Annotated in this window: 50 protein-coding genes, 2 tRNA genes and 1 pseudogene (1 of these 53 only partly in view); 34 read left to right on the plus strand and 19 right to left on the minus strand. The window is 74.4% G+C overall.

All coding sequences use genetic code 11. The annotated features are described in order from the left end of the window. Positions 1 to 181: 181 nt before the first annotated feature. From IE98_RS0119760 to IE98_RS44780, 4 genes are all read right to left on the minus strand, one after another. Positions 182 to 1,411 (minus strand): serine hydrolase domain-containing protein, encoded by a 1,230-nt coding sequence (locus IE98_RS0119760; protein ID WP_030270846.1) that lies wholly within the window; start codon positions 1,409 to 1,411, stop codon positions 182 to 184. Between the two features lie 71 nt (positions 1,412 to 1,482). After that, a complete protein-coding gene (locus IE98_RS42715; RefSeq protein ID WP_052390712.1) occupies positions 1,483 to 3,786 on the minus strand; it encodes a peptidoglycan recognition family protein in 2,304 nt (767 codons plus the stop codon). Positions 3,787 to 4,208: 422 nt separating this feature from the next. After that, positions 4,209 to 6,185, minus strand: a complete 1,977-nt coding sequence (murJ, locus tag IE98_RS0119775; protein ID WP_234443602.1) for a murein biosynthesis integral membrane protein MurJ — start codon at positions 6,183 to 6,185, stop codon at positions 4,209 to 4,211. Between the two features lie 307 nt (positions 6,186 to 6,492). After that, positions 6,493 to 7,497, minus strand: coding sequence for a phosphatase PAP2 family protein (locus IE98_RS44780; protein ID WP_052390713.1), 1,005 nt, complete (start codon positions 7,495 to 7,497; stop codon positions 6,493 to 6,495). 347 nt (positions 7,498 to 7,844) lie between these two features. Here IE98_RS44780 and IE98_RS0119785 point away from each other — a divergent pair, with 347 nt between their 5' ends. Then, positions 7,845 to 8,816 (plus strand): sigma-70 family RNA polymerase sigma factor, encoded by a 972-nt coding sequence (locus tag IE98_RS0119785; protein ID WP_030270674.1) that lies wholly within the window; start codon positions 7,845 to 7,847, stop codon positions 8,814 to 8,816. A 108-nt stretch (positions 8,817 to 8,924) separates the two neighbouring features. Then, entirely contained in the window at positions 8,925 to 9,158 is a 234-nt protein-coding gene (locus IE98_RS42720; RefSeq protein WP_043174630.1) for a hypothetical protein, read from the plus strand. An 89-nt stretch (positions 9,159 to 9,247) separates the two neighbouring features. Here the strand turns inward: IE98_RS42720 and mscL are convergent, their stop codons facing one another. The 5 genes from mscL to IE98_RS0119815 all read right to left on the minus strand — a co-directional run bounded on the left by mscL (position 9,248) and on the right by IE98_RS0119815 (position 13,958). Further along, a complete protein-coding gene (gene mscL, locus IE98_RS0119795) occupies positions 9,248 to 9,664 on the minus strand; it encodes a large conductance mechanosensitive channel protein MscL (protein WP_030270676.1) in 417 nt (138 codons plus the stop codon). Positions 9,665 to 9,741: 77 nt separating this feature from the next. Next, complete coding sequence (locus tag IE98_RS44785; RefSeq protein WP_030270677.1) at positions 9,742 to 9,969, minus strand: hypothetical protein; 228 nt, start codon at positions 9,967 to 9,969, stop codon at positions 9,742 to 9,744. Positions 9,970 to 10,320: 351 nt separating this feature from the next. Then, positions 10,321 to 10,617 (minus strand): FmdB family zinc ribbon protein, encoded by a 297-nt coding sequence (locus IE98_RS0119805; protein ID WP_030270680.1) that lies wholly within the window; start codon positions 10,615 to 10,617, stop codon positions 10,321 to 10,323. 120 nt (positions 10,618 to 10,737) lie between these two features. Further along, positions 10,738 to 12,129: an MFS transporter gene (locus IE98_RS0119810; protein WP_234443605.1), complete on the minus strand. Its 1,392-nt coding sequence runs from the start codon at positions 12,127 to 12,129 to the stop codon at positions 10,738 to 10,740. Between the two features lie 344 nt (positions 12,130 to 12,473). Further along, positions 12,474 to 13,958: a potassium/proton antiporter gene (locus IE98_RS0119815; protein WP_052390714.1), complete on the minus strand. Its 1,485-nt coding sequence runs from the start codon at positions 13,956 to 13,958 to the stop codon at positions 12,474 to 12,476. A gap of 221 nt (positions 13,959 to 14,179) precedes the next feature. Between IE98_RS0119815 and IE98_RS0119820 the strand changes: the two genes are divergently transcribed. After that, positions 14,180 to 16,924, plus strand: a complete 2,745-nt coding sequence (locus tag IE98_RS0119820) for a penicillin acylase family protein (RefSeq protein ID WP_030270686.1) — start codon at positions 14,180 to 14,182, stop codon at positions 16,922 to 16,924. A 48-nt stretch (positions 16,925 to 16,972) separates the two neighbouring features. Here the strand turns inward: IE98_RS0119820 and IE98_RS0119825 are convergent, their stop codons facing one another. Further along, positions 16,973 to 17,575 (minus strand): 5-formyltetrahydrofolate cyclo-ligase, encoded by a 603-nt coding sequence (locus tag IE98_RS0119825; protein ID WP_030270688.1) that lies wholly within the window; start codon positions 17,573 to 17,575, stop codon positions 16,973 to 16,975. 58 nt (positions 17,576 to 17,633) lie between these two features. Between IE98_RS0119825 and IE98_RS0119830 the strand changes: the two genes are divergently transcribed. From IE98_RS0119830 to IE98_RS51980, 9 genes are all read left to right on the plus strand, one after another. Beyond that, positions 17,634 to 18,557, plus strand: a complete 924-nt coding sequence (locus IE98_RS0119830; RefSeq protein ID WP_052390715.1) for a GGDEF domain-containing protein — start codon at positions 17,634 to 17,636, stop codon at positions 18,555 to 18,557. Positions 18,558 to 18,612: 55 nt separating this feature from the next. Further along, a complete protein-coding gene (galU, locus tag IE98_RS0119835) occupies positions 18,613 to 19,533 on the plus strand; it encodes a UTP--glucose-1-phosphate uridylyltransferase GalU (RefSeq protein WP_030270692.1) in 921 nt (306 codons plus the stop codon). A gap of 24 nt (positions 19,534 to 19,557) precedes the next feature. After that, a complete protein-coding gene (glp, locus tag IE98_RS0119840; RefSeq protein ID WP_030270695.1) occupies positions 19,558 to 20,880 on the plus strand; it encodes a gephyrin-like molybdotransferase Glp in 1,323 nt (440 codons plus the stop codon). 115 nt (positions 20,881 to 20,995) lie between these two features. After that, on the plus strand, positions 20,996 to 21,433 hold the full coding sequence (gene moaC, locus IE98_RS0119845; RefSeq protein ID WP_052390727.1) for a cyclic pyranopterin monophosphate synthase MoaC: 438 nt from the start codon (positions 20,996 to 20,998) through the stop codon (positions 21,431 to 21,433). Beyond that, positions 21,430 to 21,945, plus strand: coding sequence for a MogA/MoaB family molybdenum cofactor biosynthesis protein (locus IE98_RS0119850; RefSeq protein ID WP_030270699.1), 516 nt, complete (start codon positions 21,430 to 21,432; stop codon positions 21,943 to 21,945). Before moaC ends, IE98_RS0119850 begins: the two co-directional genes overlap by 4 nt. After that, on the plus strand, positions 21,942 to 22,559 hold the full coding sequence (locus IE98_RS0119855; protein ID WP_030270701.1) for a GNAT family N-acetyltransferase: 618 nt from the start codon (positions 21,942 to 21,944) through the stop codon (positions 22,557 to 22,559). Before IE98_RS0119850 ends, IE98_RS0119855 begins: the two co-directional genes overlap by 4 nt. Before the next feature lie 160 nt (positions 22,560 to 22,719). Continuing rightward, the gene (gene glpR / locus IE98_RS0119860; protein WP_030270702.1) at positions 22,720 to 23,814 is read left to right on the plus strand and encodes a gephyrin-like molybdotransferase receptor GlpR; all 1,095 of its coding nucleotides are present in this window, start codon (positions 22,720 to 22,722) and stop codon (positions 23,812 to 23,814) included. Positions 23,815 to 23,936: 122 nt separating this feature from the next. Beyond that, positions 23,937 to 24,010: transfer RNA gene (locus IE98_RS0119865), tRNA-Ala, on the plus strand. Between the two features lie 139 nt (positions 24,011 to 24,149). Continuing rightward, positions 24,150 to 24,284 (plus strand): hypothetical protein, encoded by a 135-nt coding sequence (locus tag IE98_RS51980; RefSeq protein ID WP_267882353.1) that lies wholly within the window; start codon positions 24,150 to 24,152, stop codon positions 24,282 to 24,284. 104 nt (positions 24,285 to 24,388) lie between these two features. Here the strand turns inward: IE98_RS51980 and IE98_RS0119875 are convergent, their stop codons facing one another. Then, on the minus strand, positions 24,389 to 24,799 hold the full coding sequence (locus IE98_RS0119875) for a GlcG/HbpS family heme-binding protein (protein WP_030270704.1): 411 nt from the start codon (positions 24,797 to 24,799) through the stop codon (positions 24,389 to 24,391). A gap of 65 nt (positions 24,800 to 24,864) precedes the next feature. Then, positions 24,865 to 26,106 carry an MFS transporter gene (locus IE98_RS0119880; RefSeq protein WP_030270706.1) on the minus strand — a complete coding sequence of 414 codons (1,242 nt, stop codon included), beginning with the start codon at positions 26,104 to 26,106 and terminating at the stop codon, positions 24,865 to 24,867. Positions 26,107 to 26,244: 138 nt separating this feature from the next. Here IE98_RS0119880 and IE98_RS0119885 point away from each other — a divergent pair. Next, a pseudogene (locus IE98_RS0119885) lies at positions 26,245 to 26,679 on the plus strand (MarR family winged helix-turn-helix transcriptional regulator); the annotation flags it as partial. Positions 26,680 to 26,860: 181 nt separating this feature from the next. Here the strand turns inward: IE98_RS0119885 and IE98_RS0119890 are convergent. Both IE98_RS0119890 and IE98_RS0119895 read right to left on the minus strand, forming a co-directional pair. Then, entirely contained in the window at positions 26,861 to 27,826 is a 966-nt protein-coding gene (locus tag IE98_RS0119890) for a peptidase (RefSeq protein WP_234443603.1), read from the minus strand. Between the two features lie 2 nt (positions 27,827 to 27,828). After that, positions 27,829 to 29,076: a VWA domain-containing protein gene (locus IE98_RS0119895; protein WP_052390717.1), complete on the minus strand. Its 1,248-nt coding sequence runs from the start codon at positions 29,074 to 29,076 to the stop codon at positions 27,829 to 27,831. A gap of 208 nt (positions 29,077 to 29,284) precedes the next feature. Here IE98_RS0119895 and IE98_RS0119900 point away from each other — a divergent pair, with 208 nt between their 5' ends. The 7 genes from IE98_RS0119900 to IE98_RS0119930 all read left to right on the plus strand — a co-directional run bounded on the left by IE98_RS0119900 (position 29,285) and on the right by IE98_RS0119930 (position 37,583). Next, entirely contained in the window at positions 29,285 to 30,214 is a 930-nt protein-coding gene (locus IE98_RS0119900) for an ATP-binding cassette domain-containing protein (RefSeq protein ID WP_043174632.1), read from the plus strand. Then, positions 30,211 to 30,873 (plus strand): hypothetical protein, encoded by a 663-nt coding sequence (locus tag IE98_RS0119905; RefSeq protein ID WP_030270715.1) that lies wholly within the window; start codon positions 30,211 to 30,213, stop codon positions 30,871 to 30,873. The genes IE98_RS0119900 and IE98_RS0119905 overlap by 4 nt, the downstream gene beginning before the upstream one ends. 142 nt (positions 30,874 to 31,015) lie before the next feature. Beyond that, on the plus strand, positions 31,016 to 31,519 hold the full coding sequence (locus IE98_RS0119910) for a DUF1269 domain-containing protein (protein ID WP_030270717.1): 504 nt from the start codon (positions 31,016 to 31,018) through the stop codon (positions 31,517 to 31,519). A 55-nt stretch (positions 31,520 to 31,574) separates the two neighbouring features. Further along, the gene (locus tag IE98_RS0119915) at positions 31,575 to 32,927 is read left to right on the plus strand and encodes an FtsW/RodA/SpoVE family cell cycle protein (RefSeq protein WP_030270719.1); all 1,353 of its coding nucleotides are present in this window, start codon (positions 31,575 to 31,577) and stop codon (positions 32,925 to 32,927) included. Continuing rightward, entirely contained in the window at positions 32,927 to 34,423 is a 1,497-nt protein-coding gene (locus tag IE98_RS0119920; RefSeq protein ID WP_078661145.1) for a penicillin-binding transpeptidase domain-containing protein, read from the plus strand. Before IE98_RS0119915 ends, IE98_RS0119920 begins: the two co-directional genes overlap by 1 nt. Positions 34,424 to 34,600: 177 nt before the next feature. Beyond that, positions 34,601 to 35,929 (plus strand): hypothetical protein, encoded by a 1,329-nt coding sequence (locus IE98_RS0119925; RefSeq protein ID WP_159400983.1) that lies wholly within the window; start codon positions 34,601 to 34,603, stop codon positions 35,927 to 35,929. Positions 35,930 to 36,017: 88 nt separating this feature from the next. Beyond that, positions 36,018 to 37,583 carry a N,N-dimethylformamidase beta subunit family domain-containing protein gene (locus tag IE98_RS0119930; protein WP_043174633.1) on the plus strand — a complete coding sequence of 522 codons (1,566 nt, stop codon included), beginning with the start codon at positions 36,018 to 36,020 and terminating at the stop codon, positions 37,581 to 37,583. A 53-nt stretch (positions 37,584 to 37,636) separates the two neighbouring features. Here the strand turns inward: IE98_RS0119930 and IE98_RS0119935 are convergent, their stop codons facing one another. Together IE98_RS0119935 and IE98_RS0119940 are read right to left on the minus strand one after the other, a co-directional pair. Continuing rightward, positions 37,637 to 39,301 (minus strand): penicillin-binding transpeptidase domain-containing protein, encoded by a 1,665-nt coding sequence (locus IE98_RS0119935; RefSeq protein WP_030270726.1) that lies wholly within the window; start codon positions 39,299 to 39,301, stop codon positions 37,637 to 37,639. Positions 39,302 to 39,421: 120 nt separating this feature from the next. Beyond that, the gene (locus IE98_RS0119940) at positions 39,422 to 41,290 is read right to left on the minus strand and encodes a dolichyl-phosphate-mannose--protein mannosyltransferase (RefSeq protein ID WP_420706205.1); all 1,869 of its coding nucleotides are present in this window, start codon (positions 41,288 to 41,290) and stop codon (positions 39,422 to 39,424) included. A gap of 186 nt (positions 41,291 to 41,476) precedes the next feature. Between IE98_RS0119940 and rsmI the strand changes: the two genes are divergently transcribed. The 6 genes from rsmI to IE98_RS0119970 all read left to right on the plus strand — a co-directional run bounded on the left by rsmI (position 41,477) and on the right by IE98_RS0119970 (position 47,429). After that, on the plus strand, positions 41,477 to 42,322 hold the full coding sequence (rsmI, locus tag IE98_RS0119945) for a 16S rRNA (cytidine(1402)-2'-O)-methyltransferase (protein WP_030270730.1): 846 nt from the start codon (positions 41,477 to 41,479) through the stop codon (positions 42,320 to 42,322). Between the two features lie 201 nt (positions 42,323 to 42,523). After that, positions 42,524 to 42,970, plus strand: coding sequence for a hypothetical protein (locus tag IE98_RS42730; protein ID WP_052390719.1), 447 nt, complete (start codon positions 42,524 to 42,526; stop codon positions 42,968 to 42,970). Between the two features lie 96 nt (positions 42,971 to 43,066). Then, entirely contained in the window at positions 43,067 to 44,686 is a 1,620-nt protein-coding gene (gene metG / locus IE98_RS0119955; protein WP_030270734.1) for a methionine--tRNA ligase, read from the plus strand. Beyond that, complete coding sequence (locus IE98_RS0119960) at positions 44,686 to 45,564, plus strand: TatD family hydrolase (protein WP_030270736.1); 879 nt, start codon at positions 44,686 to 44,688, stop codon at positions 45,562 to 45,564. The genes metG and IE98_RS0119960 overlap by 1 nt, the downstream gene beginning before the upstream one ends. 57 nt (positions 45,565 to 45,621) lie before the next feature. After that, positions 45,622 to 46,506 (plus strand): 16S rRNA (adenine(1518)-N(6)/adenine(1519)-N(6))-dimethyltransferase RsmA, encoded by an 885-nt coding sequence (gene rsmA, locus IE98_RS0119965; RefSeq protein WP_030270738.1) that lies wholly within the window; start codon positions 45,622 to 45,624, stop codon positions 46,504 to 46,506. Beyond that, the gene (locus IE98_RS0119970) at positions 46,503 to 47,429 is read left to right on the plus strand and encodes a 4-(cytidine 5'-diphospho)-2-C-methyl-D-erythritol kinase (protein WP_030270739.1); all 927 of its coding nucleotides are present in this window, start codon (positions 46,503 to 46,505) and stop codon (positions 47,427 to 47,429) included. The genes rsmA and IE98_RS0119970 overlap by 4 nt, the downstream gene beginning before the upstream one ends. Here IE98_RS0119970 and IE98_RS0119975 read toward each other — a convergent pair. Then, positions 47,410 to 47,988, minus strand: a complete 579-nt coding sequence (locus tag IE98_RS0119975; RefSeq protein ID WP_030270741.1) for a Uma2 family endonuclease — start codon at positions 47,986 to 47,988, stop codon at positions 47,410 to 47,412. The genes IE98_RS0119970 and IE98_RS0119975 overlap by 20 nt on opposite strands. A 140-nt stretch (positions 47,989 to 48,128) precedes the next feature. Between IE98_RS0119975 and IE98_RS0119980 the strand changes: the two genes are divergently transcribed. Beyond that, entirely contained in the window at positions 48,129 to 49,928 is a 1,800-nt protein-coding gene (locus IE98_RS0119980) for an ABC-F family ATP-binding cassette domain-containing protein (RefSeq protein WP_030270743.1), read from the plus strand. A gap of 52 nt (positions 49,929 to 49,980) precedes the next feature. Here the strand turns inward: IE98_RS0119980 and IE98_RS0119985 are convergent, their stop codons facing one another. Then, entirely contained in the window at positions 49,981 to 50,178 is a 198-nt protein-coding gene (locus tag IE98_RS0119985) for a hypothetical protein (RefSeq protein ID WP_159400984.1), read from the minus strand. 144 nt (positions 50,179 to 50,322) lie between these two features. Here IE98_RS0119985 and IE98_RS0119990 point away from each other — a divergent pair, with 144 nt between their 5' ends. Continuing rightward, a complete protein-coding gene (locus tag IE98_RS0119990; RefSeq protein WP_052390720.1) occupies positions 50,323 to 51,660 on the plus strand; it encodes an MFS transporter in 1,338 nt (445 codons plus the stop codon). Between the two features lie 23 nt (positions 51,661 to 51,683). Here IE98_RS0119990 and IE98_RS0119995 read toward each other — a convergent pair whose 3' ends face one another. Further along, positions 51,684 to 52,280 carry a flavodoxin family protein gene (locus tag IE98_RS0119995; protein WP_030270748.1) on the minus strand — a complete coding sequence of 199 codons (597 nt, stop codon included), beginning with the start codon at positions 52,278 to 52,280 and terminating at the stop codon, positions 51,684 to 51,686. Between the two features lie 147 nt (positions 52,281 to 52,427). On the opposite strand from IE98_RS0119995, the gene IE98_RS0120000 reads away from it, so the two are divergent. The 6 genes from IE98_RS0120000 to galK all read left to right on the plus strand — a co-directional run. Beyond that, positions 52,428 to 52,871 carry a winged helix-turn-helix transcriptional regulator gene (locus IE98_RS0120000; RefSeq protein ID WP_030270750.1) on the plus strand — a complete coding sequence of 148 codons (444 nt, stop codon included), beginning with the start codon at positions 52,428 to 52,430 and terminating at the stop codon, positions 52,869 to 52,871. Positions 52,872 to 52,982: 111 nt separating this feature from the next. Beyond that, positions 52,983 to 53,058: transfer RNA gene (locus tag IE98_RS0120005), tRNA-Thr, on the plus strand. A gap of 217 nt (positions 53,059 to 53,275) precedes the next feature. Next, positions 53,276 to 53,950, plus strand: coding sequence for a LuxR C-terminal-related transcriptional regulator (locus IE98_RS0120010; RefSeq protein ID WP_030270752.1), 675 nt, complete (start codon positions 53,276 to 53,278; stop codon positions 53,948 to 53,950). A gap of 84 nt (positions 53,951 to 54,034) precedes the next feature. Continuing rightward, a complete protein-coding gene (gene galT, locus IE98_RS0120015) occupies positions 54,035 to 55,138 on the plus strand; it encodes a galactose-1-phosphate uridylyltransferase (RefSeq protein WP_030270754.1) in 1,104 nt (367 codons plus the stop codon). Then, positions 55,135 to 56,097 (plus strand): UDP-glucose 4-epimerase GalE, encoded by a 963-nt coding sequence (galE, locus tag IE98_RS0120020; protein ID WP_030270755.1) that lies wholly within the window; start codon positions 55,135 to 55,137, stop codon positions 56,095 to 56,097. Before galT ends, galE begins: the two co-directional genes overlap by 4 nt. Then, on the plus strand, positions 56,094 to 57,156 hold the 5' portion of the coding sequence (galK, locus tag IE98_RS0120025) for a galactokinase (protein ID WP_030270757.1). 71 nt of this gene lie beyond the right edge of the window; 1,063 of the gene's 1,134 nt are visible here — the first part of the coding sequence; the start codon lies at positions 56,094 to 56,096; its stop codon lies beyond the right edge, outside the window. The genes galE and galK overlap by 4 nt, the downstream gene beginning before the upstream one ends.

Here is a 57,156-nt window from a genome sequence, read left to right on the forward strand (position 1 = left end):
GACGCCCACCCCGACCCCGACCACCGGCCCCAAGCACCACCCGCACCCGCACCCGACCAAGTCGCACCGGAACTGACCGAAGGGCCGCCCCGGCCCGCTCGATCGGGCCGGAACGCCGGAGGGCCGACTCGCGAGGGAGATCCTCGGAGTCGGCCCTCCGTGCTGCCGGGAGACGGTGGGTTCAGCGGGGCTGGACGGAGCCGTCGTAGACGTTGTCCGGGGTGGCGACCGCGGTGACGGCCCGGGCGAGGAGGGTGGAGGGTTCCTGGCCCCGGCTGCCGACATCAGTGTTGATCATGATGACCAGGGTGGCCCTCTGCGACGGCAGGTAGACGGTCACCGTCTCGTAGCCGGGGATCGAACCGTTGTGGCCGATCCAGCCGTTGGCGTCGAAGATGCCGAGGCCGTAGCTGGTGCCGGGGAAGCCGGTCGGCAGGGTCTTGAGACGCTCGGCCTGGGTCTCGGGGCCGAGCAGCTTCCCGGTGGCGACGACCTCGGCCCAGCGGCGCAGGTCCTGCAGGTCGGAGATCATCGCGCCGGCCGCCCAGGCCCAACTGGGGTTCCAGTCCGTGACGTCCTCGACCGCACCGCTCAGCGTCTGGTCGGTGTAGCCCCGTGGGTGCGGATCGGGGAACTCGGCGTCCCGCGGCAGCAGTGTGTGGCGCAGATGCGCCGGGCGGAGCACCCGCCGCTGGAGGAAGTCGGCCAGCCGTTGCCCGCTGACCTTCTCGACCACCAGACCGAGCAGCACGAGGTTGGTGTTGGAGTACTCGAAGGCCGCGCCCGGATCGAAGGTGTTGTGGTGCCTGAACCCGTACGCCAGCACCTCCTGCGGGCTGAAGTGGCGGTGCGGGTCGGTCTGCAGGGCGCGGACGAAGTCCGGGTCGGAGGTGTACGGGAACAGACCGCTTCGCATCTCGGCGAGCTGACGCAGGGTGATCCGTCCGCCGTCCGGCACGCCGTCGACGTAGGCGGAGATCGGGTCGTCCAGTCCGACCCGGTGCCGGTCGACCAGTTCGAGCAGCGCGGTGACGGTGAAGGTCTTGGTCTCGCTGCCGATCCGGACGTACGAGTCGGTGGACATCGGCCTGCCGGTGGCGGTGTCGGCGACGCCGGTCGCCCGGACGTAGCTGCCCCGGCCCGGCATCCACAGGCCGACGACGACGCCCGGGATGCCCGCCTGCCGGCGGACGTCCTCGATCGTGCTGTCCAGCCGGGCGGTCAGTTCCGGGCCGAGTCCGCCCGGTGGGCAGTCGTCCTGCTCGTACCGCCCGACGTCCACGGTGCGGACGGCCGTGCCGGGAACGGCGGCAACAGGGACGGCCGTTGCGGGAACGGCCGTCACGGGGGCCAGCACGGACGTCGCGAGCAGCGTCGCGGCGAACAGCCGGCGGTAGGGGGTGCGTCGCACGGCGCCTCTTCGGGTCACGGGGTCGGACGGCAACATCACCACCGATCTCCGCCGGGAGGGACGTCCGGTCGTCACCTCCTGCGGCGAGTCCACTCGTTCGGAGCCGGAACGAGGGCCCCGCCGGGTCCGGCCGGGACGCCGGCCGCCCCCGCGGGGAGACCGGAGCCGTCACCGCCGCCCGGCAGCGGTGACGCGTTCCCGCCCCCGGCCCCCGCTCCGGTGGTGCCGGGGGCGGACGGGGTGTCCGGCAGGGGCTCCGGCCGCACCGCGGTGCGGCCGCCCGCGGACGTGGCCGCGGGGACCACGTCGACGTCGGCCGAGCGGAGGAAGGCGAGCCGGTGGTCGTACCGGATCGGGTAGTAGGTGTCGTCGCCGACCACCAGGGTCCGGTCGTCCGGCGCGTCGCCGTCGATGTTCCGCGCGTAGTAGTAGTCGCCGTGCACCGGCCGGTCCGAGGCGGCGAGGTAGCGCTGCCCGGCCGGGATCGTCGCGGTGTACGGCGTCGGTGCGAGGCCCGTCCGGTCGGCGACCTCGGCGATCGCCGGGTACGGCCGGTAGGCGTCGCGCTCGGGATACGCCCGGCCGTACACCGGGATCGAGGTCCGGCCGGCCCGGGGCACGAGCACCGTCCGGCCGGGACGGGTGTCCGCGGCGGCGCTCCGGCCGTTCGGGTTGGGGAACCAGGCCTTCACACCGCCGTACCAGATCGCCGTCCAGTCGCCCTGCCGGTCCGCGACCGCGTAGCCGGTGCCGGCGACCGCCTTGGCCCGCCAGTCGGAGGCCCGGGTGGTCCCTCCGCCGATCAGCGGGGCGTCGGCGCTCGGCGAGGTGCGCAGGTAGACGAAGTTCTCCGGGCGGGCCGGGGCGCCGTCCACCGGCGGCATGTTGCCGGAGTCGAAGGGCGGGGCGATCGTCACCGTGCCGCCCACCGGGATCGGACCGCCGGTGCCGGCCCGCACGGGGGCGCCGACCAGGTCCATGTAGTGGTTCCAGTCCCAGAACGTGCCCGGGTCCCAGTGCATGCCGGCGATGTCCTGCTGGCGCGGGCCGGGGACGTCGTCGTGCCCGATGACGTGCTGCCGGTCCAGCGGCACGCCGAACCGGTCCGCCAGGTAGCGGGTCAGCGACGCCGAGGCCTGGTACAGCTGCTCCGAGTACCAGGTCGCCCGGTCCGCCGGGAACGCGTACCCCTCGTGCTCGATGCCGATGCTGTGCATGTTGACGGTCTTGTTGCCGGCGTGCCACGCGACGTTCCGGGTGCTCACCATCTGGGTGACGTGGCCGTCCGAGGACCGCACGACGTAGTGCGCGCTGGCCTGGGTGGCCGGGTTCTGGAAGGCGGCGATCGAGCCGGCGAAGCCGCCCTCGGTGTCGTGGATGACGATGCGGTCGATCCGCTGGCCGTCGCCGGGGCGGTCGGCGACCGAGTAGTTGCCGAAGGAGGCCGGGTCGGCGGCGTTGGTCAGCGCGTACGCGGCGGGCCGGAAGTCGCAGCCGAGACCCGCCGGGCACTCGGCCGGGCCGGGCGCGCCGGCAGTGGACCCTCGGGGAACGGACGCCCCCGGGTCGGACGCTCCCGGGTCGTACGCTCCCGGGGCGGCGGCTGCCGGGACGGACGGGCCCGGGGTGGACGCCGCCGCCGGTGGGGCGGTCTGGCCGTCGGCCGAGCTGAGCCGCAGGGCGGCCGGATCACCGGCGGTCACCGCGGGCGCCGCGGCGAGGGTGACCACCTGGCCGTCCGAGGTGACCCGGGAGGCCCCGGCCCTGACGGTGCCGAGCACGCGGTCGGCGAAGTCGTCCCCGCCCTGCCCGGCCGGCGACCCGCTGAACCGGGAGACCGCCGCGAACCAGTCCGCCGGGTCGCCCGACAGCGGCCTGCCGGTCTCCTTCTGGTACGACACCAGCAGGGCGGCCGCGCCGCGGATGCTCTGCGCCGGGTCGGTCCTCAGCCGGTCCGCGGGGAGGCGGACCAGTGCCGCCGCCCGCTCAAGGGTGTGCAGCGCCGGGGTGTCCTCGACCCGGAGGGCGGACGCGTGCCCGGGCACCACCGCGCCCTCCCCGCGGCCGTCCGTCTCGGCGCCCGGGCCGGACCCGAGGGCCCGGGCCACCGCGGCGGGATCGACCCGGGTCAGCCCCATCACGTTGTAGTTGCCGGTGGTGCTCGGTTCGCCGCCGTGCGACTCCCAGCGGGTCTGCTGGTAGGACAGCGCCAGCAGAACGCTCTGCGGCACCCCGAACTCGGCCGACGCGTCGGCGAACCGGCGCTGCAGCAGGTCGGCCGCCGCCTGGGCCGGAGCGGTGTGCGCGGCGGCTGGCGGGGCGAGGCCCGCGGCGGACGCGGCCACCGCGGCGGTGATCGCCAGCGGCAGCCGCAAGCGGTGAACTCGGCGGTGTGCGGCCCCGCCGTGCCTTCGGCCGTTCCCGTGTGCGGCAGTCAACGCAGTCAGCGGACCTTCCCGTGCCCCTCCCGGCCGAGGGGGCCGGACCCGTCCGGAGCCCACCGCGGGGCGCTCGGCGGAGAGCCGCCGGTGTGCCGACGCACGGGGAGCGACGCGGGGCCGGTGCGCGGTGGGACGTCCACCGCCGACCGGGCCCGCACCGGCCCAACGGGCCGGGAAGGGACTCCGCAACGGGCATCCACCCGGTGGGGCGAACCGTCCGTGCTCCGAACGGGAGACGGGCCGGCGTCGGCAGCACGGGGCGGCGGTGGTGCACCGAGGACGAGGGGGGAGGGGGAGGTCGGCCGGGCGGCGGGAGGAGGGCCCGGAGGCTCCGGCCCGCCGCCTCGGACGGCAGCTCAGCGGCGGTGCTTGCCGTTGCCCGTGGCGGCGGCCGGCTCCGGGTACGGGATGCGGAGCTTGCGGGCGAACGGGGCCACCGCCGCGCCCGCGCCCAGCGGGCGGGCCAGCGCGAACAGCGAGACCAGGACGGCCAGCGAACCGGCGGCCAGGCTCACGGTGCTGCTCAGCAGACCGCCGCCGGTGGCGTCGCCGATCCGGCCGGACAGCCACACCGCGGCCGCGGCACCCGGCAGGCAGGCCGCCGTGATCGCCAGGTGCAGGGCGACGACCGAACCGCCGTCGAGACCGCTGCGCGGCTTGCCGTTGCGGCGCACGCCCAGCACCATCGTCGCGTCCGGGCCCACCGGGGCCGCGGCGGCGACGGCGGACGGAACCGGCCTGCGCAGCCGGCGGCCGAGCGCCCAACCGGTCAGACCGACGCCGACCAGGCAGGCGATGCTCTGCGCGCCGGCCATTCCGATGATGATCCAGCGCGGGCTGAGCAGCCAGTAGGCGATCGCCGACAGCCCCGAGTTGACCGTGGTCGACACCACCGTCAGCCAGAACGGGGTCTTGGCGTCGCCCATCGCGTAGAAGCCGCGGGACAGCGCGTACTGGGCGCAGAAGGCCGGCAGGCCGATCGCGAAGGCGATCAGCGTCTGGGCGATCACCCACGAGTCGGCCGCGGTGACCTTGCCGTGCCCGTAGGCGATGTCGGCGATCTGCGGGGCGAGCGCGATGAACAGCACGGTCGCGGTGGTGATCATCGCGGCCGAGGAGCGCAGCATGCCGGCCAGGTCCGAGCCGATCTTCGTCAGCTCGCCCCGGGTCGCGGCCCGGGACATGCCGGGCAGCAGCGCCGTCACCAGGGAGATGGTGATGACGCCCTGCGGGACGACGAACAGCTGGTACGCGTTGGTGTAGGCGAAGTTGCCGAGGCCCATCTTCAGGCCCTCCTTCGCGGCCCGGACGCCGGCGCCCGTGCTCAGCCGGCTGATCACGGCGAAGGAGAGCTGGGTGACCACGACCAGCAGCAGCGCCCAGCTCGCGGCGCGGATCGGCTTGGTCAGGCCGGCACCCCGCCAGTCGAAGCGCGGCCGGAAGCGGAACCCGGAGGAACGCAGCGAGGGCAGCAGGCCGACCGCCTGCACGACGATGCCGAGGGTGCTGCCGAGGCCCAGCAGCATGGTCTGGCCCGCCGTCATCTGCTCGGCCTTGTCCGCGTCGTTGCCGACCAGGATGTAGAGGCCGAAGACGGCGATCGCGACCACGTTGTTCAGCACCGGCGTCCACATCATCGCGCCGAAGCGGTCGCGCGAGTTGAGCACCTGGCCGAGCAGGGTGAAGACGCCGTAGAAGAAGATCTGCGGCAGGCAGTAGCGGGCGAAGGCGATCGTCAGGTCGCGCTGCGCGCCGTCGAAGTTCGAGTAGAGGTCGACGATCGTCGGAGCCAGCACCCAGGCGCCCACCGTCAGCACGACCAGGATCACGCCGCAGAGGGTGAGCAGCCGGTCGGTGTAGGCGACGCCGCCGTCCTTGTGGGTCTGCGCAGCGTGCACCAGCTCGGGGACGAAGACGGAGGCCAGCACGCCGCCCATGAGCATCATGTAGACGACGTTCGGCAGCGAGTTGGCGACGTTGAAGGAGTCGCCGAGGCCGGCGGCGCCGAGCGCGGCGATGATCATCGCGCTGCGGACGAAGCCGAGCGCACGCGAGGAGAGCGTGCCGAGGGCCATGATCAGCCCGCTGCGGCCGACCGAGGCGGCGGGCGCGGCCGGGGCCTCGCCCTCGGCCTGGCGCTGTGCCGGGACGGTAGCGGGGGCCTGCGGCGGCACGCCCGGCTGGGCGGGGACACCCGGGTGGACGGGGCCGGCTGCCTGCGACGGGTCGCCGGTGCGTCCGGCCTCCGGAGGCTGCGGCGGGATCTTGCGCAGGGCCATGGTCGGCGGGTCCGGGTGCGCATACGAGTCGGGGGACTCACCCGTGGTGTTCATGGTCATCGGATCCCCGTCACTCGGTGCCTGGGCGGTGGGGCTGTGGGGCCTCCGCACAGGTGCACCCAACCGGAGCAGTCTGCCAAACCGCGACACTCCCTGGGGAGGCCGGTGTCGCGGGCGGCAGCTCTGCGCCCACGGAGGATATCGGGGGCCGGACGGGCCCGGTGGCGCGAAGGGTGATGGATTGAGGCCCTATGTCCGGTTATGTCGGCTGGGGTTGCAATCCGTTCGGAGTGATCGGCCGTCATCGTCGTCCCTTCACCGTGGGGGCGGCGCCCGATCGTGTGAGCTTTATCACTGCATGTCAGCCGCGTCGGTGACGGACGGGCGGCTCGTCCGTGGCGCCCTCGGGGTCGCCGGGGGCGCCTGCAGCGCCCGGGTCGTCCCGGTGGTCTACGTCGTCCATGTCATCTGCGTCGTCCGGGCTGTGCCGGTCGGCGAAGTCATCGCGGTCGTCGGGGTCGTCGGGGTCGTCGGGGTCGGCGTCGCCCTCGTCGTCCTCGCCGCTGCCGCCCGCCTCGTCGCTGCCGCCCACCTCGCCGTCGCCGTCCCCTTCTCCGTCCTCGCCCGTCGGTGCTGTGCCGCGGGCGAGGACGCGCTGGATGCGGGGTCTGGTCCGCCGGTCGACCCGTCGGAAGTCCCGGGCCAGGGCGCCGGGGCGCCACAGTTCCACGGCGACCGTCACCCAGCCGAGCAGGGCGGCGGCGGCCAGCCAGCCGGCCAGGACGTCGCTCGGCCAGTGGACGCCCAGCGCGATCCGGCTCCAGCCGACCGCCAGCACCGCCAGCGCCGCCGCCCCGACGGCCCAGCTTCGGCCCGCCCGCCCGGCCAGCGGCCAGGCCAGGGCCACCAGCGCGGCGCAGGTGACCGCGGAGGCCATCGCGTGCCCGGCGGGGAAGGCCGCGCCGTCGGCGTACGCGACCGGATCGGCGAAGTGCGGGCGGTCCCGCCCGACGGCGTCCGCGAGCCCGATCGCCAGCACCCAGCCGAGGGCGCCCTGGACGGCGGCCCAGGAGGCGAGGGTGCGGGCCCTGATCGCCCACAGCCAGGCCGCGGCGCCGAACAGCAGCACCCGCATGGTGACCGGCCCGTCGATGTCACCCAGCGTCTGCATCGACGCCGTCCACGCGGTGTGGCGGCGGGCGTAGCCGTGCAGTGCGCCGACCCAGTGCTGGTCGAGCCGGGTCAGCGGACCCCAGCCGCCCGCGACCAGCCCGAGCAGCAGGCCGAACGACAGAGTGCCACCGAGTGCCCACAGGGCGTGTCGGACGACGGGCCGACGGACGGGGGGAGCGGTGGACGGGTGCATGGCAGACACCTTCCCAGTGGCGGTGTGCGGAGCGGACCCGGGGCGATCGCGATTCGGCATCTTTTGTGCGGAGAAGGTGCGATCGGGAGGTGTCGTTCGTTGGAAGGGGTGGTGCCGCCCGCGATTGTTGCGCACGGTGGGTCGGAGGTGACGGAGCGCCGACCATCGCGGTGAAAATCGGCAGGATACTGCATGCGGCGTGAAAATCTGAGTGAGTTGGGAATGTTGTCCCATTTCTGTGCGTTGGATCGTTACGTGTGAGCCTCCGGGAGGCCCGCACTTGTATGAGCAGCGCAGCCCCGCGCGAGCCGCGCCGCCAGACCCGGCAATCCAGCAAGGGAGCAAGCATGGCCACTCGTGCCGTCGTTCGCGACAGGGCCGACCGGACTCGCTCGGCCCGGCCGACCAACCTTGAGGCCGACCGCGACCTCGTCGGCATGTACCTCGACGAGATCGCCAGGACGCCGCTGCTCGACGCCGCCGAAGAGGTCCAACTCTCCCTGCGCATCGAGGCCGGTGTGTACGCCCGGCACCTGCTGGACGAGGGTGCCCTGCCCGAGGGTGTGAGGCGCGAGGAGCTGGAGGCGATAGCCGGGGACGCGGAGCGTGCCAAGGACGTCTTCATCAGGTCCAACCTCCGGTTGGTCGTCGCGGTGGCCCGCCGGTACCCGCGCAGCGGCCTGCCCCTGCTGGACCTCATCCAGGAGGGCAACGCGGGCCTCGTGAGGGCGGTCGAGAAGTTCGACTACGCCAAGGGCTTCAAGTTCTCCACGTACGCGACGTGGTGGATCCGGCAGGCGATCACCCGGTCGATCGCCGACCAGTCGCGCACCATCCGGCTGCCCGTGCACCTGGTGGAGGAGCTCGGCCGGATCCGCCGGGTGCAGCGCGAGAAGTCCAAGGAGCTGGGCCGTGAGGCCGATCCCGCGGAGATCGCGGCCGAGCTGGACACCACGGAGGAGCGGATCAAGGACGTGCTCGACTGGGCGCGGGACCCGGTCAGCCTGAACATGTCGGTCGACGACGAGGGCGAGACCCAGTTCGGCGACCTGGTCGAGGACACCGGCGCCGTCTCGCCGGAGGATGCCGTCATGGTGATGCTCCGCCGCGAGGAGCTGGACGACCTGATCGGGCGGCTGGACGACCGGACGGCCTCGATCATCCGGTCCCGGTACGGCATGGAGGACGGTCGGGAGCGGACGCTGACCGAGGTCGGCAAGCAGCACGGGCTGACCCGTGAGCGGATCCGCCAGATCGAGAAGCACGCGCTGGCCGAGCTGAAGAAGATCGCCGACCACGCGGGCTTCGAAGCGGCCTGACCGCAGGTGCGGCCTCCGCGGGCCCCGCTCCGGGCAGTGCTCCGGGCCGGGGTCCGCGGCCGTCCGGCACCCCCTAGGCTGGTGGCGGAGAGAGCTGGAGGCAGGGCGATGGGCGAGCAGACCGGCGGACAGGACGCACGACCGGGCGTCGGGCCGGACGACGAGTCCGGCGGGGAGCCGGATCGGAAGGATCCGTCCGCGGCGCGACTGGTGTTCGGCGACCCGCTGGACCGGCAGACCGCCGACGACACGGACGCCGGCTGGGGCGAGCGCCCCGGCGGCAGCGGGAACCGCGGGCTGGACTGGTACCTGAGCCAGCGGCCGCCGCACCACGGGGACTAGGCTCCGCCGGCCTCGGAGGCCTCGCAGGCCTTGTGCGCACTGCTGGCGCTGCGCCCCGGCCACGGCCCGTCCGGTGGTCACGGCGCGGGTCAGCCCCGGCGGACGAGGGCGTCGCGGATCTCGGTGAGCAGGACGACCTCCTTCTCCTCCGCCTCCAGGACCTCCTCCTCCGCGGTCTTCCGCTTCGCCATGAAGTGCAGCATCGGCAGGATGAAGACGAAGTAGACCACTGCGGCCGTGATCACGAACTGCACCACCGCACTGAGCACCTCGCCCCACAGGATGAAGACGCCGGACGACACCGTTCCGTCGGGGGCGAGCGTGCAGGGGCCCTTCAGGCAGGACCGGTAGGACGCCAGGTCCTTGGTGCCGAAGAGGCCGATGACCGGATTGATGACGCCTTTCGCGAACGCATTGATGATGTTCGTGAAGGCCGCACCGATCACCACGGCGACCGCGAGATCGATGACGTTTCCGCGGAGCAGGAATTCCTTGAAACCCTTCATCCCGCAACGACACCACAGCGGATGGGTGGCCCAGGAATTCGGCGCGCCGGTTTCCGTTCGCCATGACCGGTCGCCGATCAGTGCGGCGGCGGGGCGGTGCCCGTGCAGCGGGGCAGGGCCCCCTGCTCGGGCGTGGTCGCGGAGGCGGCCGGCACCGGTGGCGGGCCGGGGCGGAAGGGGCCGGCGGCGAGCGCGGTCGCGGCGGCGAGCAGGCCGGCGGCCAGGACGCCCGGACGGTGGCGCACCGCCTGCTGCAGCCGGTGGCGTCCGCCGGAGCCGCGGCGGATCGGCGGGAAGTCGGGCACGCTCCGGCGGGGAGGGACGGAGCACGGCGGCGGCGGAGCGAGGTGTGCGGTCACGGTGGTGGCGGCCTTCGTTCGGCGGTCCGCGGACCCGGCCGGGCCCGCGGACAGCAGAATGCGCCGGACCCGGCACCGCGGGAATCGGCCGCCGATTTCCTGTGGACAACTCCGGCCTGTGGAAAACCCGTGTCACCCGGACGGCGGAATCGGCGCCCCGCGTCGAAGGAATCCACCGGACAATGCCGGGCGCCGAATCCGGTGACGGGGCACCGCGGGCCGGGGGCCGGGGGCCGGGCAGCGCGGGCCGGAGGTCCGGCACCGCGCCCCGGACGCGCCGGAGCCCGGTGCGAAGACTCAGCTCGCGGCCGGCGCCGAGGCCGTCGAGCCCGAGGACGCGGCGGCCGGCGCGGAGGACGACGAGCCGGTGGACGGCGCGGTCGAGGACGACCCCGAGCTCACCGAGCTGCTGGAGGAGGAACGGCTGTCGGTGCGGTAGAAGCCCGAGCCCTTGAACACGACGCCCACGGCCGAGAAGACCTTGCGGAGCTTCCCCTGGCAGTCGGGGCACGTGGTCAGCGCCTCGTCGGTGAACTTCTGCACCGCCTCCAGGCCGTTGCCGCACTCGGTGCACTGGTACTGGTACGTGGGCACTTGCTTCCTCCTGGCACTCTCGCCTGATGAGTGCTAACGATCGTCAATGATGCGGTATTCCGCTGGAACAGTCCAGCGATGCCGGATGTGAGATGGGTCCGGGCCGCCGGGCCCGGCGCCTCAGTGCCCGGTCCCCGCACCCACGAGCTGCCGCGGCCCGCTGCCCTCGGGGGCCCGGGAGGCCGTACCGGCCGGGGCCGGTCCGTCCGTGCGGACGCCGTCGTCCGCGGCCTGCACACCCGCGGGGGAGGCGGCCGCCGCGGTGTCCCGCGGAGCGACCAGCAGCCCGCGCAGGGCGACCAGCGCGACCAGGCCGAGGCCCGCGCCGATCACCGGCACGAGGAAGCCGGCGGACGGGCCGCCCGCGTCGATGAGCTGGCCCGCGACGGTGGAGCCGACCGCGAGGCCGAGGCCGATGGCGCCGGTCAGCCAGGTGAAGGCCTCGGTCTTGGCGCCGTCCGCGACGAGCGTCTCGACCAGGGTGTAGCCGGTGATCAGCGTCGGCGCGATGGCCAGGCCGCAGAAGAGCCCGGCGACGGAGAGCGCGGTGAGGTTCGGCATCGCCCAGAGGGTCGAGCAGCCGAGCACCAGCAGGGCGTAGCAGCCGAGCATCCGGCTGCGGGCCGGGCGGCGCCAGGCGACCAGGCCGTAGAGCACGCCGGCGAGCATCGAGCCGCCGGCGAAGATGCCGTACACGGTGCCGCTGGCGCCGGCGCGGCCGACCGACTCGGCGAAGGCGGTCACCGAGACCTGCATGGCGCCGAAGACGGTGCCCACCCCGAGGAAGGCGCCGGCCAGCAGCCGGACGCCGGGGGAGGACAGTGCGGAGGGGCCGCGGCCGTCGGCGGTGCGCGGGTGGCGGGCCGGGGCGGTGCGGCGCTGGGCGGCGAAGGCGAGGCCGCCGGCGACGGTCAGCGCGGCCTCGGCGATCAGCGCGGCGGAGGGGGTGACGGTGGTGGCGATCGCGGTGGCCAGCACCGGGCCGACCACGAAGGTGAATTCGTCGGTGACCGACTCGAAGGCGAACGCGGTGTTCAGCGTGGCCGGGGAGTCCGACAGCCGGGCGACCCAGCGGGCCCGGACCATGGCGCCGATCTGCGGCACCGAGGCACCGGCGGGCGCGGCGGCGGCGAACAGCGCCCAGGCCGGGGCGTGGCCCGGCGCCAGCCCGATCAGCGCGGCCACCGACACGGCGTGCACGGCGACGCTGGGCAGCAGCACGGCCGCCTGGCCGTAGCGGTCCGCCAGTCGGCCGGTCTGCGGGCCGACGAGGGCCTGCGCGACGGCGGAGACGGCGGCTACCGCGCCGGCGGTGCCGTACGAGCCGTGGGTGTCCAGGACGAGCAGCACGATGCCCAGGCTCAGCATGGCGTAGGGCAGCCGGGCGGCGAAGGCGGGGACGAGGAACGTCCAGGAGCCGGGGGTCCGCAGCAGTGCCGCGTACCCGACCCGGGCGGGTGCGGACGCGGGGGCGGTGTCGAGGCCGGCAGGCGCGGGCGTGCCGGGGGACAGGGTGTCGTCGACCGTTCGGCGGGCCGTCACGGTCGGTCCTTCCTGCTGCCTGGTAGCGCGCCGGGGAACGGGTGGGCCCCGACGGCGCCGAGAGTCGTCCTCTCGCGCGTCGACCGGGGTAGATACCGGGTCCTGCCGGCTGTGGGGTGGTGCTGGTGCCGGCGTCAGGCAGGGTGCTGCGGACCGCGGCCGCCGAGCGGTCGCGCCAACTCTGCATCAGGCAGATGTTGCGGGTTTTCTAGGTGTAGATCTTCCGTATCGATCGATTATATGGCAGACGGGCCCGGTGGGGCCGTCGATGCAAGGCAGGTCACACATCCGGAGCCCCGGCGGCCGTCCGCGGCTCAGCGGCCGCGCAGCCAGCCCGCCAGCTTGCCGCCCCGGTCGACGGCGCGCAGCCGGCGCTCGGCGGCCTCGCCGACCTCCTCGGTGGTGACGACGAGCAGTTCGTCCCCGGCCCGCAGGATCGTGGTGCGCTCGGGCACGAAGCTGCTGCCCTCCCGGACGACCAGGGTGACCGCGGCGCCCTTGGGCAGCCGCAGCTCGCCCACCTCGACGCCGGACATCCGCGACTCCGCCGAGAGCGACACCGACAGCAGGTGGCCGTGCAGCTTCTCCAGCGGCGCGGACTCGATGCCGAGGTCCTGGCCGAGGTCGCCCTCGCCGATCCGCAGCGCACGGGCGACCGGCGGCAGGGTCGGCCCCTGCAGCAGGGTGAAGACCACGACCAGCACGAAGACGATGTTGAAGACCTCCTGGGCCCGCGGGGCCGCCGCCACCAACGGGATGGTGGCCAGCACGATCGGCACCGCGCCGCGCAGCCCGGCCCAGCTGAGCAGGGCCTGCTCCCGCCACGGCAGCCGGAAGGGCGTCAGCGAGAGCAGCACCGAGGCGGGCCGGGCCAGGAAGACCAGCACGGCGCCGCAGACCAGCGCCGGGACGATCGCCGAGCCCATCTCGCTGGGCGTGACCAGCAGGCCGAGCACGACGAACATGCCGATCTGGCCGATCCAGGCGAGGCCGTCGGCGAAGCCGCGGACGGCCGGGCCGTGCGGCAGCTTGGAGTTCCCGAGGATCACCGCGGCGGTGTAGACGGCGAGGAAGCCGGAGCCGTGCAGCAGCGAGCCGCCCGCGTAGGCCAGCACCGTCAGGGCCATCACCGCGATCGGGTACAGGCCGGAGGAGGGCAGGGCGACGCGCTTGACCGCCCAGGCGCCGATCCGGCCGACCGCGAAGCCGACCGCGGCGCCCACGGCGAGCTCGCCGAGGATGGTGCCGACCATCACGTACCAGGGGTCGAGCGGGCCGGTGGCGGCGAAGGCGACGACCAGGATGACCACCGGGGCGTCGTTGCAGCCGGACTCGGCCTCCAGCAGGCCGGTGAGCCGGCGGGGCAGGGGCACGGTGCGCAGCACGGAGAAGACCGCGGCGGCGTCCGTGGAGGAGACGATCGCGCCGAGCAGCAGCGAGGTGCGCCAGTCCAGGCCGACCAGCCAGTGCGCGCCGGCGGCGGTGACGAAGACGCTGACCGCGACGCCGAAGGTGGCCAGCACGCCGGCGGCCGGCATGACCGGCCGGATCGCCCGCCAGCTGGTCTTCAGTCCACCCTCGGCGAGGATCACCACCAGGGCCGCGTAGCCGAGGACCTGCGCGAGCGCGACGTTGTCGAAGGCGAGGCCGAGGCCGTTGTGGCCGAGGGCGATGCCGATGCCGAGGTAGACGAGGAGGCTGGGCAGCCCGGAGCGGGTCGAGAAGCGCACGGCGACCACCGCGACCAGGAGGATCACGGAGAACTCGAGCAGGAACGCGTTCAGGTGGTCGACGGTCACGCAGGGGCACCTCTGCGGCAGGAGGGGCTGATGAGTCGTTACTCAGTCTAACATTTTACTTGATCTTTGATCGAGGCCCCTCGGCCTTCCCTTCAGGTCATCCCTCCGGGGTATCGTCCCCTCTGATCCAACCGTGGGCGTCCCCGGTGCACGTCCGCCACCTGAGCCGACCTAATGTGGTGAGCTGTCACCGCCGCCACGTCCCCCAGTCAAGGACCCAGATGCCCCGCTCGAAGAAGTTCCGGCGCGCCCGTCTGATCGTGATCGCGCTGGTCGTGCTGCTGATCGCGGGGCTCGGCGGGGGCGGTTACTGGGCGGTCCACACCGTGCGCGCCTCCTTCCCCGAGCTGACCGGCACCGTCCGGGTCTCCGGCCTGAGCGCCCCGGTCGACGTGAAGCGCGACGCCAAGGGCGTTCCCCAGCTGTACGCCGACACCTCCGAGGACCTCTTCCGCGCCCAGGGCTACGTCCAGGCGCAGGACCGCTTCTGGGAGATGGACGTCCGGCGGCACATCACGGCCGGGCGGCTCTCCGAGATGTTCGGCTCCGGCCAGGTGGAGACCGACTCCTTCCTGCGGACCATGGGCTGGCGCCGGGTCGCGCAGCAGGAGTACGACACCGTGCTGTCCGCCGAGACCAAGAAGTACCTGCAGGCCTACGCGGACGGCGTGAACGCCTGGCTCGCCGAGCACCCCGGCGGGGCCGGCGCCTCCCTGGAGTACGCCCTGCTCGGCACCGTGAACGGCGACTACAAGCCCGAGGAGTGGACCCCGGTCGACTCGGTGGCCTGGCTCAAGGCGATGGCCTGGAACCTCTCCGGCAACCGCCAGGAGGAGATCGACCGCGCGCTGCTGGCGCAGAACTTCCAGCAGAGCGAGATCGACCAGCTGTACCCGGAGTACCCGTACGACCGGAACGGCACCATCCTCAAGACCGGCAAGCTCGCCGCCGACGGCACGTACAAGCCGGCCGACGGCAGCGCCGCGCCCGCCGGCACCGCCACCGCGACCCCCGGCGCCGCCACCACGCAGGGCCGTGCCGCCACCGAGGCCGTCCTCAAGGACCTCTCCGACACGATGGCCGCCGTGCCGCAACTGCTCGGCCCGCAGGGCCAGGGCATCGGCTCCAACTCCTGGGTCGTCTCCGGCAGCCACACCACCACCGGCAAGCCGCTGCTCGCCAACGACCCGCACCTGGGCCCGGGCATGCCGTCCGTCTGGTACCAGATGGGCCTGCACTGCCGCGCCGTCGGCCCCAAGTGCGGCTTCGACGTCGCCGGCTTCACCTTCGCCGGCACCCCCGGCGTGGTCATCGGCCACAACAAGAAGGTCACCTGGGGCTTCACCAACCTCGGCGCCGACGTGACCGACCTCTACCTGGAGAAGGTCACCGGCCCCGACACCTACCTCCGCGACGGCCAGGAGGTGAAGTTCCAGACCCGCAAGGAGACGATCAAGGTCGCCGGCGGCGAGGACCGCACCATCACCGTCCGCACCACCGTCAACGGCCCGCTGATCTCCGACCAGTCCTCGGAGCAGCAGAACGTCGGCACCTACGCCCCGGCCGGCAACGCCGCCCCGGACCGCGCCACCGGCTACGGCGTCGCCCTGCAGTGGACGGCCCTCACCCCCGGCCGGACCATGGACGCCGTCTTCGAGCTCGACGCCGCCGCCGACTGGAAGGGCTTCCAGAAGGCCGCCGCCGACTTCGCCGTCCCCGCCCAGAACCTGATCTACGCCGACACCGACAACAACATCGGCTACCAGACCCCGGGCACCATCCCCGTCCGCGGCAAGGGCGACGGCCGCTACCCCGCCCCGGGCTGGGACTCGGCCTACGACTGGAAGAAGGAGCCCGTCCCCTTCAAGTCGCTGCCCTACAGCTACAACCCGGCCTCCGGCTACATCGTCACCGCCAACCAGGCCGTGGTCGACAAGGGCCTGCCCTACACCATCACCACCGACTGGGAGTACGGCACCCGCGCCAAGGAGATCACCGACCAGATCGAGGGCCGGCTGAAGAACGGCGGCAAGATCTCGCCGGACGACATGCAGGCCATGCAGCTCGACAACACCAGCGTGATGGCCAGGACCCTCGTCCCGCTGCTGCTCAAGGTGAAGATCACCGACCCGTACGTCCGCGAGGCCCAGGACCTGCTCAAGGACTGGAACTACCACCAGGACGCCGACTCCGCGGCCGCCGCCTACTACAACGGCGTCTGGCGGGCGCTGCTCACCCTCGCCTTCGGGCAGAAGCTGCCGGCCTCGCTGCGCGCCGAGGGCGACTGCCTGCTGGTCCGTCAGAAGTCCAACTCGACGCTGCCCGACGACGCGGTCAACGGCGAGGTGAAGCCGGTCACCGAGTGCGGCACCCGCAAGCCCGACCAGGCCCAGCCGGACGGCGGCGACCGCTGGACGGAGGTCGTCCGCACCCAGCTGGCGCAGCCCGACAGCACCTGGTGGAACTACATCGACTCCAACCACCTGCAGCAGCACGGCCTGAACAACCTGCTCGCCCAGGCGATGAAGAACGCCCGCCAGGACCTCACCGCCTACCTGGGCAAGTCCATCTCCACCTGGAGCTGGGGCCGGCTGCACACCCTGACGCTCAAGGAGACGACGCTCGGCAGCGACGACTCCTCGATCGCCTCCGGCTTCGTGCACCGGCTGCTCAACCGGGGCCCGTACCGGCTCTCCGGCGGCAGCGCCGCGGTGAACGCGGCCGGCTGGAACGCCGCCGCCGGGTACCAGGTGGACTGGATCCCCTCGATGCGGATGGTCGTCGACCTCTCCGACTTCGACGCCTCCCGCTGGATCAACGTCGGCGGCGCCTCCGGCCACGCCTTCCACAGCAACTACAACGACCAGACCGAGCTGTGGGCCAAGGGCGAACTGCTGCCCTGGGCGTACTCGCCGGACGCCGTCGGCAAGGCGACCGCGCACACCATGACGCTCACCAACGGCTGACCCGCCGCGGGGGCGCCGCCGCTCGGCCGGCGGCGCCCCCGCGCCCGTTCAGTCCGCGGACCCGCCGAAGCGGTGCACCCCCGAGGGCGTCACCACCGCGTCCACCGGCAGGTCGTGGGCCTCGCCCGGCACCCGGGGCAGCAGCTCCTCCTCGTACAGCAGGGTCGCCAGCAGCGGCGCGGCGCCGGCCGCGGCCAGCCGGGCCAGCACCCGGTCGTAACTGCCCCCGCCGCGGCCCAGCCGCACCCCCCTGCGGTCCACCGCCAGACCCGGCAGCAGCACCATCCGGACCCCGCACACCGCCTCCGGCCCCAGCCGCGCCCCGGTCGGCTCCAGCAGGCCCCGGGAGGCCGGGGCGAGCGCCTCCCGCCCCGTGTAGGGCGCCCAGTCCAGGTCGTTGTCGGCCAGCAGCACCGGCAGCAGCACCCGCACTCCGCGGGCCGCCAGCGCGTCCAGCAGCGGACCGGTGCCCGGCTCGCCGCCGACCGAGACGTACGCCGCCACCGTCCAGCCCGGTTCGGCCAGCGCGGCGGCGTGCACGGCCAGCTCCTCGGCCGCCGATGCCCGCCGAGCGGGTGACAGCGAGCGGCGTCCTTCCAGCAGGCGTGACCTCAGGGCGGCCTTGTCGTTGTGCAATGGATTGGCAGTCATGGGTCCCCACAGCTCGGCACCGATCGGTGCCCCGAGCCTGACATGCGGAAGGCGCCACATGTCCACCCCGCTCCTGGTCCAGGCACTCGCAGCGCTGAGCGCCCCCGCCCTGGCCGGCGCCGGACTGCTCGGCGCCCGGCTGCGCCGGGCGGGGGCCGCGGCGGCCGAGCGCGAGGCGGCGCTGCAGGGCACCGTCGCCGAGCTCCGGCAGGAGCGCGACGAACTGCAGCGCACCGCCTCCTGCGACCCGCTCACCGGGGTGTGGAACTACCGGCACCTGCAGATCACCCTGGACAAGGAGATCGAGCGCGCCCGCCGGGCCGCCGGCGGGGACGGGACGCGCCCGCTCGCCCTGCTGATGCTGGAGATCGCCGGCTTCGACGCGGTCGTCGCCGAGCACGGCCGCAGCCGGGCCGGCGCCGTGCTGCGCGACCTCGCCCAGCGCCTCGCCGTCGAGATCCGCCGCTCGGACACCCTAGGCCGCTACGGCGGCGAGGAGTTCCTCGTCCTGCTGCCCGACACCGGTCCCGAGGGGGCCGTCCAGGTCGCCGAGCGGCTCGTCTGGACCGTACGCCGGCACCGGCTGCTGGACTGGTCCGGCGGCGGCGCCGAGCCCCGCCCGGCCGGCACCGCCGAGACCCCCGGCGCCCGCGGCAACGGCCTCACCGCCGCCGTCGGCATCGCCGTCCTGCCGCGCGACGGATCCCACGCCGCCCTGCTGCTGAGGGCCGCCGACCGGGCCCTCGCCGAGGCCCGCCGCGCGGGCGGCGACTGCTGGCGCGGCGCACCGGTGGAGACCGTCCCCGCGGCGGCCCCCTCGCCCGTACCTGCGCTGCAGCCCGGGCGGAGGTCCGACGGGCCGACGGGGGCCGTGGAAAAGGCGGGTAGTCTGTCCGCCTGTACCGGCCCCGAGGCCACCCTCACCTCGGTCGGCCACGCCCGCACCGCGGCCGCCACGGCCGCTGCTCGGGACGGGGTCTAACCCCCGATTCACCTCGCTCTCACAGGGCGCTGAAACGCCTCAGTAAGGTCGACGCATGACGAAGACGCACGCCCGCACCCCCGTCACCAAGGCCGTCGTGCCCGCTGCCGGCCTGGGGACCCGCTTCCTCCCGGCGACCAAGGCGACGCCCAAGGAGATGCTGCCGGTGGTCGACAAGCCGGCCATCCAGTACGTCGTCGAGGAGGCCGCCGCCGCCGGCCTGTCCGACATACTGATGGTGACCGGCCGCAACAAGCGCGCGCTGGAGGACCACTTCGACCGGGCGTACGAGCTGGAGGAGCTGCTCACCCGCAAGGGCGACCACGACCGGCTGCGCCGGGTGCAGGAGTCCGTGCAGCTCGCCAACATGCACTACGTCCGGCAGGGCGACCCCAAGGGCCTCGGCCACGCCGTCCTCGTCGCCGAGCAGCACGTCGCCGGCCAGCCCTTCGCCGTCCTCCTCGGCGACGACCTGATCGACCCCCGCGACCCGCTGCTCTCCCGCATGATCGAGGTCCAGCAGGAGCTCGGCGGCTCGGTCGTCGCCCTCATGGAGGTCGACCCCTCGCAGATCCACCTGTACGGCTGTGCCGCCGTCAAGCCGAACGGCTTCGGCGACGACGTCTTCCGGATCACCGACCTGGTCGAGAAGCCGGACACCGAGGACGCCCCGTCCAACTACGCGGTGATCGGCCGCTACATCCTCGACCCCGCCGTCTTCGAGGTGCTGAGCAAGACCCCGCCCGGCCGCGGCGGCGAGATCCAGCTGACCGACGCGCTGCGCGAGCTCTCCGGCCGCGACGAGACCGGCGGCGGCCCCGTCCACGGCGTGCTGTTCAAGGGCCGCCGCTACGACACCGGCGACCGCGCCGACTACCTTCGCGCTATCGTCCGACTGGCGTGCGAGCGCGAGGACCTCGGCCCCGAGTTCCGGGACTGGCTCCGGCAGTTCGTCGCCACCGAGATGCACAGCTGACCCATCACGAAGGCGAGTGAGGCGATGACCGCGGGCCCCGCGCACGGCAGCAACGACCCCTGCTGCGAGGACGCCGGGGCCCCGGCCGCCCCCCGGACCTGGTCCGTCGACGAGCACCTCGCCGACGTCCTGGCCGGCGCCGCCCCGCTGCCCGCGGTCGAGGTCGACCTGCTGGACGCCCTCGGCCGCCCGCTCGCCGACGACGTCGCCGCCGCCGTCGACCTCCCGCCCTTCGACAACAGCTCGATGGACGGCTACGCGCTGCGGGCGGCGGACACCGCGCCCGTCGCCCTCGCGGTGGTCGGCGACATCGCGGCCGGCGCCGCCGAACTCCCCGCCGTCGGGCCCGGGCAGGCCGCCCGGATCATGACCGGCGCACCGGTGCCGCCCGGCGCCGACGCCGTCGCCCCGGTCGAGTGGACCGACGGCGGCACCGGCACCGGCGAGCCCGCCGACGCGATGACCGCGGCCGCCGCCGACGAGACCGTCCAGGTGCTCCGCCCGGTCGCGACCGGCGCCCACATCCGCCGCCGCGGCAGCGACATCACCGCCGGCACCACCGTGCTCACCGCCGGCACCCCGCTCGGCCCCGCCCAGCTCGGCCTGCTCGCCGCGATCGGCCGCGCCACCGTCACCGTCCGCCGCCGCCCGCGGGTCGCGGTGCTCTCCACCGGCAGCGAACTCGTCCAGCCCGGCGAGCCGGTCGGCCCCGGCCGGATCAGCGACTCCAACAGCTTCACCCTCGCCGCCGCCGCGCGCGCCGCCGGCGCCGAGGCCGTCCGGATCGGCGGCGTGCCCGACGACCCGGCCGTGCTCCGCCGGGTGCTGCAGGAGCAGCTCGCCGACGCCGACCTGATCGTCACCAGCGGCGGCGTCAGCGTCGGCGCCTACGACGTGGTCAAGGAGGCCCTGCAGCCGCTGCACGGCGGCGAGGACCTCGGCGGCGTCGACTTCCGCCGGCTGCGGATGCAGCCCGGCAAGCCGCAGGGCTTCGGCCGGCTCGGCGGGGCCGGCGTCCCGCTGCTCGCCCTGCCCGGCAACCCGGTCAGCTCGTACATCTCCTTCGAGCTGTTCGTCCGGCCGCTGATCCGCACCATGCTCGGCGCCTCCGACGTGCACCGGCCGGTCGTCGCCGCGGTCTGCACCGCCGACCTCACCTCGCCCGCCGGGCGCCGGCAGTTCCTGCGCGGCCGGTACGGCACCGACGGCACCGTCACCCCGGTCGGCGGCGCCTCCTCGCACCTGGTCGGCGCCCTCGCGCACGCCGACTGCCTGATCGCCGTCCCCGAGGAGACCACCGCGCTGCCGGCCGGCAGCCGCGTCGACGTGGTCCTTCTCACGGACTGACCGCACCGGGGTTGTACGGTAGCGCGGTATTCGACCCGCGCCACTGGAGCCCCCCGTGACCGAGACACCCCCCGGCGACCGCCTCACGCACGTCGACGACACCGGCGCCGCCCGCATGGTGGACGTCTCCGAGAAGGCCACCACCGTCCGCACCGCGGTCGCCGCCGGGCGGGTCGCCGTCGCCCCGCGGGTGGTCGAACTGCTCCGCGGCGAGGGCGTCCCCAAGGGCGACGCCCTCGCCGTCGCCCGGATCGCCGGGATCATGGGCGCCAAGCGGACCCCGGACCTGATCCCGCTCTGCCACCCGATCGCCATCTCCGGCGTCACCGTCGACCTGGCCGTCACCGACGACGCCGTCGAGATCACCGCCACCGTGCGGACGGCCGACCGCACCGGCGTGGAGATGGAGGCGCTCACCGCCGTCGCCGTCGCCGGGCTGACCGTCGTCGACATGGTGAAGGCGGTCGACAAGGCCGCCGCGATCACCGACGTCCGGGTGCTCACCAAGACCGGCGGCAAGAGCGGCGACTGGGCCCGCGAGGACGCCCGGTGACCGCCCCCGCCGGGCGCGCGCTCGCCGTCACCGTCTCCAACCGCGCCTCCGCCGGCGTGTACGAGGACAAGGGCGGGCCGCTGCTCGTCGAGGGCCTCGCCCGGATGGGCTTCGCCGTCGACGGCCCGCGGGTGGTGCCGGACGGCGACCCCGTCGAGGCGGTGCTCCGCGAGGCCGTCGAGGCCGGCTACGACGTCGTGCTGACCACCGGCGGCACCGGCATCTCGCCGATGGACCTCACCCCCGAGATGACCGCCCGGGTGATCGACCGGCAGATCCCCGGCATCGCCGAGGCGATCCGCGCGCACGGCCGGGACAAGGTGCCCACCGCGGCGCTCTCCCGCGGCCTCGCCGGCCTCGCCGGACGCACCCTGGTCGTCAACCTGCCCGGCTCCACCGGCGGTGTGAAGGACGGCCTGGCCGTCCTCGGGCCGCTGCTCGCCCACGCGGTCGACCAGCTCCGCGGCGGCGACCACCCGCGGCCGGACAGCACCGCCCGGAGCACGAGCTGAGCGCCGGCTGGCAGGTCGAGCTGACCGAGGGCGACGTGACGCTGCGCCCGATCCGGGTCCGCGACCAGCGGTCCTGGCAGGAGGTCAGCCGCCGCAACCGGGACTGGCTGCGGCGCTGGGAGGCGACCGTGCCCCCGCCGCCGGCCGGCCGCGGCGGTGTCGCCAGGCCGAGCTACCGGCAGATGGTCCGCTACCTGCGCGGCGAGGCCGCGGCCGGGCGGATGCTGCCCTTCGTGGTGCTGCACCGGGGCCGGCTGGTCGGCCAGCTCACCGTGGGCGGCATCACCTGGGGGTCGATGTGCTCCGCCAACGTCGGGTACTGGATCGACGAGGACGTGGCCGGTCTCGGCATCATGCCGACGGCCGTCGCGCTCTCGGTCGACCACTGTTTCCGCACCCTCGGACTGCACCGGATCGAGGTGTGCATCCGGCCGGAGAACCGGCCCAGCCGCCGGGTGGTCGAGAAACTCGGCTTCCGCGACGAGGGAATGCGTCCGCGGTACCTGCACATCGACGGCGACTGGCGCGACCACCTGGTCTACGCGCTGACCGTCGAGGAGGTGCCGGAGGGCATGCTGGCGCGCTGGCGCGCCGTCAGGAGCAGCCGTTCCTGAATGAATTGAATATTTGTTCGAAATAGATATCGATCCGGCATCGGACCCCGGGTCGAGTGGTGGCAAACACCGGCAAAATAGTCGGAGAATCAGCTTGATCACACGACACGCCGCGTCAAATTGCTGCCGGGCCTCACCGCGCCCCCGTACCGTGTGAATCGTGAGCAGTAGCGGCCTTATCTACGCGGTCATCGTGGGAGCCTGGGCCGCCTATCTGGTGCCGATGTGGCTCCGCAGGCAGGACGAGCTCAACGAGTCGCGTCCGACGGAACGCTTCAGTACCGCGATCCGCCTGCTGGCCGGCCGGTCGGCGCTGGAGCGGCGTGCATCGAGGTCCCTCACCGACGAGTCCGACGGCGGCGACCCCGCCCCGGCCGGGGACGACGCCCCCGGCGACGCCTCCGACTCCGGCGTGCCCGCGTCCGCCGAGGGTGTCCCGGACGGACCGGACGGACCGGACGGACCGGAACCGGCCGTCGCGGAGTCCGAGGACGTCCCGGCCGACCCGGTCGCCCCCGAGATCCGGGTCTCCGGTGCCGACCCGGCCGCGGACCGGCCGGTGCACCGCCCGACCGCGCAGCGCCGCGCCCGGCTGCTGGCCCGCCGCCGTCGCATGGTCACCCTGCTCTTCGTCGCCTTCGCCCTGGGCGCGGTGGTCGCGGCCGTCGCGGGCTTCGCCTTCATCTGGGTGCCCGCCCTGCCCGCCGTCCTGCTGACCTTCTACATCGGCCACCTGCGCCGGCTGGAGCGCCAGCGGTACGAGGTCAAGCTCGACCGCGTGCGGGCCGCCCAGGCCGCCGAGCGGCTGCGGGCCCGCGAGCGGGAGCGCGAGCAGGTGCGGGCCGGGGTGCCCGAGCCGGCCGCCGCCCCGGCGGCCGTGCGCGCCGCGGACGAGCCGGCCCGGCCGCACCTGCGGCTGGCGGCCGACCCGCCGGCGCACGGCCTGTCCGAGACGGCCTCCTCGGCGACCGCGCTCGCCGAGGCCACCGACCACGAGGAGTGGGTCGACGGGATGCGCGAGCGGGGGCCGGCCGGCGCCGACTCCTGGGAGCCGGTGCCCGTCCCGCTGCCGACCTACGTCACCGCGCCGGTCGCTCCGCGGGTCACCCGCGGCCTCGACCTCGCGGCCCCCGGCGTCCGGGACTCCGGCCGCCCGTCCGAGTCCCGCCGCACCCCGCTGTTCGACCAGTACGCGGAGAGCACGGCACCGCCCGAGGCGGACTGCGCACCGAGGGCCCGAGCGGCCAACGAGTGACCTCCGGCGCCCCGCCCTCCGCCCCCGCGGACGGCGGGGCGCCGCACGTCGGGGGCGGTTCGGGACCCGCGGAAGCAATGGTCACGAGGCGGTCCGCAGAGGTGATAGAGTTCTTTCTCGTTGGGGCTGTGGCGCAGTCCGGTAGCGCACCTCGTTCGCATCGAGGGGGTCAGGGGTTCGAATCCCCTCAGCTCCACCCAATGTCAAAGGCCCTCCCGGGTAATCCTGGGAGGGCCTTTGAGCGTTCGGGGGTGATCCCGGGGCAGTCCGTGCGGCCTGCCCGTCCTCCGCCCCGGACTGACGCCCCGTGGGTCGGCGGTGCGCCGGCCAGCGCGGTGTCGGCCTCGGCGGCGGTCGACCCGCCGGGCGGCAGCCGGGACCACACGCCGGAGGGCGTCGCCGTCTCGATCCGGCCGGGCCCGAGCGTCGGCCACCTCGGCGGCGAGCACATCCACGTCGACGACCACTGAGGTGACGGGGGTCGTGGCCCCCGGCCCCACCCGCGAAGTCCCGCCCGGTCGACGACCGGACGGGACTTCCGTGTTCGGCGGCCCTGCGGGCAGCCGGGCGGGTGTCAGCCGAGGCCGGCCTCGGCCGCGGCGGCGAGGGCGAAGCCGTGGTCCTGGGCGGGGGCGCCGCCGCCGATGCCGAGGGCGCCGACGAGCCGGCCGTCGCGGTGCAGCGGGATGCCGCCGGCGAGGAAGAGCAGCGGGCGGTCCAGGGCGGTGGGCAGGGTGTGGAAGGGGCCGCCCGGCTGCACGGCGTCGACCAGGTCGGCGGTCGGGGCGTCCAACTGGAGGGCCGTGTAGGCCTTGCGGGTGCTGGTCTCGCCGGCGATCAGCACGGCCCGGTCGTCGCGGCGGAAGGCCAGCAGGTGGCCGCCGGCGTCCAGCACGGTGGCGGAGATCCGGACGCCCTCGGCCCCGGCGGCCCGGTGGGCGGCGGTGATCAGTCGGTCGGCGTCGGCGGTGGTCAGCGGGTCCATCGGGTGCTCCGGTTCGGTTCGGTGGTGCGGGTCGTTCGGGTGGGTCTGCGGGATCGGACGGTCGGTCAGCGGTGGACGGGGACGCGCGGTTCGGCGGCGGCGCGCGGTTCGGTGGCGGCCGCGACCGGCGCCGCGCCCTGGGCCCCGGCCGCGCGGCGGTCCAGCAGGGAGGAGAGGACGGCGAGGCCCAGGGCGGCCGCGGCCATCAGCGCGCCGACCCAGTTGGGCGCCGTGGCGCCGAAGCCGGCCGAGAGGACGGCGCCGCCGAGCCAGGCGGCGAGCGCGTTGCCGAGGTTGAAGGCGCCGATGTTCACGGCGGAGGCCAGGGTCGGGGCGTCGCCCGTCCGGTCCAGGACGCGCTTCTGCAGCGGCGGGACGGTGGCGAAGCCGAGCGCGCCGATCAGCGGCACGGTCAGTGCGGCCAGCAGCTTGTCGTGCGCGGTGAAGGCGAACAGGGCGAGCACCGCGGCGAGCGCGCCGAGGACGGTGATCAGCATCGGCATCAGCCGGCGGTCGGCGTACCGGCCGCCGATCAGGTTGCCGGCGACCATGCCGAGCCCGAACAGCACCAGCAGCCAGGTGACGGAGGACTCGGCGTAGCCCGCGGCCCCGGTCATCATCGGTGCGATGTAGGTGATCGCGGCGAAGACCCCGCCGAAGCCCAGCACGGTCATCAGCATCGCCAGCACGACCTGGACGTTCCTGAAGGCGGCCAGTTCGCGGCGGAGGCCGGCCCGGTGCGCGCCGTCCGTGCCGGGCCGCGGGTCGGCCGGGACGAGGGCGGCGATGCCGGCCAGGCCGGCCACGCCGAGCGCGGCGACCAGGGCGAAGGTGACCCGCCAGCCGACCTGCTGGCCGACCAGGGTGCCGAGCGGGACGCCGATCACGTTGGCGACGGTCAGTCCCGTGAACATCATGGCGATCGCCCCGGCCCGGCGTGCCGGGGCCACCAGGCCGGCCGCGACGATCGAGCCGATGCCGAAGAAGGCGCCGTGGGCGAGCGAGGCGGTGATCCGGCCGGCGAGCACCAGGCCGAAGGTGGGGGCGAGGGCGGTGAGCAGGTTGCCCGCGACGAACAGCCCCATCAGCGCCATGAGCATCCGCTTGCGGCTGATCCGGGTGCCGAGGACGGCGAGCAGCGGGGCGCCGACCACCACGCCGAGGGCGTAGCCGGTGGTGAGCAGTCCGGCGGTGGGAACGGAGATGCCGAAGTCCTGGGCCATCTGCGGCAGCAGTCCCATGACCACGAATTCCGTGGTGCCGATGCCGAAGGCGCCGATGGCGAGCGCCAGGAGTGCGAGAGGCATGGGTGGCCTTCCGATGGTTGCGTGCAGGTCTTACGGGCTTCGACATTAATTGCAGACGCTGGTAGTTGCAAGCGCGGGCTTTCTCGGAGTTGGACTATCCTGGGGTGGACACCGCAGCGAAGGGAGCAGTGGTCCCCCATGACGCGACCCGAACCGGGCCTGGCCCACGGCTGGTGCGCCCTCTCGGCCCTGCACGGCCGGATCGAGGCGCACATCGAGCGCGCCCTCCAGGCGGAGCACGGGCTGAGCGTGCGCGAGTTCTCCGTCCTGGACGTGCTCAGCGACCAGCACGACGGCGAGGGCGGGCACTTCCGGATGGCCCAGCTCGCGGACGCCGTCGTGCTCAGCCAGAGCGCCACCACCCGGCTGGTCACCCGGCTGGAGGACCGCGGCCTGCTCGCCCGCTACCTCTGCCCGACCGACCGCCGCGGCATCTACACCAACGTCACCGAGGCAGGCCTCGTCCTGCTGGAGCGGGCCAGGCCCACCAACGACCACGCGCTGCGCGAGGCCCTGGACACCGCCGGGCGCCGCCCCGAGCTGGCCCCGCTGGTCGCCGCCGTCCGCGGCCTGGAACAGGCCCAGGCAGCAGCACAGGCATCACCGGCAGTACAGACGGCACAGGCCGACGGCGCCGCGGTGCCGGTACCGGTCGGCTGACCGGGCGGACGGCCCCGGGAACGGCGCAGGGCCCGGCCGCGGCGACGTGCTGTCGCTGCGGCCGGGCCCTGCGCGGTGCGCTGCCCGGAACGGGTCAGCTGCGGTACTGCGGGTGCTGCGGTGCCGGTGCCTGCGGCGGCACCGGAGCGGATCCGGCGGGCCGGCGCCCGCGCGGGTGACGGGTGAGGGTGTAACCCCACACGCCGGCCAGCGCGGCCAGGACGCCGCCCGCGACCGTCCAGTACCAGCGGGTGTTCCAGCCCGAGAACAGGCCGGTGTACCAGTGCGACTCCGGCTCGGCCGGCGCCGCCACCTCGACCGTGCCGGGCGCCGCCGGGGCGGAGGCCGAGGGCTTGGCGCTCGGGGTGGCGGCGGACGCGTCGGGCGCCGCGGTGGAGCCGGCGTTGACCGGCGGCACCAGCGGGGCCTTCAGCTCGCCGCCCTCCGGCTGGGCGTCGTCGGCCCCGCCCTTGGCGGCGACCTGCAGCTTCACCTGGGCCGCGAGGCCGAGGTCCTGCTGCGGCACGTCCGCCACGGAGAGCCGGACGTAGTAGGTGCCCGGCAGCGGGTCGCCCGACCACGGCTCGGCCCAGGAGCGGATCTGCCGCAGCGCGCAGCTCATCGACACCGAGGCGGTGCCGGTGTCCGCGGTGGCGTTCTGCGGGCCGGCGGTGCAGGACTGCCGGCGGCGCAGGCCGTCGAACAGCTCCACCGACCAGGTCTGCGCGCCGTGCCGGTCGCCGGACGGCGGCAGCGTCACCGTGACGTGCACGGTGTCGGTCTGGCCCTCCGAGGCGGCGAAGGCCCAGTACAGGTAGTCGCCGGTGGAGGCGGACACCGCGGCCGTCCGCCCGGCGGGCAGCGGCGTCGCGGTGAGGAAGGTCGTCCCGGCGGTCGTCACCGGGGCGGTGTCGGCCGATCCGGAGGGCGCGGGCGACGGGGAGGCCGCGGCGGCGGACGGCGCGGCCGCCAGCAGGGCGCCGAGCCCGATCGGCAGCACGGCCGCGGCGCGGGCGGCCCGCGAACGCAGCGTCAGGGAACGCATCATCGGTGCACGCATCGTCAGTTCTCCCGCCAGACAGCGATCCGCCAGCGTGCCACCCAGCCGAAGAGCAGGCCGGCCAGCAGGCCCGCGAGGGTCAGCACCAGCAGCAGGATCCAGCCGCGGCCGAGGCCCATGGCCGGGCCGTCCGGGGACGGCGAGGCCTTGGCGACGTCCACCGTCAGCTCGACCGGCAGGCCGGGCTCGGCCTGCACGCTCGCCTGGGCGGCGAAGGAGTTGCTGACGACCAGGCAGACGACGCCGTCGGTGGCGGCGCCCTTGCCGGACGGCGACGGCGTGGCGTCCTCGTCCGCCGCCGGGGCGGACCAGCGCAGGCCGGTGGAGGCGACGTCGGTGCGGCCGCTGCCCGCGTCCGTGCCGCGCACCAGCTCCTGGCCGCGGGTGTCCGTGGCCAGCAGCAGCACGCCGTAGTCGCGGGCGACGGCCCGGTCCGGGGTGACGCTGACCGAGGCGCGCAGCTCCTCGCCCGCCTTCACCGGCACCCGGTAGACGCGGTGCTCGGAGAACTTCTCGCGGTCGCTGTAGACGCCGGGCCGCAGCACCGGCGCGTTCGGGCAGGCGTCGGCGCCGGCCACCCTGGCGGGGGTCACCCGGTAGGTCTCGCCGGCCCGGTTGACCAACTGCTTGACCTTGTCGGTCAGCTGTTCCTTCGTCCGCACGTCGGTGTAGGTGCCGCCGGTGGCGTTGGCGATGCACAGCAGCTGCTGACGGGTCTTGTCGTCGTGGGCGAGGCCCAGCGTGTCGACGACCAGGTTGATGCCCTGCGAGGCCAGTTCGCGGGCCACCTCGCACGGGTCCGGCGGGGCACAGGAGTCCTCGCCGTCGGTGATCAGCACCACCCGGCGGGTGGTCGGGCCGTTGCCGAGGTCCTGGGCCGCGCCGCGCAGCGCCAGGCCGATCGGCGTCCAGCCGGTCGGACGCAGGGTGGCGACGGCCGTCTTGGCCTCCACCTTGTTCGTCTTCCCGACGGGGTAGAGCTGCTTGGTGTCCTTGCAGCCCTCCGCCTTGTCGTTGCCGGGGTAGGTCGCGCCCAGGGTGCGGATGCCGAACTCGGTCTCCGCCGGCAGGGCGTCGATCACCTCGCCGATGGACTGCTGGGCGACCGAGATCCGGCTCCGGCCCTCGATGTCGGTGGCCCGCATGGAGCCGCTGACGTCGAGGACGAGGTCGACCTTGGGTGCCTCGGTGGTGGCGGCCGCGGAGCCGCTGGGTTCGTCGGCGTGCGCCGGGAGGGTGCCGAGCAGCATGCCGGCGGATATCGCCAGTGCTGACAGCAGCCCCGCCGCGCGGGTCGCCGTGCGTCGTCGGGTAGTCGTCACGCGCGCATCCTATGGATCATCAATTCGGTTCTCCCAATGTGCAGGGGCTGTGCGAACCAAGGGGATTGTGCGGATCGGAGCACCGCCGCCCGCCGCGGCACGGCACCGTCTAGGCTTCCGCGGAGGGAGGGGGCGCATGCGGCTCGACGGGGTTGGACGGCGGTACGGAAGGCGCGGGCCCTGGGTCCTGCGCGGGGTGGCGCTCACCGTGGAGGCGGGCGCACTGGTGCGGATCGGAGGCCCGAACGGCAGCGGCAAGTCCACCCTGCTGCGGATCGCCGCCGGCGTGGAACGCCCGACCGAGGGCACCGCCGAGCTGCCCGCGCACCGGGCCTACGTGCCCGAACGCTTCCCGCCCGCGCTGCCCTTCGACGCCCAGGGCTACCTGCGGCACGTCGGACGGATCCGCGGCCTGGACGCCGCCGAGGCCGACCGCCGGGCCGAGCACTGGCTCGACGTCTTCGGCATCGCCGACCGGGCCGGCACCCCGCTCGCCGAACTCTCCAAGGGCACCTGCCAGAAGGTCGCCGTCGCCCAGGCGCTGCTCGCCGACGCCGACCTGCTGGTGCTCGACGAGGCCTGGACGGGACTCGACCCCGCCGCCCGCGCCCGGCTCGACGAGGCGGCCGCCGACCGGGCCGCCCGCGGCGGACGGGTGCTCTTCGTCGACCACGACCCGGCCCGGCTCGCCGGACCCACCACCGCCGCGTACGAGCTCGACGACGGCGCCCTGCGGCCCGCCGAACCCGGACCGGGCGCCGAACCCGGCCCGGCCGGCGGCCCCGCTGTGCGGATCGAGGTCGAGACGGCCGGCCCCCGCCCGCTGCCCGAGCGGCTGCCCGGTGCACCCCGCCGGACCGCCCTGCCCGACGGGGCCGTCCGGCTGGAGGTGGCCGGGGCGCACTCGGACGCCCTGCTGCGCGCCCTGCTCGCGGACGGCCGCGGGGTGCACGTGCGCAGCCTGGCGGCCGTCCCCGCACCGGCCGTCCCCGCAGCGACCGTCGCCGGGCGGACCGCCGTGCGCGCCGCCGGGGACGCGGAGACCGTTCCGGAGGAGGCCCGGTGAGCGCCCTGATCCGCTATCAGCTGGAGCTGCTGCTGCGCTCCCACCGCCTGGTGCCGCCCGCGCTCTGCTACGGGGTGCTGATGGTGCTCGGGCTGTCCGGCGGGGACGACCCGCTCGGCGGCCACGCCTGGAGCGCCGGTCTGCTGCTGCCGGTCACCGCCTGGCTGGTGCGCTGTGCGGTGACCGCCGAACCGGCGGCGGCCCGGGCCTGCCGGGTGGCCGCGGTCGGCGCCCGCCGGGTGCACCGGGCCGACCTGCTGGCCGCGCTGCTGGCCGCCGCGGTGCTCGCCGTGGTCGGGGCGGCGGCGGTGATCGCCACCGGCGGCCGCTCCGTGGCCGGCGCCGGCCCTGCCCTGCTGGGCGGCCTGGCCGCCACCGCGGTCTGCGTGCTGCTGGGGCTGGCGGTCGGCGCGCTGTGCAACCGCCCGGTGATGTCCTCCGGGCCGTTCGGGATCCTGGCGGCGCTCGGCGCGGCGGTGCTGGTGCTGATGGTGCCCTTCGCGCCCGCCCACGTGGTGGTCCGGGCGCTCGTCCGGGCGGCCGAGCGCGGCGACCTCGACCTGCCGGGGTCCGTGCTGCCGGCACTGCTGGCCGCCGCGGTGCTCGCGGCCGGGGCGGTGGCCGCGGCGGGGGAACTGGCGGTCCGCCGCGGGGAGTGAGCGGGCCCGTCCCCGTTTCGCCGCCGAAATTCGGACACACCGGCATGTTCCGTCGTAAATATGGCAAATCCTCGTAGGCTGCGACCACCAGCAGCGGTGCGGCACCGGTCCCGCACGCTCGAGGACTGGAAGGAACCCGCGCGTGAGCAACCTCTTCGCGATCTCCTACCCCGATGTGGCGACCGCCCAGCAGGTCCGGGACACCGCCATCGGCCTGCAGAAGCAGAAGCTGATGGACCTGGAGGACATCGTCGTCGTCGAGCGCCGCCCCGACGGCAAGGTCAAACTGCACCAGGCCGTCAACACCACCGGCATCGGCGCGGCCTCCGGTGCCCTGTGGGGCGGCGTCATCGGCCTGCTCTTCTTCATGCCGTTCCTCGGCGCGGCGGTCGGCGGCGCCACGGGCGCGGCGGTCGGCGCCGCGACCGACACCGGCGTCGACGACAACTTCATGCGGCAGGTCGGCCAGAAGATGGAGCCGGGCTCCGCCGCCCTGTTCATGCTCGTCCGCTCCGCCACCGCGGACAAGGTCGTCCCGCAGTTCGCCCAGTACGGCGGCGAGATCCTGCAGACCTCGCTCAGTGCGGACCAGGAGGAGCACCTCGTCGAGGCGCTCAAGGCGGCGAAGGCGCCCAGCGGCGTCTGACCCAGCCGCGGCCGCCCGCCCGGGCGGCCGCGCTCCGCCCGCCCAAGGACCGGCCGTGGCCACACCCACCACCCCGGCGGCCGCGCCGCCCACCGCGGCCCCCGCACCGCCGACCCGCCGCACCACCGAACTGGTGCTGGTCGTCGGCGCCGTGCTGATCGCGGTGTTCGGCTACATCGAGGTCGGTGCCAACATCGACGGCCGGCCACCGCCCGACGCCGCCTCCTACGGGGCGGCGCTCGGCGCGCTGGCCCTGGTCGCGCACGCCGCGGTGCGCTGGCGGGCCCGGTACGCGGACCCGCTGCTGCTGCCGATCGCGGTGCTGCTGAACGGCATCGGACTGGTCGTCATCTACCGCCTGGACCGGGCCACCCCGGGCTTCGCCGCCGCCCCCGCGCAACTGCTCTGGTCCGCCTTCGGGGTGGCGCTCTTCCTCGCCGTGGTCGTGCTGCTGCGCGACCACCGGGTGCTCCAGCGGTACGCCTACATCTGCGCGCTGGCCGCCCTGGTGCTGCTGGTGCTCCCGGTCTTCTTCCCGCCGGTCTACGGCTCCCGGATCTGGATCACCGTCGGCGCCTTCTCCATCCAGCCCGGCGAGTTCGCGAAGGTCCTGCTCGCCGTGTTCTTCGCCGCCTACCTGGCCGCCCACCGCGACGCCCTCGCGCTGACCGGCCGCCGGATCTGGCGGTTCCAGCTGCCGCGCGGCCGGGTGCTCGGCCCGGTGCTGGTGGTCTGGGCGGCCTTCGTCGGCGTGCTGGTGCTGGAGACGGACCTCGGCACCTCGCTGCTGTTCTTCGGCCTGTTCGTGATCATGCTGTACGTGGCGACCGCCCGCAGCGGCTGGATCGCCATCGGCCTCTTCCTCGCCGCGGTCGGGGCGGCGGGCGTCGGCCGGCTCTCCCCGCACGTCCACAGCCGGGTCACCGACTGGCTGGACCCGCTCGGCTCGATCGCCGCCGGCCACGGCCCCAACCAGATCGCGCAGTCGCTGTTCGCGTTCGCGTGGGGCGGTCTGCTCGGCGCCGGCCTCGGCCTCGGCCACTCCATCCTCATCGGATTCGCCGCCAAGTCCGACTTCATCCTCGCCACCATCGGCGAGGAGCTCGGCCTGACCGGGCTGACCGCCGTCCTGCTGCTCTACGCCCTGCTGGTCTCGCGCGGCTTCGCCACCGGACTCGCGCTGCGCGACCCGTTCGGGCGGCTGCTCGCGATCGGCCTGGCCGCCATCGTCGGCCTGCAGGTCTTCGTGGTGGCCGGCGGCGTCCTCGCACTGATCCCGCTGACCGGCATGACCCTGCCCTTCGTCGCCCAGGGCGGGTCCTCGGTCGTCACCAACTGGATCATCGTCGCGCTGCTGGTGCGGATGAGCGACACCGCCCGCCGCCCCCGGCCCGTGGCCCGCCCGTGATGACCCGCGGCGACGGCTTCGCCCGGCCCGGCATCTCCACCACCGGCCGCCGGGCCGGCACCTTCTGCCTGCTGCTGATCGTCGCCCTCGCCGCCCAGGCCACCCGGGTCCAGGTGTTCCAGGCCGACGCGTACAACCACAACAAGGCCAACCAGCGGCTCACCGTCGAGCGCTACGACCAGCCGCGCGGCAACATCCTGGTGGCCGGCGAACCGGTCACGGGCTCCACGCCGACCGGCGGCCGCTACGACTACAAGCGCACCTACACCGACGGCCCCGCCTGGGCCGCCGTCACCGGCTACGCCTCCCAGGTCTACGGCAACAGCCAGCTGGAGGGCATCTACGACGACCTGCTCTCCGGCTCCGACGACCGCCTCTCCGGCTGGGCGGTGTGGAACGCCGTCGCCCGCCGGCAGAACCCCGGCGGCGACGTCCACACCACCCTCGACCCAGCCGCCCAGCAGGCCGCCCTGCACGGCCTCGGCCGCCAGCAGGGCGCCGTGGTGGCGATCGAACCCGCCACCGGCCGCATCCTCGCCCTCGCCAGCACCCCCTCGTACGACCCGGGCAGCTTCGCCGGCTCCTCCGCCGCCGACCGCGAAGCCTGGACGAAGCTGCGTGCAGACACCGACCAGCCGATGCTCAACCGGGCGCTGCGCCAGATCTACCCGCCCGGCTCCACCTTCAAGGTGGTCACCGCGGCCGCCGCGCTCGCCTCCGGCCGGGTCACGGACATCAACGCCCCGACCGGCGCGCCCTACCCGTACGTCATGCAGGGCACCACCACCGAGCTGGTCAACGACAGCCGGGCCTGCGACGAGGCCGGCCTGTCTCTGGACGAGGCGATGGTCAATTCCTGCAACAGCACCATGGGCTGGCTCGGCACCCAGGTCGGGCTGCAGGGGATGGCGTCCACCGCCGGGGCGTTCGGCTTCAACGACGCCGCCCTCGACACCCCGGTGCGGGCCGCCCGCTCCAACTTCGACACCGCGATGAACACCTCCCAGGTGGCGCTCTCCTCCATCGGCCAGTACGACACCGCCGCCACCCCGCTGGTCATGGCGATGGTCGCCGCCGGGATCGCCGACAACGGCACGGTCATGCGTCCGCAGCTCGTGGACAAGCTGACCCGCAGCGACGGCACCGTCGTCGAGCTCATGCACCCGCAGACGTACCGGCAGGCGGTGAGCCCCTCCGTCGCCGCCAAGGTCCAGCAGCTGATGGTCGACGTCGTCGAGGAGGGCACCGGCAGCCGGGCGCGGATCCCCGGTGCCGTCGTCGGCGGCAAGACCGGCACCGCCCAGCACGGCACCGGCAACGGCGGCACCCCGTACGCGTGGTTCATCGCCTGGGCGCGCCCGGCGGACTCCGGCGGCGTGCCGCCGGTCGCGGTGGCCGTGGTGGTCGCCGACAGCGAGGCGACCGACGTCACCGGCGGCGCCCTGGCCGCGCCCATCGCCCGTTCGGTCCTGCAGGCCGTGCTGAACGGCAGCTGATCCGCCGCCCGCCGGCCCGACCGGCGTGCGCACCGCCGACACGCCCCTTGACCGGCCCGCACGCCGCCGGGCCCGCCGGACCGCACCGCCGACCGGCGGCCCCGTTGTGGCAGGACGCACACCACCAACCGTCGGGGCACCGGGACAGCGACCCGCCCAGCCCCTAACCTCACTGCCATGGTGAGCCCCCGGATGCCCGACCGGCCCGTGCCCGAGCGCCGTGCGCGCCGGCGCCCCGGCGCCGGGGCCGTGCCCGCCGCCCGGGTGCCCCGGCCCCGCTCCGCCCGCCGCCCGATCGCCCGCCGACTGGCCGGCCACCGCGGCGTCCAACTGCTCGGCTGCGCGGTCGCGGCCGGCTGGGCCGCCGCCTTCCCGCTCGTCTCGGACCTGCCCAACCAGGTCTTCTGGGGCACCCTGGCCGGCCCCGCCTACGGCGTCGCCGGACTGCTCTGCCTGGTGCTGCCCCGGCGGATCGCCCCGCGGGCCGCCGCCACCGTGGCGCTGGTCGGCGCGGTGCTGCTGCCGCTGGTGCTGCTCGCGCTGCACGGCCGCCACCAGTCCGAGGTGATGGTCGTCGAACGGTCCGCCCACCTGATGCTGCACTCCGGCGACCCGTACCTGGCCGCTCCCGTCCGGGCGGCCGACTACAACCCGTACCTGCCGACGATGGCGGTCTTCGGGCTGCCGCGGGCGGTGCTCGGCAGCGCAGGGCCCGCCGCCCTGCTGTTCGGCGACGCCCGGATCTGGTTCGCGCTGACCTTCCTCGGCTGCATGCTCGGCAGCTGGTGGCTGCTGCGGCCCGCGCACGACCGCGCCCCGCTGCTGCCGCTCGCCGTGCTCACCGCCTCCCCGCTGATCGGCCTCGCCCTCGCGGTCGGCGGCGTGGACCTGCCGCTGATCGGCGTCTGCTGCCTGGCGATGGCCCTCGCCGCCCGCGGCCGGGCCACCGCGGCGGGGGCGGTGCTCGCCCTCGCCTGCACCCTCAAGTGGACGGCCTGGCCGGCCCTGCCGGTGGCCACCCTGCTGATCTGGCGGTTGTACGGCCGGCTGCCGGCCGCCCGGGCCGCGCTGATCGCGGTCGGCGCCTCGGCGGCGGTGGTGCTGCCGTTCGCGCTGCTCGACGGGCAGGAGATGCGCGAGCAGGTCGTCCGCTTCCCGCTGGGACTGGCCGCCGTGCAGACCCCCGCCGGCAGCCCGCTGCCCGGCAAGGTGCTGGCCGGCCTCGGCCCGACCGGGCACACCATCTCGCTCACCCTGCTCTGCCTGGGCGGCCTCGCCGTGGCGCTCTGGCTGCTGGCCTACCCGCCGACCTCGGCGGTCGCCGCCTGCGACCTGCTGGCAGCCGGCCTGGCGATAGCGTTCGTGCTCGCCCCGGCCGGGCGGTTCGGCTACCTGGCGCTGCCGGCCGTCCTGGTGATCTGGCCGCGGCTCGCCTCCCGGACGGTGACCTGGCGGACGGCCGAGCCGACCGTGCTGCCACCGCGCACCGGACTCGTCCAGGTCTGACCCCGCCGTCCGGTGCGTCCCGCGCACTGCGCCACGATGATCCAGAACACTCGGACCGGGACGGCCGGCACGGCAGGGAGAGCGGCGGATGGCGCACAGTGACGGACCGGCGGGCCCCGACCGCCGGCGCTTCCTCGGACTCGCGGTCGGCGCGGCGGCGATCTCGGCCGCCACCGCCGGCTGCGCCTCCACGACGGGCCCCGCGCCCGCCCCCGGCCCCGGGGGGTCCTCTGCGGCCCGCCCCGCACCCTCCGCCACCGCGGCCGAGAACGCACTGCCCGGCGACCCGGACTGGCGGATCACCCGGCCGGGCTCCGCCGAGGCGATCGAGGGCTTCGCCGACCGGGTGAGCGTGCTGCCCGGCGAGCCGTTCGGCCTGTACGTCTCCACCACCGTGCCCGGCTTCCGGATCCGCGCCTACCGGATGGGCTGGTACGGCGGCGCCCGGGCCCGGCTGGTCTGGCACTCCGACGCGCTGCCCGGCACCCGGCAGCCGGACCCGGAGGTGGACGCCACCACCCGGCAGGTCCGGGCCGGCTGGCGCCGCACCGCCACCGTGCAGACCCGCGGCTGGCCCGAGGGCAGCTACCTGCTGCGGCTGGACGCCGAGGACGGCTCCGCCCAGCGGTACGTCCCGATCACCGTCCGCTCCCGGGCCGCCGCGGGCCGGACGGCGGTGGTCAACGCCGTCACCACCTGGCAGGCCTACAACGAGTGGGGCGGCTACAACCTCTACAACGGCCCGACCGGGGGCCTGGCCACCCGCTCGCTGCAGGTCACCTTCGACCGCCCCTACCGCTACGCCGACGGCGCCGGGCTCTTCCTGGTGTACGAGGCGCCGCTGATCGCCCTCGCCGAGCGGCTCGGCCTGCCGCTGGCGTACACCACCACCGTCGACCTGGCCCGCGACGCGCAGCTGCTGACCGGCGCGAGCGCCGTCCTCTCGCTCGGCCACGACGAGTACTGGTCGCCCGAGCAGCGCGCGCACGTCGCGGCGGCCCGGGACGCCGGCACCAACCTGGCGGTGCTCGGCGCGAACTGCTGCTTCCGCCGGGTCCGCTACGAGCCGTCCGCGCTCGGCCCCGACCGCACGGTGGTCTGCTACAAGGGCGCCTGGCAGGAGGACCCGGGCCGCCGGGCCGGGCACCCCGCCACCAACGACTTCCGGGCCGCACCCGACACCGACCCGGAGAGCTCGCTGCTCGGGGTGATCTACGACGGCTACCCGGTGGACGCCCCGTACGTGGTGACCGAGCCCGGCCACTGGCTGTTCGCCGGGACGGGCGCGAAGGCCGGCGACAGCTACGCGCACCTGGTCGGCGTCGAGTACGACCGGGTGAACACGGCCTTCCCCACCCCGCGGCCGATCGAGATCGTCGCGCACTCCCCGGTGGTCTGCGACGGCCGGCGGTCCCACGCCGACACCGCCTACTGGACGGCGCCCGGCGGGGCCGGCGTGTTCGCCAGCGGCACCATGCGCTGGGTCGAGGCGCTGGACGCCCAGGGGCCCGGCGGCCACGGCAACCACGGCATGGACGCCCGGACGGGCGACCTGGTGCGGCGGGTCACCGAGAACGTCCTCACCGCCTTCGCCGCCGGCCCGGCCGCCCGGACCCACCCGGCCGTCGACAACGTCGCCGCGGTCTACGCCTAGGCCGGAGGTGCACCACCACCCCCGGTGGTGGTGCACCCGACGGGCGCCGGAGCTCAGCCGCCGTTGCCGATGCGGAGCAGCTTGGCGGCGGCGGGTGCGGCCGCCTGCGAGCCGTGGCCGCCGCCCTCGACCTCCGCGGACACCGCGAGGTCGCCGCGGTAGGCGGTGAACCAGCTGTTCGTCCCCTTGCCGTCGACCTCGGCGGTGCCGGTCTTGGCGTAGACGTTGCTGATCCCCGCCATGGGCTCGCGGGCGGTGCCCTCCGTGACCACGGCCCGCATCAGCGAGCGCAGGTCGGCCAGCACCTTCGGGTCGAGGGTGCGGGAGGCCTTGGCCACGTCCGTCCTGCCCGCCACCAGCACGGGCTGGTGGAAGGTGCCGCTCTGCACGGTCGCCGAGACGGAGGCCATCGCCAGCGGGTTGGTGCGGATCGCGCCCTGGCCGATGAACTCGGGCAGCGCGCCGTTGATGTTGGACGGCACCGGGATGTCGGTGTCGAAGGCCGGCAGGCCGGTGTGCCAGACCAGGCCCAGGCCGAAGACCTCCTTGGCGATCTTCGGCAGGCTGTCGGCCTGCAGCTTCTGCTGGCCGGTGTTGATGAAGGCGGTGTTGCAGGACTGCGCGAAGTCCTGCCGGAAGGTGTACTCCGGGTGCGCCTCGGGGAAGTCGTTCGACACGGTCTGCCCGCCGGCCGTGGTGGTGGGCGGGCAGGCGATCGGGGTCTGCGGGGTGACCCCGGCCTCCAGCAGGGCCGCGCCGGTGACCACCTTCATGGTCGAGCCGGGCGCGGTGCCGCCGGCGAACGCCCGGTTCTGGCCGCCGGTCGGGGCGTTGGCGAAGGCCAGGACGTTGCCGGTGCTGGGCTCGATCGCGACCAGTGAGGCCTTGTGCGTGCCGCCCTTGGACTGCTCCTTCACCGCTTCCTCGGCGGCCTGCTGCATCGTGGCGTCGAGGGTCAGCTTCAGCGAGGGCACCGGCTTGGGGTCGGTGATCACGAAGAGCTGCTCGGGCTTGGTCTTGCCGGAGTCGTCCGAGATCACCACGCCGCTGCCGGCGTCGGCCGGGTCGCCCGAGGTGCCCTGCTTGAAGACGTCCAGCAGTCCGTTCAGCGAGGGGAAGGCGGTCAGCGGGCGGCCCTTGCGGTCGGTGACCTGCGCGGCCTGCGCGAAGACCGGCTTGACGTCGAGCGTCTTGCCGACGAGCAGGTGCGGGTGCAGCACCGCGGGGCCCCACTGCACGGCGGCCTTGCCGTCGCTCATCTTCACCATCGGCAGCACGCCGCTGTACGTCCACGGCTTGCCCGAACCGGCGAACTCGACCTTGGCACCGAACGACAGCATCACCGCCTGGGCGGCGTTGGCCGACTTGTCCACGACCGTGCCCGCGGGGGCCGTGGTCGGGCCACCCGGTGTCATGGTGACGGCCGTCGGCTTGAGTTTGCTCGTGAAGGCGGCCAGGGCGGCGTCGGCGGCGTCCGGCCGGTCGGTCTGCTTGCCGGCCGCCTCCAGGTCGCCCTTGGACCAGGCGTCCAGGAAGGCCCGGGCGGCCTCCGTGGCCTGCTGCTCGGTCGGCGAGCCCGCGACGACCGTGCGCGGCCCCTTCGAGGTGCCGCCGTCACCCCCGGTCAGCGCGGTGGCGATGTTGTACGCGCCGTAGCCGCCGACCCCCAGCATCGCCACGCAGACGGTGCCGATCGCGATCTTCGCACCCTTGTTCACGGTGTCCCCCCATGGTGTAGCCCCGACTGTGGCCGACCGGACCCACGGTAGAACACGGAACGTGTGTGCACCCACGACACATCGGTCACTCGTGACACACCCGTTGCGGGCGGGCAGCGGTCAGATCCAGCTGGTGAACCACATCCTGGCCCGCCAGTCGTCCATCGGGATCGTCTCCCCCGTATACAGGGGGTGGAAGTACAGAAAGTTCCACATGACCGCGAAAACGAGCAGTCCGGCCGCCGCGCCGCCGACCAGCCGGCGGTCCCGGCCGGCCCCGGCCGGGCCGAGCAGGGCACCGATCATCATGGTCACCGCCAGCACCAGGAACGGCACGAAGGCGACCGCGTAGAACAGGAAGATCGTGCGCTGCTGGTAGCCGAACCACGGCAGGTAGCCCGCGGCCACCCCGCACAGGATCGCCCCGGCCCGCCAGTCGCGCCGCATCGCCCAGCGGTACAGGCAGTACGCGAGCGCCGCGATGCCGGCCCACCACAGCACCGGGGTGCCGATGCCCAGCACCTCGCGGGCGCACTCGGTCGCCGTGCAGCCCGCCTGGCCGGCCTTCGGGGACTCGTAGAAGAAGGAGACCGGCCGGCCCAGCAGCAGCCAGCTCCACGGGTTCGACTGGTAGGTGTGCGGGCTGGTCAGGTGGACGTGGAAGTCGTACATGGTGGCGTGGTAGTGCCACAGGCTGCGCAGGCCCGCCGGCACCCAGCTCACGTCGTACTGCGGAAGCGGCAGGCCCAGCAGGTGGTCCGGCGACAGGCCGGCCCGGTGCTCCGCCCAGTCCCGGCCGTAGCCGCCCTTGCCGGGCACCGTGCTGCTGAGGAACCAGCCCGTCCAGGAGACCAGGTACACCCCGGCGGTCACCACCAGCAGCAGCGGCAGCGCCACCACCGCGTCGAACAGGCCCCACAGCACCCAGTGCCGGGCGCCCGCCGCCCGGCGGGTCGAGGCGTCCCAGAGCACGCTCATCACCGCGAAGGCCAGCAGCGCGTACAGGCCGCTCCACTTGGTCGCGGTCATCAGGCCCAGCGAGACGCCCGCCGCCAGCCGGTACGGCCGCCAGCCCAGGAACGCCCAGTCCGGGCCCGCGCCGCCCTCCAGCCGACGCGCGACGATGCCCCGCGTCCGGTCGCGGTCCAGCAGCAGGAAGCCGAACGCGGCGACGAACCAGAACATCACCACCAGGTCGAGCAGCGCCGTCCGGCTCATCACGAAGTGCAGGCCGTCGACCGCGAGCAGCAGCCCGGCCACGCAGCCCAGCAGCGTCGAGCGGAACAGCCGCCGCCCGATCCGGGCGATCATCAGGATCGACAGCGTGCCGAGCACCGCCGTCATGAACCGCCAGCCCAGCGGGTCCATCCCGAAGACCTGCTCGCCCAGACCGATGATCCACTTGCCGACCGGCGGATGGACGATGTACGCCGGGTCCGTCCGGTACGGCACCGTCGGGTGCCCCGAGGTGATCAGGTTGTTGGCGTCGTCCGCCCAACTGGTCTCGTAACCGCCCCGCCAGAGCGAGTACGCGTCCTTGGCGTAGTACGTCTCGTCGAAGATCAGCGCCCTCGGCGTGCCCAGGTGCCAGAACCGCAGCAGACCGCCGAAGACCGCCACCGCCAGCGGGCCGATCCAGCCCGACCAGCGGCACAGCCACGACCACAGTCCGTCGGGCAGGCGCAGCCCCAGCTGCAGCAGCACCGGCGAGGGCGGCACCACCGCCGGGGTCACCCCCGGACCGTCCGGCATCGGCGGCACCAGCCGCTCGGCCGCCGGGACGGGCTCCGCGGCGCGGTACCCCACCCGCTCCAGCCGCCGCTGCCAGAACGGCCGCTCCGGCTCCGGCTCGGGGCCGCGCGGCCCGGGCAGCCCCGGCACCGCGGGTGCGCCGCCGGGCGCCGCCGCGGACGCGCTCAGCAGCGCCACGCCGCCCTGGTCGGTGTGGTCCGCGCCCCCAGGCGCCTCGGATGCCGTGTCGCCGCTCACGCGCCACATCGTAGGGGCGCTCCCCCGGAAGCAGGAGGGCCCCCGGGGACCTCCCCGCGAACCTGCCCGGTTCGTCACCGTTCGCCCGGCCGTTCCGGCGCCGACCCGCCCCGACGCGCACCCCGCCGCACCGGCCCCGGCCCCGTGCCGGCCCGGCACGCTCCCGGCCCTGGGAGGATGGTCCCCGTGACAGGTGTACTCGTGCTGGCAGGAACCCCCATCGGCGACGTGGGCGACGCCCCGCCCAGGCTGCTCACCGAGCTCGCCGCGGCCGACGTCGTCGCCGCCGAGGACACCCGGCGGCTGCGCCGGCTGACCCAGGCCCTCGGCGTCGTCCCGACCGGCCGGGTGGTGTCGTACTTCGAGGGCAACGAGGTCGCCCGCACCCCCGAACTCGTCGAGGCGCTGCGCGGCGGCGCCCGGGTGCTGCTGGTCACCGACGCCGGCATGCCCTCGGTCTCCGACCCCGGCTACCGGCTGGTCGACGCGGCCGTCGCGGCCGGCATCCGGGTCACCGCCGTGCCCGGCCCGTCCGCGGTGCTCACCGCGCTGGCCCTCTCCGGCCTGCCGGTCGACCGCTTCACCTTCGAGGGCTTCCTGCCCCGCAAGGCCGGCGACCGGGCCCGCCAGCTCGCCACGGTCGCCGCCGAGCCGCGCACCATGGTCTTCTTCGAGGCCCCGCACCGGATCGCCGAGACGCTCGCCGCGATGGCCGAGGCGTTCGGCGGCGAGCGCCCCGGCGCGGTCTGCCGCGAGCTCACCAAGACCTACGAGGAGGTCCGCCGCGGCCCGCTGGCCGAGCTGGCCGCCTGGGCCGCCGACGGCGTCAAGGGCGAGATCACCGTCGTGGTGGCCGGCGCCCCGCCCGCCGCGCCCGAGGAGGTCGGCCCCGCCGAGCTCGCCCGCCGGGTCGCCGTCCGGGAGGAGGCGGGGGAGCGCCGCAAGGAGGCGATCGCGGCCGTCGCCGCCGACCTCGGCCTGCCCAAGCGCGAGGTCTTCGACGCCGTGGTGGCCGCGAAGAACGCGGGCTGACCAGGCGTGCTCCCCGGGGGTGCCGGTCGTACCGTGGAGGGAAGCACCCCGGCAGTGTCCGCGTTGCACCGGCTGCGTACAGGTCTTCCCAACGCACGTCCAAGACTTGACAAGTCGGGTGGGAAACCGGCCCGCGCGGGCATTGTCCGGGATGGAAGACCCGAGCCGGGCGACCGCCCGGCGGGCACCTGGGAGACGGCTATGAGCGAGACGATCGGTAGCCCTCTGACTGGCGAAACGCCCAGCGGCGTCGGACTGACCACCCGGCGGCCCCCGAAGGCCGAGACCGTTCGGGAGGCCTACTCCTTCGCGTGCCTGAGCTGCGGCTACGGCTGGGAGCAGGCGTACGACATCGAGCACCACGTGGACCGGGAGGGCCGCATCGTCTTCGAGTACAAGGCGAACGGCGTCCGGGTGCCCTCGCCGCTGCGCGAGCCCACCTGCCCGGGCTGCGGCGGCCACAAGGTCCGGATCATGCGCGAGGGCCGGGTGGCCGGCGCCGAGGGCCAGGTGCACCACGCCCCCGGCTACCAGAGCCACCCCGAACCCGAGGAGCCGCGCCGCGCCGCGACCGCGGAGCAGCAGGACGCGGTACCCGCCGGGCAGCGCCGCCGCTGGTTCGGCTTCTTCGGCCACCGCGCCGACTGAGGCCGGCCCGCCCGGGCCCGCCGCGTACGCCGGAGGGCCGCCCCGGGCCGGTAATCGGTCGAGGGCGGTTCCTTCGCGCGACTAAGATTCGGTGGCATGGCGGCCACTGAAGACCACAGCACCACCGACGCCCCGCGCTCGGCGTACTACGTCACCACCCCGATCTACTACGTGAACGACCGCCCGCACCTGGGCCACGCGTACACCACGGTCGCGGGCGACGTCCTCACCCGCTGGCACCGCCAGCGCGGCGAGAACGTCTGGTACCTCACCGGTACCGACGAGCACGGGCAGAAGATCATGCGGACCGCCGAGGCCAACGGCGTCACCCCGCAGGAGTGGTGCGACAAGCTGGTCGAGGAGGCCTGGAAGCCGCTCTGGCGGCACCTGGACATCGCCAACGACGACTTCATCCGCACCACCCAGCAGCGGCACACCGACCGCGTGCAGGAGTTCGTCCAGGACCTCCACGACTGGGGCGAGATCTACAAGGGCGGCTACTCCGGCCCGTACTGCGTCGGCTGCGAGGAGTACAAGCTCCCGAACGAGCTGCTCCCCGGCGCCACCGAGGACGAGAAGCTCTGCCCGATCCACAAGCGCCCGGTCGAGTGGCTGGAGGAGGAGAACTACTTCTTCCGCCTCTCCGCCTACGGCCCGAAGCTGCTGGAGTTCTACGCGGCCAACCCGGACTTCATCGCGCCCGCCTCCGCCCGCAACGAGGTGCTGCGCTTCGTCGAGCAGGGCCTGCAGGACCTCTCGATCTCCCGCTCCACCTTCAACTGGGGCGTGCCGCTGCCCTGGGACGAGAAGCACGTCCTCTACGTCTGGGTCGACGCGCTGCAGAACTACATCACCGCCGCCGGCTACGGCGCCGACCCGGAGCGCTTCGCCGAGCTGTGGCCGGCCTCCGTCCACCTGGTCGGCAAGGACATCCTCCGCTTCCACGCGGTCATCTGGCCGGCCATGCTGATGGCCGCGGGCCTGCCGCTGCCCAAGCGGGTCGTCGCCAACGGCTGGCTGATGGTCGGCGGCGAGAAGATGTCCAAGTCCAACCTGACCGGCATCGCGCCCACCGACCTCACCTCGCACTTCGGCGTGGACGCGTACCGCTACTACTTCCTGCGGGCGATCCCGTTCGGCACCGACGGCTCGTTCTCCTGGGAGGACTTCGCCGCCCGGTACACCTCCGAGCTCGCCAACGACTTCGGCAACCTCGCCTCCCGCGTGGCCGCCATGGTCGGCAAGTACCACGGGGGCAGCCTGCCCGCGGCCACCGCCGCCGGCGCGGCCGAGCAGGCCGTCGTGGACGGCCTGGCCAAGGCCGCGGCCGAGGCCGACCGGAAGATCGGCGAGGAGCTGGACTTCGCCGGCGGCATCGCCGCGGTCTTCGAGTTCATCAAGCTGGTCAACGGCTACCTCACCGAGCAGGAGCCGTGGAAGGTCGCCAAGGACACCTCGGAGGAGGGACAGGCGCGCCTCGCCACGATCCTCTACACCGCGGCCGAGGCGCTGCGGGCCACCGCCGTGCTGCTCAACCCGCTGATGCCGGCGACCTCCGCCAAGCTGTGGGACTCGCTCGGCGCGGAGGAGGGCCTCGGCGCCCTCGCCGACCAGACCGTCGCCACCGTCGCCGACTGGGGCCGGCTGCCCGTCGGCTCCACCGTCACCAAGGGCGACATCCTGTTCCCCCGCCTGGAAGAGAAGCCCGCCTCCTGATGGCCAAGAAGGACGACGACCGGTCGACCCCGCCGCCGCTGCCGGAACCCCTGGCGGTGGCGGTGGCCGACTCGCACACCCACCTGGACATGCAGGACGGCACCCCCGCCGAGGGCCTCGCGAAGGCCGCCTCGGTCGGGGTGACCACCGTCGTCCAGGTCGGCTGCGACGTGCGCGGCTCGCGCTGGGCGGCGGACCTCGCCGCCGAGTTCGAGGCCGTGCACGCGGCCGTCGCCCTGCACCCCAACGAGGCACCGCGGATCTTCCTCGGCGACCCCGACGGCTGGTCCGGGCAGCACCGGGCGCCCGGCGGGGCCGCCGCCCTCGACGAGGCGCTCGCCGAGATCGACGCCCTCGCCGCGCTGCCGCAGGTCAAGGCGGTCGGCGAGACCGGCCTCGACTACTTCCGCACCGGCCCCGAGGGCACGGACATCCAGAAGGAGTCCTTCCGCCGCCACATCGAGATCGCCAAGCGGCACGGAAAGGCCCTGGTCATCCACGACCGGGACGCCCACGAGGACGTCATCGCCGTCCTGCTGGAGGAGGGCGCGCCCGAGCGCACCGTCTTCCACTGCTACTCCGGCGACGCCGCGATGGCCAGGACCTGCGCCGAGCACGGCTGGTACCTCTCCTTCGCCGGCCCGGTCACCTACAAGGCCAACCACGCCCTGCGCGAGGCCCTCGCGGTGACCCCGCTCGACCGCGTCCTGATCGAGACGGACGCGCCCTTCCTCACCCCGCACCCCTTCCGCGGCCGCCCCAACGCCCCCTACCTGATCCCGGTCACCCTCCGTGCGATGGCCGCCCACCGCGGCATCGGCGAGGACGAGATGGCCACCGCGATCGCCGCGAACACCGCCCGCGCCTTCGGCTACTGAGGCCCCACCGGCAGGCCGTCGAAGCCGGGGGCGTGGCGGCGCCCGTATCCTTGCGGGGTGAGCAGCACCGATCCCGCACCCGCCGCCGACCACCACCTGCTCGGCGCGGCCGACATCCGCGAACTGGCCGCCGCCTTCGGCGTGAAGCCGACCAAGCAGCGCGGCCAGAACTTCGTCATCGACGGCAACACCGTGCGGCGGATCGTCCGCGCGGGCGGGGTGACCGCCGAGGACAGCGTGGTCGAGGTCGGCCCGGGTCTCGGCTCGCTGACCCTGGCGCTGCTGGAGGTGGCCGCGCACGTCACCGCCGTCGAGATCGACCCGCTGCTCGCCCGGCACCTGCCGACCACCGTCGCCTCCCGGATGCCGGACAGGGCGAAGGACTTCGACCTCGTCCTGAGCGACGCCATGGAGGTCACCGAGCTGCCCGGCCCGGCGCCCACCGCGCTGGTCGCCAACCTGCCCTACAACGTCGCGGTGCCGGTGCTGCTGCACATGCTGCAGACCTTCCCGAGCATCGAGCGCACCCTGGTGATGGTGCAGAGCGAGGTCGCCGACCGGCTCGCCGCCAAGCCCGGCAACAAGGTGTACGGCGTGCCCTCGGTGAAGGCCAACTGGTACGCCGAGGTGAAGCGGGCCGGCGCGATCGGCCGCAGCGTCTTCTGGCCCGCGCCGAACGTCGACTCCGGCCTGGTGTCGCTGATCCGCCGCGACCCGCCGAAGACCTCCGCCTCCCGCGCCGAGGTGTTCGCCGTCGTCGACGCCGCGTTCGCGCAGCGCCGCAAGACCCTGCGGGCCGCCCTGGCCGGCTGGGCCGGCTCGCCCGCCGGCGCCGAGCAGGCGCTCGCCGCCGCCGGAATCGACCACAAGCTGCGCGGCGAGATGCTGACGGTGGAACAGTTCGCCGCCATCGCCGAGCACAAGCCCGAGGCCCAGAAATGATCACGGTTCGCGTCCCCGCCAAGGTCAACGTCCAGCTCGGCGTCGGCGGCCTGCGGGCCGACGGCTTCCACGACCTGGCCAACGTCTTCTTCGCCGTCGGCCTCTTCGACGAGGTCACCGCCACCGCGGGCGGGGGCGTCACGCTCTCCTGCACCGGCCCCGACGCGGCGTCCGTCCCGCTGGACGACAGCAACCTCGCCGCCCGCGCGGCCCGGCTGCTCGCCGCCCACCACGGCCTCGCCGACCCCGGCGTCCACCTGCACATCGCCAAGGCCATCCCGGTGGCCGGCGGGATGGCCGGCGGCAGCGCGGACGGCGCCGCCGCCCTGGTCGCCTGCGACGCGCTCTGGGGTCTGGGCACCCCGATCGGGACCCTGCTGGAGCTCGCCGCCGAACTCGGCTCCGACGTGCCGTTCGCGCTGCTCGGCGGGGTCGCGCTGGGCCGCGGCCGCGGCGAGATCCTGGACGCGCTGCCGGTCGCCGGCACCTTCCACTGGGTGTTCGCGGTCGCCGACGGCGGGCTCTCCACCCCGGCCGTCTTCCGCGAGTGCGACCGGCTCCGCGAGGAGGCCGGCACCGGCTCCTCGGAGGCCGACGTCCCCACCCCGGACGCCGACCCGGCACTGCTCGCCGCCCTCGCCTCGGGCGACCCGGTCGCGCTGGCCGCCGCGCTCACCAACGACCTGCAGTCCGCGGCCCTCTCGCTGCGGCCCTCGCTCGCCGACACCCTGCACGCGGGCACCGAGGCCGGGGCGATCGGCGCGCTGGTCTCCGGCTCCGGCCCGACCTGCGCCTTCCTCGCCAAGGACGCCGAGTCGGCCGAGGCGATCGCCGCCGCCCTGCGGACCTCCGGCACCTGCCGCACCGCCCACGCCACCCACGGGCCGGTGCCGGGCGCGGAGGTCAGCGCACCCAGGCCTTGAACGGCTCGGTGTCCAGACTGATCCCGACCGGATCGGGCAGCAGGACGGTCTTGCCGAACGGCCGCCGGACCAGGCTCACGTACTGGCCGTCCTCGGGCTCGCTGTGGACCAGCACCTCGCAGCTGTCACGGTCGACCAGCAGGTAGACCGGGATACCGGTCTCCGCGTAGGCCCGCGGCTTCTCGTCCCGGTCACGGCGGTCGGTGTCGGTGTCGTACGAGGTCACCTCGACCACCATCACGGCCCGGTCGGCGGAGGCCCACTCGCCCTGGCCGGCGAAGCTGCCCTTCGGAGACAGCACGCCGTCCGGCTTGGCGTGGCCCTTGCGGTAGCTTTCCACCCGCAGTCCTCGCTCGGGGTACAGCCACAGGTCGGGGCGCTGCTGCATGCACTGCTCCATCACCCAGCGGATGATCTCGTCGTGGTCGCCGTCCGGCACTGCCTTGACCCCCAGCCGCCCGTGGATGAACTCCATCCGCACACCTTCACGCTCGGCCGCCAGGGCGATGCGCTCGAACTCCTCGGCCAGCATCTGCGGCCGGTCCTCCACCGCGGTCACCGCACACCTCCCGCTCTCCGGTTCGCTGCTGCGACCCTCGCACGGTACCGCGCCGGAGCAGCGGGCCGGGAGCTTCCCGCCTCCCACTAGGCTGGGTGGTCGGAGATCTCTCTCGACCCCCTCCCAGGAGCGCAGCAGCAGTGGCCGTCAACCTCGCCACCATCGAGTCCGTCACCAAGGTGTACGGCACCCGTGCCCTGATGGACGGGGTGAGCCTCGGCGTCAGCGAGGGGGACCGGATCGGCGTCGTCGGCCGCAACGGCGACGGCAAGACCACCCTGATCCGGATGCTCGCCAAGCTGGAGGAGCCCGACTCCGGCCGGATCACCCACTCCGGCGGGCTGCAGATGGCCGTCCTCACCCAGCACGACTCGCTGGACCCGGCGGCCACCATCCGGCACGAGGTGATCGCCGACCGGGCCGACCACGAGTGGCTCGGCGACGCCCGGATCCGCGACATCGTCGAGGGCCTGTTCGGCGGCCTCGACCTGCCGGGCTTCGCCGACGGCCTGGACACCGTGATCGGCCCGCTCTCCGGCGGCGAGCGCCGCCGCATCGCGCTGGCGAAGCTGCTGCTCGGCGAGCCCGACCTGATCGTCCTGGACGAGCCCACCAACCACCTCGACGTGGAGGGCATCGCCTGGCTCGCCCGCCACCTGCAGGCCCGCCGCTCGGCGCTGGTCTGCGTCACCCACGACCGCTGGTTCCTCGACCAGGTCTGCACCCGGATGTGGGACGTCCAGCGCGGCGACGTCCGCGAGTACGAGGGCGGCTACTCCGACTACGTCTTCGCCCGCGCCGAGCGCTCCCGGATCGAGGCCACCGAGGAGCAGAAGCGGCAGAACCTGGCCCGCAAGGAGCTGGCCTGGCTGCGCCGCGGTGCCCCGGCCCGCACCTCGAAGCCGCGCTACCGGATCGAGGCGGCCAACGCGCTGATCGCCGACGTGCCGGAGCCGCGCGACAAGTCCGAGCTGATGAAGTTCGCCAACGCCCGCCTCGGCCGCACCGTCTTCGACCTGGAGGGCGTCAGCATCAAGGCCGGTCCCAAGCACCTGCTGGACCACCTGACCTGGCAGCTCGGCCCCGGCGACCGGATCGGCCTGCTCGGCGTCAACGGCGCCGGCAAGACCTCGCTGCTGCGGGCCATGCAGGCCGCGTACGCGACCGAGGGCGACGTGCAGCCCGCCGGCGGTGTGATCAAGGTCGGCAAGACCGTGCGCCTCGCCTACCTCTCGCAGGAGATCGCCGAGCTGGACCCGGAGACCCGGGTGCTGCAGGCCGTCGAGCAGGTCCGCGGCCGCGTCGACCTCGGCAAGGGCCGGGAGATGAGCGCGGGTCAGCTCTGCGAGCAGTTCGGCTTCGGCAAGGACAAGCAGTGGACGCCGGTCGGCGACCTGTCCGGCGGTGAGCGGCGCCGCCTCCAGCTGCTGCGGCTGCTGATGGACGAGCCCAACGTGCTCTTCCTCGACGAGCCCACCAACGACCTCGACATCGAGACGCTCAACCAGCTGGAGGACGTCCTCGACGGCTGGCCCGGCTCGATGGTCGTGATCAGCCACGACCGCTTCTTCATCGAGCGCACCACCGACACCGTCTACGCGCTGCTGGGCGACCGGCGGATGCGGATGCTGCCGAACGGCGTCGACGAGTACCTGGAGCGGCGGGCCCGGATGGCCGAGTCGGCCGCGCCCGCCGCCGCCGCGGCCCCGGCCGCACCGGCGAAGCCCGCCGCGGACACCCGGGCCGCGAAGAAGGAGATGCAGAAGCTGGAGCGGCAGATCGCCAAGCTGGACGACCAGGAGTCCAAGCTGCACGCCCAGCTCGCCGAGCACGCCGCCGACTTCTCCAAGGTCGCGGAACTGGACGCCAAGCTGCGGAAGGTCCGTGACGAGAAGGAGGAGCTGGAGATGGCCTGGCTGGAGCTGGCCGAACAGGTCTGAGACGCGAAGCGGAGGGCGCCCCGGCGGGGCGCCCTCCGGCGTTCGGCGGCGGTCAGCGCCGGGGGCGGAACCGGCGGACGGTCTCCCAGCCGGCGGCCGGCAGCAGGACCGCGGCGAGCAGCGCCCAGGCGGCCGAACCACCGTGGCGGTACTGGCTGACGCCCAGGTCGAGCAGCAGCAGGGTGAGCGCGAGGCACAGCACGGCGAAGAGCTTGTCGAACACGCCGTTGTCGTCGAACACGTTGTTCACGTGCGCCCTTTCGGAGGCGGAGGCGGCCACCATACCGCCGCGCCCCGGGCGGCGCACCACCCCGGCTCCCGCCCTGCCGTTCGCTCCCGAATCACCCTTGTGCCTGCTGTCCTCGCAGCTCAGCGCCTTGCCAGGGTGGACCTCATGACGCATGACACCCCCTCAGCGGGCGAGCCGGCGGCACTGCGCCGGGTGGCCGCCGCGGCCCTGCTCGGCACCGCCGTCGAGTTCTACGACTTCTTCATCTACGGCACGGCCGCCGCCCTGGTCTTCGGCCGGGTCTTCTTCCCCGGGCTGGGACCGGTCGGCGCACTGCTCGCCGCCTTCTCGGTCTACGCGGTGGCCTTCGCGGCCCGCCCGCTCGGCGCCGTGCTGTTCGGGCACTTCGGCGACCGGCTCGGCCGGCGGGCGACCCTGGTGGTGTCACTGCTGCTGATGGGCCTGTCCACCGCGGCGGTGGGCCTGCTGCCCGACTACGGTCGGTGGGGCGGCTGGGCGCCGGTGCTGCTCACGGTGCTGCGCTTCTGCCAGGGCCTGGGGCTGGGCGGCGAGTGGGGCGGCGCCGCCCTGCTGCTGGCGGAGCACGCCCCGGCCGGCCGCCGCGGCCGGTACGGCGGGCTGCTGCAACTCGGGCCGTGTGCCGGGTTCTTCCTGGCCACCGGGGTGTTCCTGGTGCTGGGTGCGGTGCTGGACGAGGCGGCCTTCCTCGCCTGGGGCTGGCGGGTGCCGTTCCTGGCGTCCCTGGTGCTGGTGGCGATCGGGCTGTTCGTCCGGCTGCGGGTCGCCGAGAGCCCGGTGTTCCGGGCGGAGCGGGTGCGGCCGCGCGTGCCGGCGGCGGAGGTGCTGGCCCGGCACGGCCGTCCGGTGCTGCTCGGCGGGGGTGCGGTGATGTCCGGGTACGCGCTGTTCTACCTGACGACCACGTACGCGCTGGCGCACCTGACCGCTGACCTCGGGGTGGGCCGGACGCCGGTGCTCGGGCTGCTGATGGCGGGCGCGGTGCTGAAGGGCGGCACGGTGGTGCTCGCCTCGCGGGCGAGCGACCGGTTCGGCCGGCGCCCGACGCTGGCCGCGGCGACGGCCCTGGCGGCGCTCTGGTCGGCGGTGCTCTTCCCGCTGCTGGAGACCGGCCGGACGGCGTGGATTGCGCTCGGCCTGCTCGGGGCGATGGCGCTGCTCGGCGCGATGCTCGGGCCGGTCGCCGCGTACCTGCCGGAGCTGTTCCCGACCCGGGTGCGCTACACGGGCGCGGCGCTGACCTACAACCTGGCGGGCGTGGTGGGCGGGGCGACGGCCCCGCTGGTGGCGACCCGGCTGACCGCCGCGTACGGGACGGCCGTGCCGGTCGGCTGGTACCTCGCCGCGCTCGGCGGGGTGTCCGTGCTGTGCGTGCTCGGCCTGCCGGAGACCCGCGGGGCGGACCTGGACGCGACCGGCCGCCGGACCCCCGTGCTGGGCGGGGGTGCGGCGGCCGGTCGGTGACGGCGCGTCGGGGTGCCGGTGCGTCAGACGGCCAGGGCGGCCCGGCCGGCCAGGGTGATCGCGGCCTGGTTGGCGACCCGCTCGCCGAGGTGCTCGGCGGTGGCGATGTCGGCCTTGTGGACGCCCTCGGGGCCCTGGTCGTTGTTGGTCTGGGCGCCGGCGCCGAGGAACAGGCCGAGGCGGTTGAGGTCGTTCTCCGAGGCGGTGGTGGAGTTCCAGCCCGGGTGCAGGCCCAGGTTCACCCAGTGCATGCCGTGCTGGGCGGCGAGCACCGTGAAGAACTGCAGGGTGTGCAGCTTGTCGCCGCTCTTCGAGGCGGAGTTGGTGAAGCCGGCGGCCAGCTTGTCCTTCCAGGTCTGGCCGAACCAGCGCTTGGAGCTGGCCTCGGCGAAGGCGTGGAAGGCGCCGGAGGCGGTGCCCATGTAGGTCGGCGAGCCGAAGACGATCGCGTCGGCGGCGTCGAGCTGCGCCCACTGCTCCTCGGTGATGGTGTCCACGGCGATCTGCACCGCGTCGGCGCCGGCCGAGGCGGCACCGCGGGCGACCGCCTCCGCCAGCACGGCGGTGTGGCCGTAGCCGGAGTGGTAGGCGATGGCGACGGTGGGACGGATGGTCGTCATGCGGGATGACTCCTCGGAGAGGGCGGACGGATGCCCGGGCGGCAGAACGGACGGACGGGCCGGCCGGGCTTGACGGTCTCCAATGTAGACCAGGTCTCCGATGGTTACCAACTCCCGATTGGAGACCGCCGGCGCTACCCTTGCGGTATGGCCACCCCCCAGCAGACCGCCGACCCGCGCCCCGAGAGCCCGGACACCTGTCCCGGCGGCGACCAGGGGTTCGACATCTTCGCCGCCGTCTGCCCCAGCCGGGACGTGTTCGCCGAGCTCGCCGACAAGTGGTCGCTGCTGCTCCTGCTGAGCCTGCACAGCTGCGGCGAGCAGCGGTTCTCCGAGCTCCAGCGCGCGGTCGGCGGAGTCAGCCGCAAGATGCTCACCCAGTCCCTGCGCGCCCTGGAGCGGGACGGGCTGGTGCTGCGCACCGTGCACCCGGAGACCCCGCCGCGGGTCGTCTACGGGCTGCTGCCGCTCGGCCGCACCCTCGCGGAGCGGATCTCGCCGCTCGGCGACTGGGTCGAGTCCTACGCCGGCCAGGTGGTGGCGGCGCGCGAGCGCTTCGACCAGGCGCACGGCGGCGACTGCACGCCGTAAGGGCCGTTCCCGGGCCCGGTCGGAGCGGCTGCGACCGATTTCCCTTTCCGGCCGCCCACCCTGTAATGTCTTCCTCGTTCACGGGGAACACCGCGAACACACCGAGAACAAGCCCCTATAGCTCAGTCGGTAGAGCGTCTCCATGGTAAGGAGAAGGTCTGCGGTTCGATTCCGCATGGGGGCTCCACGGAGCTCGAAGGCCCTCGCCGCAAGGCGGGGGCCTTCGGCGTTTCCCGGGGCCGGTCAGGGGCCGGTCAGGGGCCGGTCAGGGGCCGTCCGGGCCGGGTCCGTGCCGTGGGGCGGCCTGGCGGACCCGCCGGGGATGCGCTGTGATGGTGCGTCGAGCGCCGCGCCGGGTGCGGAGGTCCCCGGCGGACGGCGCGGGGGACTGGGGGAGGGGCGCCGTGGGCGTTCGGCTCGTGATCGTCGACGACCACCGCCTGCTGGCCGAGGCCCTGGCGGCCGCCCTGCGGCTGCGCGGGCACCGCGTCCTCGCCGTGGGGGCGCCCGCCGCCGCCGTCGGCGGCCTGGTCGCCGGCCGGCGGCCCGAGGTCTGCCTGCTCGGACTCGCCGACCCGGCGGCGGACGAGGACCCGTTCGGCCCGCTGAGGCGGCTGCGCGCCGAGCGTCCCGAGGTGGCCGTCGTGGTGCTCGGCCCGGTCGGCGACCCCGGGCGGGTGGCGGCGGCCTTCGCCGCCGGCGCAGCCGGCTACGTGCGCAGCGACGAGCGGATCGAGGTCGTCGAGCGCGCCGTCGCACGGGTCCGGGCGGGAGAGGCGGCGGTCGCCGCCGAGGTGCTGCAGGGGGCGTTCGAGGCGCTGCTGCGGCCGGCCGCCGAGCCGGACGACGACGCGGTACGGCTGCTGCGGCTGCTCACCCGGCGCGAGGCCCAGGTGCTGGCGCGGATCGCCGAGGGCGAGGACACCGCCGCCATCGCCGCCGGCATGGGGATCGCCTCCAGCACCGCCCGGACCCACGTGCAGCGGGTGCTGGTGAAGCTCGGTGCCCGCTCCCGGCTGGAAGCCGCGGCGGTGGCCGCCCGGACCGGACTGCTGGACCGGGTCGACCGGTCCGCCTGACCCTCCGCACACCCCTCGGGATGTTGACTTGTGGTCGGTGATGTTCGAATATGTTGGAGAGCGAGGAGATCGGAGCAGTCCATCGTGAAGAAGACCGTCACCAAGCTCGCGGACGGCCGCGAGCTCATCTACTTCGACACGGACGACTCCGTGCTGCGGGACTCCGCCGACCTGCGCCCGCTGGAACCCGCGGCGAGCCTCTCCGAGATCCGCCGGGACCCGGTCAGCGGCGACTGGGTGACCGTCGCCGCCCACCGGCAGGGCCGCACCTACCACCCGCCGGCCGACGAGTGCCCGCTCTGCCCGTCCCACGACGGCCGGCTCAGCGAGATCCCGGCCGCCGACTACCAGGTCGCGGTCTTCGAGAACCGCTTCCCGTCGCTGGCCGCCGACGCCGCCGCGCACGCGGCCGACCACCACCACCCGGTCGCCGACTCGGCCCCCGGCACCGGCCGCTGCGAGGTGGTCTGCTTCACCGCCGACCACGCCAAGTCCTTCGCGGACCTCGACGAGCGGCAGGCCCGCCTCGTCCTCGACGCCTGGACGGACCGGACGGCCGACCTGTCCGCCCTGCCCGGCGTCCGCCAGGTGTACTGCTTCGAGAACCGCGGCGCGGAGATCGGCGTCACCCTCGCCCACCCGCACGGGCAGATCTACGCCTTCCCGTTCGTCACCCCGCGGACGGCACGCGCCCTGGAGCGGGCCGCCGAGCATCGGGCCCGCACCGGCCGCAACCTCTTCGAGGACCTGCTCGACGCCGAACGCGCCGACCCCGTCCGGGTGGTGCTGGCCGGCGAGCACTGGACGGCCTTCGTCCCGTTCGCCGCCCGCTGGCCCTACGAGGTGCACCTCTACCCCAACCGGCGGGTCCCCGACCTGACCGCCCTCACCGAGGCCGAACGCGCCGAGTTCCCCGGGATCCACCTGGAGCTGCTGCGCCGCTTCGACCGGTTGTTCATCGAGCCCGGGCACAATGAGCAGGCCCAGCCGACGCCGTACATCGCGGCCTGGCACCAGGCACCCACCCTCGGAGGCGAGGAGCTGGCGCTGCACCTGGAGCTGTTCACGATTCGTCGTACGGTGGGCAAGCTCAAGTTCCTGGCCGGCGTCGAGTCCGGCATGGACGCGTTCGTCAACGACGTGTCGCCCGAGACGGCGGCACAGCGCATGCGGGAGGTCGCAACATGAGTAAGTACCTGGTCACGGGTGGCGCCGGCTACGTGGGCAGCGTGGTCGCCGCCCACCTGCTGGAGGCCGGACACCAGGTCACCGTGCTCGACGACCTGTCGACGGGCTTCGCCGAGGGCGTGCCGGCCGGTGCCGGGTTCGTCCGCGGCCGGATCCAGGACGCCGCCGACGTGCTCGACGGCTCCTACGACGGCGTCCTGCACTTCGCCGCCTCCTCGCAGGTCGGCGAGTCCGTCGCGGACCCGGAGAAGTACTGGCGCAACAACGTGGCCGGCTCGCTGGAGCTGATCTCCGCCATGCGCAAGGCCGGCGTGCGCAAGCTCGTCTTCTCCTCCACCGCGGCCGTGTACGGCGAGCCCGAGGCCGTCCCGATCGCGGAGACCGCCCGCACCGCGCCGACCAACACCTACGGTGCCACCAAGCTCGCCGTCGACCACCTGATCACCAGCGAGGCCGTCGCCCACGGGCTCGCCGCCGTCTCGCTGCGCTACTTCAACGTGGCCGGCGCCCACGGCGAATTCGGGGAGCGCCACGAGCCCGAGTCGCACCTCATCCCGCTGGTCTTCCAGGCCGCGCTCGGCCAGCGCCCGCACATCGCCGTCTACGGCGACGACTACCCGACCCCGGACGGCACCTGCATCCGCGACTACATCCACGTCGCCGACCTCGCCGAGGCCCACCTGCTCGCCCTCGGCGCCGCCCGCGCCGGCGAGCACCTGATCTGCAACCTCGGCAACGGCAACGGCTTCTCCGTCCGCCAGGTCATCGAGTCCGTCAAGCGCGTGACCGGCCGTGAGATCCCCGTCGTCACCGCCGAGCGCCGCCCCGGCGACCCGGCCGTCCTGGTCGCCTCCGCCACCCGCGCCCACGAGGCGCTCGGCTGGCGGCCCCGCCGCCCCGAGCTCGACGACATCGTCGCCGACGCCTGGGCCTTCACCCTGGAGAAGCGAGCCCGATGACAGATGCCCAGTCCGTCCAGCACGGCGCCGCCCCGGCAGGGGTCTGGGCGGCGCCCGGCCGGGTCAACCTGATCGGCGAACACACCGACTACAACGACGGCTTCGTGCTGCCCGTGGCCCTGCCGCAGGCCGCCCGCGCCGACGTCCGGCTCCGCGCCGACGGCCTGCTCCGCCTGCACAGCGAGCAGGCCGGGGGCGGCCCGGTGGAGCTCGCGGTGGCCGATCTCGTCCCGGGCGGCGTGGACGGCTGGGCCAAGTACCCGGCCGCGGTGGTGTGGACGCTGCGCGCGGCCGGGTACGGGGTCGGCGGCGCCGACATCCGCATCGACAGCTCGGTGCCGACCGGCGCCGGCCTCTCCTCCTCGGCCGCCATCGAGTGCGTGGTCGCCGCCGCCTACAACGACCTGCACGGGCTCGGCCTCGACGGCCCGGCCCTCGCCCGGCTCGCCCAGCGTGCCGAGAACGAGTTCGTCGGCGTCCCCTGCGGGATCATGGACCAGATGGCCTCGGTCTGCTGCACCGAGGGCAACGCGCTCTTCCTCGACACCCGCGACCTCGCCCAGCGGCAGGTCCCGTTCGACCTCGCCGGGGCCGGACTGCGGCTGCTGGTGATCGACACCCGGGTCAAGCACGACCTCGCCGACGGCGCCTACGCCGAACTCCGGGCCGGCTGCGAGCGGGCCGCCGCCCTGCTCGGCCTGGACGCCCTGCGGGACCTCGGACCCGCCGGGCTGGACGCCGCCCTCGACCGGCTGCCGACCGAACTGCGGTCGCTGGTGCGGCACGTGGTCACCGAGAACGCCCGCGTCCGGGAGGCGATGGCCCACCTCGACCTCGGCGACCTCGCCGCGCTCGGGCCGATCCTCACCGCCGGGCACGCCTCGCTCCGCGACGACTACCGGGTCTCCTGTCCCGAGACCGACCTGGCGGTCGACACCGCCGTCGCGGCCGGCGCCCTCGGCGCCCGGATGACCGGCGGCGGCTTCGGCGGCTCCGTCATCGCCCTGACCGCCGCCGACACCCTCGACGCCGTCTCCGGGGCCGTCACCACCGCCTTCA

This window comes from Streptomyces sp. NRRL B-24484 (assembly GCF_000717715.1).
Taxonomy (GTDB): Bacteria; Actinomycetota; Actinomycetes; order Streptomycetales; family Streptomycetaceae; genus Kitasatospora.

Excerpts from the sequence above, each read along its gene's own strand:
- IE98_RS44780 (WP_052390713.1), bottom strand. The coding sequence starts at position 7,497 with ATGCACCCGTCCACCGCTCCCCCCGTCCGTCGGCCCGTCGTCCGACAC.
- metG (WP_030270734.1), top strand. The coding sequence starts at position 43,067 with ATGGCGGCCACTGAAGACCACAGCACCACCGACGCCCCGCGCTCGGCG.
- IE98_RS0119990 (WP_052390720.1), top strand. The coding sequence starts at position 50,323 with ATGACGCATGACACCCCCTCAGCGGGCGAGCCGGCGGCACTGCGCCGG.
- IE98_RS0119960 (WP_030270736.1), top strand. The coding sequence starts at position 44,686 with ATGGCCAAGAAGGACGACGACCGGTCGACCCCGCCGCCGCTGCCGGAA.
- galU (WP_030270692.1), top strand. The coding sequence starts at position 18,613 with ATGACGAAGACGCACGCCCGCACCCCCGTCACCAAGGCCGTCGTGCCC.
- IE98_RS0119995 (WP_030270748.1), bottom strand. The coding sequence starts at position 52,280 with ATGACGACCATCCGTCCCACCGTCGCCATCGCCTACCACTCCGGCTAC.
- murJ (WP_234443602.1), bottom strand. The coding sequence starts at position 6,185 with ATGAACACCACGGGTGAGTCCCCCGACTCGTATGCGCACCCGGACCCG.
- galE (WP_030270755.1), top strand. The coding sequence starts at position 55,135 with ATGAGTAAGTACCTGGTCACGGGTGGCGCCGGCTACGTGGGCAGCGTG.
- IE98_RS0120000 (WP_030270750.1), top strand. The coding sequence starts at position 52,428 with ATGGCCACCCCCCAGCAGACCGCCGACCCGCGCCCCGAGAGCCCGGAC.
- mscL (WP_030270676.1), bottom strand. The coding sequence starts at position 9,664 with ATGAAGGGTTTCAAGGAATTCCTGCTCCGCGGAAACGTCATCGATCTC.
- glp (WP_030270695.1), top strand. The coding sequence starts at position 19,558 with ATGACCGCGGGCCCCGCGCACGGCAGCAACGACCCCTGCTGCGAGGAC.
- IE98_RS0119825 (WP_030270688.1), bottom strand. The coding sequence starts at position 17,575 with ATGACTGCCAATCCATTGCACAACGACAAGGCCGCCCTGAGGTCACGC.
- IE98_RS0119895 (WP_052390717.1), bottom strand. The coding sequence starts at position 29,076 with ATGCTGCTCGGCACCCTCCCGGCGCACGCCGACGAACCCAGCGGCTCC.
- IE98_RS0119890 (WP_234443603.1), bottom strand. The coding sequence starts at position 27,826 with ATGCGTGCACCGATGATGCGTTCCCTGACGCTGCGTTCGCGGGCCGCC.
- IE98_RS0119880 (WP_030270706.1), bottom strand. The coding sequence starts at position 26,106 with ATGCCTCTCGCACTCCTGGCGCTCGCCATCGGCGCCTTCGGCATCGGC.
- IE98_RS42720 (WP_043174630.1), top strand. The coding sequence starts at position 8,925 with ATGGGCGAGCAGACCGGCGGACAGGACGCACGACCGGGCGTCGGGCCG.
- IE98_RS0119900 (WP_043174632.1), top strand. The coding sequence starts at position 29,285 with ATGCGGCTCGACGGGGTTGGACGGCGGTACGGAAGGCGCGGGCCCTGG.
- moaC (WP_052390727.1), top strand. The coding sequence starts at position 20,996 with ATGGTGGACGTCTCCGAGAAGGCCACCACCGTCCGCACCGCGGTCGCC.
- IE98_RS42730 (WP_052390719.1), top strand. The coding sequence starts at position 42,524 with ATGAGCGAGACGATCGGTAGCCCTCTGACTGGCGAAACGCCCAGCGGC.
- IE98_RS0119875 (WP_030270704.1), bottom strand. The coding sequence starts at position 24,799 with ATGGACCCGCTGACCACCGCCGACGCCGACCGACTGATCACCGCCGCC.
- IE98_RS0119925 (WP_159400983.1), top strand. The coding sequence starts at position 34,601 with ATGGTGAGCCCCCGGATGCCCGACCGGCCCGTGCCCGAGCGCCGTGCG.
- IE98_RS0119820 (WP_030270686.1), top strand. The coding sequence starts at position 14,180 with ATGCCCCGCTCGAAGAAGTTCCGGCGCGCCCGTCTGATCGTGATCGCG.
- IE98_RS0119930 (WP_043174633.1), top strand. The coding sequence starts at position 36,018 with ATGGCGCACAGTGACGGACCGGCGGGCCCCGACCGCCGGCGCTTCCTC.
- IE98_RS0119920 (WP_078661145.1), top strand. The coding sequence starts at position 32,927 with ATGACCCGCGGCGACGGCTTCGCCCGGCCCGGCATCTCCACCACCGGC.
- IE98_RS0119830 (WP_052390715.1), top strand. The coding sequence starts at position 17,634 with ATGTCCACCCCGCTCCTGGTCCAGGCACTCGCAGCGCTGAGCGCCCCC.
- IE98_RS0119785 (WP_030270674.1), top strand. The coding sequence starts at position 7,845 with ATGGCCACTCGTGCCGTCGTTCGCGACAGGGCCGACCGGACTCGCTCG.
- IE98_RS0119970 (WP_030270739.1), top strand. The coding sequence starts at position 46,503 with ATGATCACGGTTCGCGTCCCCGCCAAGGTCAACGTCCAGCTCGGCGTC.